This window comes from Psychrobacter sp. UBA2769, from assembly GCF_002352555.1.
Classification (GTDB): Bacteria; Pseudomonadota; Gammaproteobacteria; order Pseudomonadales; family Moraxellaceae; genus Psychrobacter; species Psychrobacter maritimus.
In genome coordinates, this window is the sequence record NZ_DEIR01000014.1 from 202291 (window position 1) to 259961 (window position 57671).

Here is a 57671-nt window from a genome sequence, read left to right on the forward strand (position 1 = left end):
GCTTCGATTATCAAGCGTTATTAAATCATGCGCTAGATTTATATGTAGATGAAGATGCGAGTCAAGGTACAAGCCTTTGGGACTTGTTGTGGTGTGATGTGAGACAAACCCATCTACAAGGCAAGCAAGTCAACAAGGTATCGGGTAGTCCGTTCGAGATAATAGGCTTTGACCCTGAGCAGAAAATTCTTCCAAGCCATCGGGTGAGTAATGTGGCCTCTGCCTTATTAAAGGAATACTTTTATTTTCCTGAAAAGTTCAATTTTTTACGTCTAAATCTTGGAAAAATTTGCCCTGATTTAAAAATCGATGGCAATGGCTTTGAGATACGCTGTTATTTTAAATTTGATAAAAAAAACACCATCCGGCTAAAAAATCTACAGCAACTGAGTGCCAGTAGCATCAAGCTGTTTTGCACACCAGTCGTCAACTTATTCAAGGCAGCCGCCAAACCCATTCAAGTCACTCATCGTTCTATCTATTATGATTTGGTGCCCGATACCCGTGCATTGTTTCAGCATGAAATCTATGAAGTTAATAAAGTTATAGAATCCAAACAGAGTGACAATCGTTTAATACAGCGTGAATACCATCCATTTTATGCGCTCAATCATTATGAGCAGCAAGATGACGGTCGTTATTACCATATCAAACGTGATAAGGATATGGCTGAGTTCAAGCAAGGTTTTGAATATCAGATTATGTTTGTGGAAAAAAACCGTGAAGATTTATCCGGCGCGGTGAGCATGAGTGCTTCTTTATTGTGTACCAATAGAGACTTGCCAGCCCAAGTAGTGTTTGGTCAAAGCCGCGGCGATTTGTTTAGCGAAGGGATGACAGGTTTTAGCAGTTTGTCGTTATTAAAGCAGCCGACCAGAACGGCACGGTTTGAATATACAGGCGAAGAGCGTTGGCGCTTGATATCGCTGATTAGTCTAAACTTTTTATCATTGGCTGCTCAAGATGCGGAGCTGATGAAAGAGTATCTGTCGCTATATGATATTACCCAATCCGCTTCTAATAAACTCTTGGTTGAAGGTATTGTCTCTGTTGCAACCAGCATTAAAGCTCGACGTATTCAGCGTTTGCCGCAACCGGGGTTTGTACGCGGTACGGTGATTGATATTCAAATTAACCAAAAGAATTTTGCTGGGGTCAGTATCCGCCAGTTTGCCCATTTACTGGCGCATGTTTTTGGTTATCACGCCAGTTTAAATAGCTTTGTTGAAGTGTCCATAAGCGACGCTGTTACCAAAGAGGAGATATATAGATGTCACCCACGCAGTGGTCTCAGTCCTCTTATTTAACCGATCTAATAGCTGCGCCGCAAACCTATGAGCTATTGCAAGCGCTGCGTTTGATTGAGCGCGAAGTCAGTATGGGGCATACGCCTATTGAAGTGCGCTACCGTGCCTCGTTGTCACTGGCGTATCCGCAAGCTGAAATTGAGTCGATGGCGCTCATTGCTCAAGAAAATATGGAAGGCAGTGCTAGTTCAGTAAAGGCGGATCAAGTAAAGAGTAGGCAGATAGAGGTCTATCCAGCAGTTATCGGACTCACAGGTCCATTGGCGGCCTTGCCAGCGATGTATACCGATCATCTGGCATCGCGAGTCAATCATGCAAAAGATAAAGCAGCACCGGCATTTTTAGATTTGTTTAATCATCGTTTAACTGACTTATATGTGCAGGCGAGTTGGTTTTATAACTTGCCATTACAGTATGAGATAAATAATAAAAAGGACAGTTATCTACTGAGCTTGCGGGCGCTTGCGCGGCAGCCGAAGAAACTCACAGCAATCGATAGCTTGATTGCCTATGCTGGCATGATTGCACCAGGGCGTCTGACTGCCGATCAATTATCGCATGTGTTGTCGCATTTTTTGGATAGTACCGTTAGTGTCGAGCAGTTCGTGCCTGAATGGTTTGATCTGCCCGCAAGTGAGCAAACAGTACTTGGTGGGCAGCACGCCGCACTGGGGCTCTCTGCATTTTGCGGCGCGCGTGTCGTACAGTTTGATAGCAAAATTAGAATCGTATTTCACCAGTTAGATGCCAAGCGTTATTTAAGGCTGTTACCAGCGGGTGACATGTATCACATCATTATTGATTTTATTCGCAAATGGTGTGGGGTCAGCTTGGCAGTTGAGATGCAATTAGAGTTAGATAAGCAATATATCACCCCTTTGTCATTATCTGAAAATAGTTTTGGTGGTTTGGGTCAGGGCGGGTTTTTGGTGTCGCAGCCTGCGACGAAGCATCATGATGACACTCGTTATGCGTTGCCTATTCAGTAAATATTTTATGACCAATGGATAGGTTGCTTGTCTATTTATCAGCAATCCTAAGTTTTATATAGGTAGGTTTTACCTATTGTGAAGAGCCATAAATTAGTTTTACAAAAATGATATGCAGTCTATTAAAAATGCCAAAGGAAAAGGTTTATGAGCCAGTTAAAAGCTGTAATTACCCGCTTGAGTCCAAGTTGCCGACAGTGTTTGCAGCAGGCAGCTAGGCTTTGTATCAATAACGGGCACCGTGAAGTTGATACGGTTCATCTGCTACACGAACTGATTGCTACCCCGTACAATGATGTGGCTCAAATACTCAAAGCTAATAAGGTTAGCCAGCAATCACTCTTAGCAGACATAACAGATTCGCTCAATACCTTTGGGCAGGCAACAGGTCTAACGCCTGTATTTAGTCAAAGCTTGATGGCGTTGTTAGAAGATGCGTGGGAGCTTGCCAGTAGCCAATATAATAAAAGTGATAATAACAGTCCTCTAGAAATCCGCTCTGGACATATATTGCTCGTGCTATTAGCGTATGAGCGTTATCAGCCATTATTAAAAACCCTTTCTGAGCAGCTACAGTACATCGATCGTTTTACCCTAAAAGATGATTATGAGCGTCAGTGTCTTGGTAGTACCGAAGGCAGTGGCACTATCCAATCAGCCAAGGTGGCGCTAGGTGAGAATACCAATACCAATAGTGATAGGTCTGATAACAGTGACACGCAATCAGAACTAAGCCAGACCACCAAAATACCAACTCCTGCGCTAGATAAATATACTTATGATTTGACCGCAAAAGCCAGTGCCGATCAAATAGATCCAGTGATAGGCCGTGAGTTTGAGATTCATCAGCTGATTGATATTTTGATTCGTCGTCGTCAAAACAATCCTATTTTGACAGGTGAGGCAGGCGTTGGTAAAACAGCTGTGGTAGAGGGATTGGCGCAAAAAATAGTCGCCGGTCAAGTCCCTGATCAGCTCAAAGACGTGACGATACGCAGTCTCGATATGGGGCTATTGCAAGCTGGGGCGAGTGTCAAAGGTGAATTTGAGAACCGTCTAAAGCAAGTCATCGAAGAAGTACAAGCCTCGCTACAGCCGATTATCTTGTTCATCGATGAAGCGCATACCTTGATTGGCGCTGGCGGGCAGGCAGGTCAGAATGATGCGGCTAATTTATTAAAGCCTGCGCTGGCTCGTGGTGAGCTGAGAACCATTGCTGCGACGACATGGTCGGAGTACAAAAAATACTTCGAAAAAGACGCTGCATTGTCACGTCGCTTTCAGGTAGTCAAGGTCGATGAGCCTGATATCGATACGGCAGTGGCGATGATTCGTGGTTTGAGTGCCAAGATGCAGGCGCACTTTGGCATATTGATAGATGATGATGCACTGCAAGCAGCCGTTGAGCTGTCAGCACGTTATATCAGTGATAGACAACTGCCTGATAAAGCGGTCAGCGTACTAGATACGGCAGCGGCACGAGTAAGCTTATCAAAGACAGCCATGCCTAATCAGCTTGATAGACTACAAGCCAAAGGCGTGCAACTAGAGCAGCATATCAACAATCTCAGTCAACAGCTTGAGCGTATCGGCGGCATTGCCGAAAAAGAAAAAATCGGCCAAAAAATTGCTGTGCTTGATGAGCAGCGTCAGGCCAATAAACAAAGCATTGCTGACATGACCAGTCGCTGGCATAAGCAACGTCAGCTTAATGATCAGCTTGATGCACTCAATCAGCAATTGAATGGCAAGGCAGATGATGCCTTTAATACGAATACGCTCAGTGCAAAAGAGCGTTTGGACAAACAAACTGAATATCAAAATATCGAGCAGTCGCTAAAACAAATACAAGAGACGCATCGCCTGATTCATCCTGTATTAGATCGGCAGGTTATCAAACAGATTATCTCAGATTGGACCGGAATTCCACTTAATGATATGGCGGGGAATGAAAAAGACCATATCTTAAATTTGGCTGATACCTTGCAAGCGCGTGTCATTGGGCAAGATCATTCTGTGGCTGCTATCGTGAAGCGGATTCATACTGCAAAAGCTAGGCTAGATGATCCTAGTCGCCCGCAAGGTGTCTTTATGTTAGTAGGGCCAAGTGGTGTTGGTAAAACAGAAACCGCATTGGCGTTATCAGAGGTATTGTATGGCGGTGAGCGCAATCTTATCACTATCAATCTTTCAGAATATCAAGAAGCACATAGCGTTGCCTCCTTAAAAGGCTCGCCGCCAGGTTATGTTGGCTATGGTGAAGGTGGCGTATTGACAGAAGCTATTCGCCGTCGTCCCTATAGCGTGCTCTTACTCGATGAAGTAGAAAAAGCCCATCCAGATGTACTCGATTTGTTTTATCAGGTCTTTGATAAAGGGGTAATGGAAGACAGTGAGGGGCGTTTGATTGATTTCAAAAACACGCTGATCTTATTGACCAGTAATGTTGGTTCCTCCGCGATTATGCAGCAGTGTATCAATACCGATCCAGCCGTCACTGATTTTAGCTTACCAGACAGCGACAGCTTAAAACAGGTCATCAATCCGCATTTGTATAAAGTCTTTAAACCTGCATTTTTGGGTCGTTTAACCGTTATTCCTTACTATCCATTGACTGATGATGCGCTTGCAGAGATTATTGGCTTAAAGCTCGACAAAATCACTGGCCGTATCCGTGATAATTACGATATTCCTTGTGTCATTGATCCTGAGGTAATTGAGCTGATTTTATCACGTTGTCATGAAGTCGATTCTGGTGCACGTAACGCCGATGCGATTATTAGTCATACCTTGCTACCGCAGCTGGCGGGTCAACTGCTTGCCCATGATGACAGTCAAAGTATGCTAAAAAATATCACGGTACTTGTCGATAAGGACGACAATTTTGCCTATCGTCTTGATACTGAAGCTGTTGTAGCGCTCAATCAAATAGCGCAATACAGTGAATATAAGACTGAAGATAAAGTTAATGAGGCGCCAAGCAAACAAGTTTCAGCTAAGAAGTCTGTCACCAAAAACGCTACTACTAAAGAGCCTGCCGTTAAAAGACCGCCAGTGAAAAAAACGGTCAGTAAAAAGGCTGTTAAGGAAGAGGCACTATAATGAATACCGATAACTTTTTAGCAACCAATATTGACACCCTTATCGCGCCAATCGATGGCAGCCATCATGGGGTCGGTGAAGATCTCATCTTTGATCCACGTATCGATGCTATCGTTGCCGCTCGTCAAGAGGATGACCCATTACTGGCGCAAGGAAACTGGGTCACTGAGCTAAAAGTGGCTGACTGGGATTTTGTCAAAAACCAATGTGCCGAGTTGCTCAGCCATACCAGTAAAGATATGAAGCTCGCACTTTGGTATGTGGATGCATTGAGTCATACCGATCATTTAGCGGGTATTAGCCAAGGTTTGAGTCTATTGCAGACACTGAACGATGACTATTGGCTAACTATGTATCCGCCACTAGATGGCGAAGAAGAGAGCATGGATATCAGGGCAGGGTTGCTGTCATGGTTTGTCAAAGCGCTCACTGATGATATCAAGCAACTATCACTTGCTGATACTAAGGTAGAAAGCTATAACTATAACTACTACCTAACTGCTCGTGATCATGATAAGCAGCGTCAGCAAAACCCCGATAGCGAAACCTCCAATCAACTAACATTAAGCGACTACAACCACGCCATAAAGAACAGTAACGAAACTTGGCAAAAAACACTCATGAGCAATCTCAATAAAGTTACTGAGCAGTGGCAGGCACTGACTGATCAGCTCAATGATCTAATGGGTATGGATGCACCTGTATTTGCGCCTGTGACGGATCTGTTAATGGCATTGAAGCAACATTTGCACCCACTGCTACCAGAGTATGCCGATACTACTAATAGTATTAGTCAAGAGGGCATAGCCGATACTGTAGACAGTACAGGTGATCATGAAAGTACGAAGTCGAACGGTAATAAATCATTAGCTAGCACAAAAAATGTCACCTTAACTGATTTTAATCCTAGTAACCGCGATCATCAAAGCAATCGTCGGCAAGCGCTTAAATTGCTGGCTCAAATCCAAGAGTATTTTGCGACCAATGAGCCACACAGTCCAGTGACTTTTTTACTGGGTCGAGCGATTGATTGGGCCGATATGCCGTTGGATCAATGGTTGGCTCATATCATTAAAAACGAAGATCAATTATCCATGATCTCTGACATGGTTGGTATTCAACCGAAACGACAATCGTCTGACGATAGCTATTGATGATGAGCATTAAAGTTGGATTGATGGGGCGGTTTCTCCACTGGCAATCTCTGCGGAATGTGTGATCTTGTGATATTAAACTTTACACCTTTGGACTGATAAAGAAGGGCTTATCATGGTATGGACTCAAACAAAGCGCCATCTGCAAATTAGTAGTGCGCATCCTGATATCGCCAGCAGTCTTATTCAACAGGCAGATATTGTCGAAAGTTTGCTTGGTATGCCGCTGCCAGACAGTGTCTGGCAGAAACCCGCGCTTATGCCAGCGCTTAATGCCTATCCAAGTCCTTACCATCAAGATCAACGAGCGCAGTCTTATCAGCAGCGCCAGCTTGCACTGTATTGCGGCTACCGTATTAGTATCACGTTATTGCATCCACAAGTAGGGCTGGATATAAAGGAGTGGTTAGGGCAAAGTATGTCCATACACTGGCACACTAGTGACCCTATACTGCCAAGCCAAATTCGCCACGGCATTATTACTGAAGCAGTTGCCGTAGGTAGTAACAGTGGTATGGCTGCCTACCGTATTATTTGCGAGCCTATTTTAAGTCAATTACGTTTTAATAGTCATAATCGCCGCCACCATCATCTCAGTTTAAGTGAGCTTATTAGCCAAATCATCAGCCCGTATAGTATGGACATCGAGCTTGACGAGCGCCTCAGTGATGATAGTAACTACCATATTCAGCATAGCGTTCAGTATAATCAAACCGATTTCGCCTATCTAACACAATACCTTGCCCTCTATAGTGTCACTGGCTACTACCGTCATGAGAGCGATAAGCATACTTTGGTTTTATTGCCACACGACGCTGAAGCCTTACGCCCAGACACAAACGATATTCAAAGGATCTTAAGTCAAAACCCTGCTAATCTCGCTGATAGAAAAGATTGCATCACTGCCATTCGTCCACGTATTGCTCAGCATACCCAACAAAGCAACCTATATCGCTATGATAATCGTCTGATGGATACTTATACAGGCAGTAGCAGTAGCGAGCAACCTATTAACTCATCAAGCAGCACTCATCAGCGCTTTTTGCACAGTCATACCTATTTTGATGATGCGGGTCTCGATAGGCTTGCCACCCGCTACCAACAGAACGCGCAGCAGCTTGCCAATCTAGGCAGCCTAACAGGCAATATTCGTCATCTGAATCTGCCATGCGCTCATTACATTGAGGGCAATCCTTATGTGGCTGAGCCTATAAGCCTAGTCTCCATTCACCATCATATAAATAATCATTTGCCCACCGATTGGTTAGGTATGTCACCCTTTGACCCCATTACTTTACAGCCTAATACGAGCCACGATAATGATGATAACAACGTCCATCAAATTACGGCTTGCTATCTGCCATTTCCGCATCATCATCATATTCCTTATGGTGAACAGCTTGCTAAACTTGGACAACCGCATCCGAGTCTAACAGGTCTTATGAGCGCCAGCGTCATTGATACCGCAAGTGGTAGCGCCGTAGACACCGATCGCAACCACCGCGCCCATATTAGTTATCAATGGGAGGGCAACAGCAGTGAACAAAGTGCCCAATGGGTACCCATAGCCAGTCACCTCGTCGCCGACCACATGGGGCAAATGTATCCCTTGCGTCACGGTCAACACGTCCTCATCGACTTCATCGGTGGCGACATCACCCATCCCATTATCATTGGTAGCACTCATAATGGACAAGGTAATAGTGACGCTCAGCACAATAGCATCGTCAGTGACTCAGGTAGCATTGACGCCACCAGTCCAGCTTGGTTCATCAATCAAAGCCATGCCTATCCCATAGACGGCATCAAAACTCAAAGTATTGACTCTAGTCGCACAGGAGAAGCCAACAAAGACAGCTTGAATAACGGCTATAACCAGCTGTTGTTTGATGCCCATCCTGAGAGTCCACAGATCAACCTCTATAGCACCAGCTACCAGTCCAGCCTCACTATCGGTCATCTGTATCAGCATAGCGACCATACTCGCGGTCAAGCTCGCGGACAAGGCATTAGCATTGAAACGCAAGCTGCCGGTAATGTGCAAGGGAGTACAGGCATACACATCAGCAGCCATCAAGCTGACAGTCAATCAAAGCAGCATATGAGTCACAGCAGTCATAGCAAACTACAAACCGCTGATCAGCATCAAATAGCCTATCGAAGTCTAGCCGAGACACATCAACCCGTCGGATTAGACAGCTCGAACAATAAGAAAGATGATAATAAAGAACAGCAAACGCTATTCGCTACTTTTAGCAAAGATACCAACGACAGGGCGCTCAGCGAAGCTGGTCAATGGCAACAACCAAACTTGCTTATCGACTCTCAACGTCATCTTGCCATACTAAGCGGGCAACATAGCCAGCATACCAGTACTAAGAATACTCACGCGCATGCGACAGATAACACTCATCATCATAGCCAAGCCCAGATGAATCAACTGGTCGCAGGCGATATTCATTACTACTCAAACAAAGCGCAAACCCATACCGCGGCTCATGGTGATGTCACCATTCAAGCGCACCAGAATGAGATGCGCCTCGATAGTGAGCAAGTGCTTCGTATCCATAGTCGAGACAGTATCAAGATTATCGCGCCTGATACGCTGACTCTAAAAGCGGCGGGTAGTGGGATTGAGATATCAGGAGGTAATGTAACCTTTATCACACCAAGTCAAGTGGGCTACAAGGCCAGTAAGGTGGATTGGGGTAGTGGGGGTGGAGAGGCTTTAAGAAGAGTTCATCTAATGCAGGCAAAGATATCAGATAGTCTTTTATACACTACACAGTTCAAATTATTAGACTCAGATAGAAAGCCTCAACCAAACATAAAGTATGTAGCGTTTTTAGAAGACGGAGAAGTTATATCAGGTACTACTAATGCTAGTGGAGAAACTCAGCAATTTCAAACCGAAAATCCAGAAGAAATAGCTGTTCATTTTGCTACTGAACTATTGAGTGGTGTTGAAGTTACAAGATCGGGAGATTAAAAGTGAGTGAACAAACTGTAAGCGGTACTTTTAAACTTGAATACAAGAACTCAAATGGTAGACATGACTTTGTCGACGCTCATTATAGAATAGTAGATAAAAGAGGAAGAGTATTAAGAACCGGTAAAACTAATAAACATGGAAAGACTGAATCAGCCACTATAAAAAAAGGCGAGCCAATCTATATAGAGTTGAAAGACTTATCTAAGAATACGTGGGAGTCTGCAAGCCCTCGAAAAAAATTGGTTTACACACCAACTAAATCAGGACAAAGCGCTACTGTTCTGGTTTCTAACTGTTATTTCCAAGCTAAGCTAACGGCTAACAAATGGGTCAATTTTAAAAAACCATGGCGTTATGAGGTGGTATTTCAAGGTGACAATAATAAGAAAATCACATTGAAAGGCACATTAGATGAAGAAGGTAAGACTAAGATTTATGATTCACAAAAAATGCCAATGGCTAAAAACCATGAGAATACAGCAATAGCAAGATTCGAAGAACTGGTTGTAAGTAGTCAACCTAATGTTGAAGTAATATTTATTGAACCTATTACGGGCGAAAGGTTTTACGACTCTGATCGCGTTATTCCTATAGGTTCTGACAAAAAATATCGTGAATTTCAGATTCAACTAACTCCAAGCACTACGAAGGTTTATAGCGAAAAAAGTACAGTTCAACTGCAAGAACAAAAGCAGCGAAGAACAATCATACTTGATATTGACATGACAGCGGGAGCAACCTATACAATAACTCGAGAAGATAACAAAAAATTCTTTGACAATAAGTTAGCGGAGACTAAAAAATCAGTTTTTAAAGACGGTACACCGCATACTGTCTATATCCCAAAAAAATACAATGGGAAAGTACTACTTAAAAAAGGTAGTAAGACTATTGCAACTTTTCCATTAGAAGCTTTAGATCCTAATGATACAAACGCACCAGTTGTGTTCTGTTTAAGTAATAAAGTTAATTCTCAGCAATCCAATGGTGCTAAAAATATTCATTCAGGTCAGTCATCCATAATCGCTATACAAACAGATAACTCTATTCCTGAAGGAGAATATGATAAAAATAAAATATTTGGTGCAGACAAGGAGATAATTAAAAAATTAGTTAATAGTTTCTTAAACTCTTTAGCATTTGATGGTGGCCTGCTACCAGTAGTATCTGCTGCTAAAGATGCTGCTGAAAAGAATAACAGAAGGTTACTTTATGATACTGTATTTGCCCCTCTTTTTAAAAAAGGTGAAAGAGTAGTTTTTTATGTCAAAAAATCCAAAACAGGTAAGACTCTAATAATATTTAAAGGTTATTCTGGGCTACGTAAATATCTCGACTTTTCAAAAATTGGTACAAATCATCTGAAAGTAGGAATGATATCTGCAGCTGCTGATATAGCTGCCGCAAAACAGTTTTCTGGTGGAAAAGCTGCTTTGGAAACTGGAGTAAAAGCTACTGTCAAAGGGACAGGTTTAGGTTTTATCTTAGTTGCCGCATTTGATATAGCTGAATGGTGGTCATCTGATGATCCGTTTAATAATTGGTCTGATTTGTTTGTTAGTTTAGGCATAGACTTAGTTAAGACAGCAATAGCAACAGCTACAACTGTAGCAGTTAGCGCATCTATTATAATTGCAGCAGGCGCACTTGGATTAGCTGCAGCACCTGTTGCTTTAGTAGTAATAGGAGGAATAGGAGCAGGAATAGCAGTATCTTTTGCATTAGAATATGCAGATAGGAATTGGCTGCACACTACTGAAAAGGCAACTAACTACGTAAACAAGCTAGGATATTAACAATATGGTAAAGGTAGGATTTTCTAAAGAACTAGATGATATGTTATCAAAGCCAGAAATTGATGGAATTGGAATATTTATTATATTTATTACTAGTTTCTTTTTCATATTTCCAGCTTTTCTGAATCAGTATTACTGGTTGTTTTTTCTGTTAAGTATTGGAATAGCATTTGTTTTGTATTTCACACCAAATGATATGAAGTTAAAAAACATTAATTTTTTATTCTATTTTAAGTTCATAGGTATATTTATAGGTTCTGTAAATCTGCTTTTATGTTCTATTTTAATGTACGTTAACGATAAAAACTATATACCTAGTATTGCAGTTTTGTTTTTAGTAGTTTTTGTCGCTTTGACAGCAATAGAAGTAATAATTTCAAAAAACGATAGTAATTCTATTAAATTTAATAATGCTATAAGAAGTAATATATTCAACGTAGAAAAGAATCCTACATTTTTCTTAGATACTTGGTCTAATCATATTAAAAAAAAGGACATTAAACTTATTTCAACTTTATACGATAAAATAATGTGGGTTTTTTTATTGCCTATCGTACCTTTAGTATTATTTGGTAAAAGTGCGGTTGGTGTGTCTGTATTGTTAAGCAAATACACAGTAGGGTTTCTAGAATATAATTTTATCATATCCATCTTTGGTTTTATAGTATTTGGATTGGCATTGATTTTTAATAAATTAGCAATCATGGGTTTTATGACGTTTTTACAAGCGTGTCGTATAAATGAAGAATACAATTAGTTAAAAAATTAACGCTTAGATATTCAATTTCATGGCATTTTTAGACAAACGAAGCGTTAGCAGAAGGGCTCTATGAGTTTGATAGAGAAAGTAAAGGCTCAACCAATGATCTCAAAAAGATTGCTAATACCATCTTTGGTTCAATAGTGTTTGATGGTGTTACATTGCCTACAGTCGGGGAAGCTCAAAATGCGTTGAGAGCTAATAACCGAAGCTTTATCTACGATGCTTTTAGAAAGCTAAAAGTCGGTAAAGATAAGCAAGAGGTATTAAAATTTTGCATTAAAAAGTCTAAAACTGGTGCCAACATGATCATATTTAAAGAATACTCCGGATTAAGAAGCTTCTTAACAGGGACTCGATACGGAATTGATAATATGAAGGTTGGTATGATTGCCTCAGCATCTAGTGTTTATGCAGCGGCAACATCAGTAGGACTAGGTGCAGCCGCTAAAACGACGGCAGTTACAGCGGGTAAAAGTTTAGGCGGTCTTGGCTTTGGTATAGTCGCCGCTTTTGAAATAGCAGAGTGGCTTGCCTCAGACGATCCATTTAACAACTGGTCAGACTTATGGATGGGGCTTGGTAGTAGTGCCATTAAAGCAGTTATCGCAACTGCAGTAGGTTTGGCTACAGCAGCCTTAGTGGTTGCTGGTGGAGCTGCAATTGTTGTGATAGGTGTTGGCGTAGTAGTCGCAGTAGTTGCTTCATTTACTCTTGAATGGGTAGATAGAAAATTTACAATAACGGATAGAGCTAAGGGTTATATAAATGAACTTGGCTACTAAACTTGGAGTAGTTTTTTGAAAAATATACCTTGTCAACTGCCTGATCCAGTAGAGTTTCCAGAAAAACCCTATATGCATTTCAGAGGTAAAGCAGCTATTCCATTGGTGATAATTATGGCATCGTGGTTCTTAGCATTTGCTCACTACTTAGCAGGTATTGATCAGCTCTGGACTTTAGCTATCTTAGGCTTTTGTCTTATATATGGGATTATTCCAACTAAGTGGTATATGCAGAATGTCTATCGTTTTTTTATAGGTTCTTTTATCGGAACTTTGTATATTTCACTACTATTTTATTATATTGGTTGGCTTTTCTTTTTCGAATCAGGTATTTATTCATCAAAAATATTGTTAATGATAGTTGCAATCATTGTTTACTTTATTATATTTTCTATCGAATTATATCAATCACTTAGCAAAGTTAGTGAATGTAAAAAAATGATAAATCTATCTATTTTAAAGACTCATAATGAAGGAGTTTTTTTTCAATTGGAAGCTGGATTAATAGATTGAATAAATATTATCCAAATGCAAGTAATAGCTTTACTACGAATTTCTTTTTAATATTAATTATTCCAGTTGTTTTAGTTGGGTTTATTGGTGGAAGTCCTTTGGTGTCTGCTAAAATTCTAATAAATAACGATGAAGATATATTGGTCAGTCTTATTATTTTTCTTGGACTAATCGCTTTAAGTATCGCTTTAATGCCATTTGCAGTTAAAGAGCTAATTAAAATAGTTGCATTAATACAAGTAGAAGATTGATTTTGAAAAACATACTGTGTCAACTGCCTGATCCATTAAAGTTTCCAGAAAAGCTATACATGCACTTTGCAGGTAAATTTGGCATTCCTATAATTGTACTAATGGCATCTTGGTTTTTGGCATTTGCTCATTAATTATTAGGCATCAGCCAATTCTGGATACTTGGCATACTAGGGTTTTTTTATATATGCAATTATTCCTACTAGATGGTATGTGAAAAACATTTATCGCTTTTCTATTGGTTCATTTATTGGCGTTCTATCTACTTTATTAGTATTTTATTATATTGGCTGGATTTTTTTATGAGCATAGATATTAAATTACCAGTAACAACACTAGTGCTAGGTATAATAATTATATATATTTCTATATTCAGTATAGACTTATATCAATTCCAAAATAAAAATAGTGTGTACCAGCGACTAATAGAAAAATCTATTGGAGATATTAATGAAGAAAAAATTTTTTTCGTTTGATATTTGGATTACGAGTCTAAAAAAATCATCTGTGAATTTGGGTAGTGGTATATCTATGTATATACTTTTAATTTTGTCAGTTCCTGTACTTGTAATAGGTTTTTTTGGTGGTAATCCTTTAGTATCTGCCAGAATTATCTTGGATAGCAATCAAGATTTTTTAGCTTATATTGTCATGAGTCTTGTTTGTCTTGCTTTAGGCGTTTTTTTAATAACGTTTGCAGTTAGAGAGCCGCTTAAAATAATTGCAGTAATACGTTTAAATAAATGAACGTAAAAATATAACTTGTTAACCGCTTAACTCGAAAGAATTCCTAAAAAGCTCTATTTACACTGCTGACCACATGGGACAAACTCATCCTCTGCGTCATGGTCAACACGTCCTCATTTACTTTATCGGTGGCGCTAACATCCATCCCATCATCATCTTCAGCACCTTAAATGAGTCAGGACAATGGCAACAGCCCAATGTGCCGATCGACTCCCAGCGCCATCTAGCCCTGCTGACCGGACAACACAGCCAGCAGACCAGCACCCAAAGCGTGCATAGTCATGCGACAGATAACACCCACCATCACAGTCAAACTCAGATGAACCAATTAGTCGCAGGCGACATTCACTACTATTCCAATAAAGCACAAACCCATACTGTAGTGGCATAATAAACTTGGACAGCGCATAAGAGGTTTATACTAACCCAAAGAAGGAAAATAGTATGACCACCAAACGCAATCAATATACCCGAGAATTCAAATTAGAAGCCATCAGCTTAGTCGTTGATCATAAGCGTAAAATACCTGACGTGGCCGATTCTTTAGGAATAGGTAAATCCACTCTGCAGAAATGGCTGAGTCAGTATCGTCAAGAAATGACTGGCCAAGCACCTAAAGTCGGCAATGCCATAACGGATGAGCAGCGCGAGCTTCAAGAGCTGCGTAAAGAGAATAAGCGTTTAAGGATGGAGCGTGACATCTTAAAAAAGGCTTCCGCTCTGCTAGCCTTGGACAGCCTGAACGGCTATCGCTAATCAGTCAGCTTGCAGAGCAAGACAAACAGGTCAATAAAAGCCTTCTGTGCAAGCTGTTTGGCGTGATGAAGAGCAGCTACTATTATAGACTAAAGCCCAAGCCAATTAGCCTTGACACTGTCAAAACCAAAGCCTTAATACGCCAAATATTTAACGACTCGAAGCAATCAGCAGGCGCTCGCAGCATTGCCGCCATACTAATGAATGAGCATAACATTAAGCTGTCACGTTATGTGGTAGGTAAGCTTATGGCGCAGATGAGGCTTAAAAGCTGTCAATTGAAGACGCACAAATACAAGCACGCTGACGAGGCACATAAAACACATAAAAATATTTTAAATAGAGACTTTAGCCCATCAGCGCCCAATCAAGTCTGGACGGGTGATGTCACTTATATTCGCATTAAAGGTGGCTGGTGCTATTTAGCTGTCGTTTTAGATTTATACGCTCGGCGTGTGGTGGGCTTTGCCGTATCAGACTCACCTGACAGTATGATGACAACCAAAGCGCTACAGATGGCGTATCAGACGCGCTTACAGCCAATTGGAGTGCTGTTTCACTCTGATCAGGGAAACCATTACATCAGTAAGACATTCGCTGAATCCGTGGTCAGTTGTGATGGTATGACGCAAAGTATGAGCCGTCGCGGAAACTGTTGGGATAATGCCCCAACCGAACGATTCTTTAGAAGCTTTAAAACAGAATGGATGCCCAAAGGTGGTTATGAGAATATCGATGAGGCTAAAAGCGCCATTGCTGATTATATCTGGGGCTATTATCAGATCGTAAGACCGCATCGTTTTAATAATTATTTGTCACCGCTAGAAAAAGAGAAACGCTACTTTAACCAAAACCTCTTATCACGTGTCCTAAATTAGTTGACCACTACAAGTATTATCAAGAGCATACAGGAAACAAAGTACGCCGCATCAATGCCATCTTGCAGCATCCTGATCCTGACAACCACTTTATGTTAGCCAATTTAGACTACTCGGTGGTTGGCAGTGATGAAGTACAGATATTAGAGTGTAAAACGGCAGGGGAACATGGGGCGAAATTATGGAAACATGGCGTACCGTTATATGTCACTTGCCAAGTACAACACCAACTGGCGGTCACAGGTAAACAGGCAGCTCATATTTGCGTGCTGCTTTGTGGACATGAGGCTAAGATATATAAGGTTGAGCGTGATGAGCGTTTGATTGCATCCATCATGGAGCATGAGCGGCTATTCTGGCAATACGTAGAAACCGACACGCCACCAACCCCTGATCACTCTGAATCTGCAGCTCGAGCATTAAAACAGCTGTATCCAACGCCTAAACCTTCAAGCAAGGTTGATCTGCGTGATGACGATGCTGCTAATAAATTATTTGAGCAACTGCTAAGTTATCGTGATTACATGCAAGAGCTAGAGCAGCGCCATGATCAGGTGAAGCACCAGCTGCAAAGCTTAATTCAAGATAATGAAGTGGCCGTGTTCGAGAAAGGGGCTATTTCATGGAAGCGCTCGAAAGACAGTGTCGGTCTTGATAGCAAAGCGGTCATTAAAGCCCATCCTGAACTGTTAGCTCAATTCAGTAAAACCCGTCAAGGCAGTCGCCGCTTTGTCGTCCTAACCGACTAAGCGCGCATCCAATCGATCAACACCTTAAAAAAATACCGAAAGTAAGCGCATAAACGCCCACCTATCACAGGTGGGCTTTTTTATGGCTAAACACATTCTATTAAACTCATAAGGAATATCACCATGATTAAAGGTCTCACGATAACCCCGCCCGTACTTGGTCGTATCAGCATTGGACGTGTCATTGTAAAAGACGGCAAGCGTCTCCCCGCCAAAGACGATCAGTTCACCATTACCAGTCAAATACAAAACAAGGAGGGCTGGATCAACCACCCACTCGATGAAAAGCTACGTGCAAAGAGTGATGGCAAGCTTCGGCAAATACCCGTGCGCATGCTGTTTAATGATCCGACGCTTAATCTACGAGCTGAATACACGCTGTTCGATAGGCAAACTGGACGCCCACTATGCGTGGGTGACGGCGAACAGTGTCAGCGCCGCATTAGTCAAGGCGTTGAGCAACTGCCATGTCCATCACCTGATCGCTGTCCATTAGCGCAAGGCGGTGCTTGTAAACCTTACGGTAGGCTATACGTCAATCTGTCTGAGGACGATGAGCTGGGCACGTTTATCTTTCGTACGACTGGCTTTAATAGTATTCGCACACTGGCAGCAAGACTCAGCTACTTTGCTGCAGTATCCGGCAATAAGCTGTCCTGCTTGCCACTACAATTAACCCTAAGAGGTAAAAGTACGACGCAAAGCTATCGCACGCCCATTTACTTTGTGGATTTAACCTTGGGTGATGGGGTGACGCTGAAAGATGCGGTTTCTAACGCGCAAGCTATTGATACGGAGCTTAGCGAACACGGCTTTGATCAAGCAGCATTAGAGGCAGCAGCAAAGCTTGGCTACGTCAACTCAGCCTTTGAGATTGATAATGATGAGGCGTTTGCAGTGGTGGAAGAGTTTTATCCAGTCGAGACAGGCGATTCTGGTCAACATCAAAATGCGCATGGGCACTTGAACCATGGCTTAGCCGATCATGACGTAACCAGCATTGAGCAGGGATTACGGCAAAGCGTGACGGCGGTTAGTTAGTAAAGCTAACAAACGCACACGGCATAAAAAGGAGCTGTTACATGCAGCTCCTTTTTTTTATTAGCTGCGTCAAAAGCTAATCGTCGGATGGCATGGGATGCAGTAAAAAATTATAGGACTCGGTAAGTATATGAGGGCAAACGCTCTCATTCACTTATAAGGAGCACATCATGGAAAATTTGAATACAACACAGCCAGTAGTCGAGCAATGCAACCATATACCGCAGCTACTGAGTATCAAAGATGTTGGTCATTATACCGGTCTTAGTCGTTCTACGATCTACGAGATGGTCAATGAAAAATCTGATCGTTACGACCCAACATTCCCTAAGAAGGTACAACTGACACAGGTGAGGGTAGTGTGGGTGGCAAGCGAGATTGCAGAATGGATTAATACTAAGATTGACGCAAGACCAGCTTAGTCAGTGGATCAGCCGCTTTACTTCAAAATGAAGCGGCTATTTTTTTGATAAACTTGGCACTTGGGTAAAGTCTGGGAGATTTACCTATGCCTATTAACGTACTTTTACATTCGATAGTCAGGTCTAATGGCCATGTAAAGTGGTCAGATTATTCGCCAACCGCTTTGTAGTCAGCAGTGAAATGCCATTTATAAAGAATTTGATATAAAAGTTCAACATTTACAAATATGGCGATCATTTTATTGAACAAAAATAGGGTATTATAACCATCTTTAGAAAATATTTGGTCTTAATTTGAGTATTAAAAAGAGTTTGGTTATGAAGAAAGCTGTTTTAGGCTTGATGTTATCTGTCTTTGCCCTATTATCTCATGCAGTGGTCACAGTCACTGACAATCGATTTTATAGCGATGTTGAAGTAGATCATCCGTTTTTTGTTAAAGGTACTGGTAGTTCGCAATGCAAAGGCTTACCTCGTGTTTGTACGCAAATGGTCAGCTGTGAGCAAGCCAAACTAGCACTTAAATGCGGAAACATTAAGCTAGATCGTGATAAGGACGGTGTGCCATGCGAATCAATATGTCCAGGTGGTTAATTGCGATAGCGTCTATAGTGATCATAGGATGCAGTTCAGATAATAAAGACGAGATGTATAGTTCAGGCTATATCGTAGTGAATGAGCAGACATGGAGTAAAAATTACACGACACTTTATCCGTTTACGGTGTCTGAGGGTAAGATTGGGTGTGCCTCAAATCCTGCTTTTGGTCGTGAGGTGTATTTTCATCCTAAGGGTTACACCGCTTAATAAATCAGCGGTAGATGGCTTAAAGCTAGGTAGTTTGACTCCAAATGTGCCTTATAGTGTCAAAGAGGGGACAAATCTTAATGAGGCCGTACAGATTAGGTTGAAGGTCTGCTATGAAAAAGAGGGTAAGCTTGCGAATTATTAAGTTCGGTACCCCATGTAAGACTCGAAAAAAATAACATAAGCTATTGATTCTATTGTTATGAATTAGTTGGATATACACCATAGTGTATTATTCCCACCAGCATCAATTGTTGCTGCGCTGATTGCTGCTTTTGGATAAACGTTAAGTATATCCCACTTAATCGTTTTCGATACACTGATAAGGCATCGAACTATCGTCTGTACGTCTAGTGTTTACTCGCTTATTGATTTAATATCGTTCGTATGTCGCTACTGGTCAAAACATGTAGTAACTTGTCCCAAAACTAATCATGTGCGCGTACTGTTCCATTAACTGCCTCCATAACTTTCCAATAAGTCTATTTTATAGCAACCTCCCACTCAACCCGTATCCTAGTGAGATCTTATAATGTTAAAAATCTTATCCATAACAAGTAGTCTAGTTGCAGTTGTTATATTAACAGGGTGTACCTCTTTTTTAATAAAAGATGAATTTATAAATAGCTGTGAAAAACGTTCTAGCTCAGATTATTGCAAATGTGCATTTGAGGAGATTGAAAACACTTATAGTGATGAGGAGGTGGAAGCACTGGTTATGGAACATAAAATGCCAAGAGGGTATATGAACGTTATACTGCCATGTCATGAAAAGTACGTATTAAACCAATATTAAATATAGATATTTTTTTGCCTTTCATAGTTTTTGATACATGGCTTTACCTGTCCGAAAAGTTAATAAAAAAATAGCAATTGGCGCGATAACTTTTTTTGTCTGAAAATCATGTACCATAACGCCCGTTATGGGAACAGTCGGGAGTTTATGGGCTTTTTTTGAGCTGGAAAATGACTCGTATTCTCGCTTATTCGTGAGCAATTAGACAAATATTTTCATTAAAAAAAGCGATAGCTACTAATGAGTGACTATCGTTTTTATTATTTATATATACCTACGGAATAATTAGACCTTTTGCAAAAGTCATAAACCAAGCTCGAAATTAACAACACCAGCGAATAGCTTCATTCTAAGATCATAGCGCTAAGGTGTGTTGTTTTTTCTTACCGCTGTAGTAGTCTCTTTGGTTTTTTTTTGGACGCTCAATAGGGGTTTCGGTCGCATCAACAATGACGACGCTCCAATTGATGTCATCATCGACGCGACTAGGCAGCTTTTTAGGCAATTCAAACTTGCCAGAGTCAATCAGTGTGTCTTCTACTTTACGAATGATACGGCTAGCAGAAGACTCATGAATACCAAAGTCCATACTGATATGATAAAGCGTGCGGTATTCACGCCAATAAGTCAGGGCTAGTAGTATCTGCTCCTTAAGACTGAGCACACTTGGTCTGCCTGATTTGGTCTTAGATGCTTCATGCTCTTGCATGGCCTCAAGCATGTCATAAAAGGTGGCTTTATGAATGCCAGTATAGCGTTTAAAACCAGCGTCACTTTGTTTGAGTAGCTTATCTATGTTTGGCATGGTTCCTAAAAAGTTATGAGCGTCTTCTTATTTTAATTCCCTTTGCTACTTTTGCAAGAGGTCTATTAATTGAAATTGATAGCAATTTAAAGCCAGCATCACAGATAAAGAACACTGATAAATATTTACATTTGTTAGCTTATTAGTTACATTAACTTGATCAATAGAATAGATAGAAATATTCTATTGTAGGTTGTGAGCCTAACCAAATTGTGGAGCTTAAAGTCGTAACAGAAAAGGGCTACGTTAGTAGTGATTTAGAAGTTATCTATTAACTAATAGCCGAAGCCCAAAGTATTCAAGAGCAGCTCGATTGAGCAATTATTTTTTCGAAATATTTTTATATACCGGAGGTCTTAATTGAATATAAATAAGTTATTTTTAGGGTTGTTAACCACAGTTCTAATATCAGGGTGCAGCTCGAGTGCTTTAGTTGAGGAGTTTGAGGAAGATTATAAGTGTTATAGATCAGCGAAAATATTAGAAGGAGGTGAGGAAATGACCTCTGGTAAAATCGATGTTAATTCTATATTTTCGCCTTCATACACAGTTTTTTCCAAAATGAACAGCAAATATGGATCGGATGCAACTCCAACAGAAAAAGAAGAAATGAAAAGTATTGTTTATAATCTCGACGAGTTTTATCATGATTTAGAATATAATCCTAATATAGGTTATAAAGGCATATTTCATCCTATTAAAGTATATAATTCTGAGTCATGTTTAGCTATGCATGAGCATGAAAAAATAGATCTCCCTATAGAACTTTCTTTTCTTTATTATATTTATTACATATTCCTATAAGCATACCCAAAACAGGGTGATGCGAGCAGATGACCCCTGCCGTCAAATCCGAACAGTTAAACTTGGGAGACTTTAGTTACGCAGCCTGACGACAATAGTCGAACCACACCTGTCTTGGCGTTTTATAGCCCCAGCCCTTTTGAATTCTTGTTTGGTTGTAGTACAACTCGATATATCTAATGATATCGGTAATAGCGGCGAATCTGGTCTTATAGTCCTGATGATATATCAACTTATTCTTTAATACACTAAAACTGGCTGAGCAAATGGCTAGTAGCATGAAAAGCTTCGATGACATCAAAGACTTTCAAAAGCAGATCATGCAATCCTTTATCGATACTGCCTTAGAAGCTGAGATGGAAGACCATCTCGGCTATCCTAAGCATGAGAAAGCAGACAAGCCAAACAAGCGCAACGGTCACACTAAAAAGACAGTCCGCAGTGACACGGGCGATCTTGAGATATCCACCCCAAGAGACCGTCATGGTGACTTTGAACCTACACTCGTGCGCAAGCATCAAACCCGTATTAGTGGCCTTGATGACAAGATCGTATTCCTTTATGCCACTACACACATACCTCTAATATAGGTTCAGGCTGCCCACGGCACGCTTGTCTAGCCAAGCTAAGCAAGTGCTTCGCTTGGGTATAATCTGCTATGACTTTTCCGTCGTTATCAATATATATCAGATAATAAGGGTATAGCTGGTTAGTTTTCTCACCATCAGTTTTATTATTTGTACGTCCGTTAGCTTGAGCTAGCTGACGTGCTTTTAGAGCAAAAATAACGCCAGCAGGCAGTCCTAATCTGTCATTAGCAGGAACGACGGCATGTAGTCCATTAGGTAGTCGCTTTAAGTTAGGATTGGCTTCTATATAGCTCAGTAAATCCATACGAAAGTCATTAAGGCCTAAGTCTGTAATAGACACGCCAGTATTGGCGTCTTCTAAATCTAGTACTTCAGTCTGTATACGTTTTAGTTGTTCATGTCGGTAAGCGATATCATTGGCTTTAGCACTGAGTACGTTATCATCACCTGTACTGGCCATATCGACAATAATCATGCGATTTTCAACGCGCTCACGCAAGTTAATGTACTCATCTAGGCTGATATCTGGCCAGTAGTTCACCAGTTGAATTTGATCGTTGGTAGAGCCGATACGATCTATTCGACCAAAGCGTTGAATGATACGTACAGGGTTCCAGTGAATATCATAGTTGATAAGATAATCGCAGTCTTGTAAGTTCTGCCCTTCAGAAATACAGTCGGTGGCTATTAAGATATCTATCTCTCTAGTTTCGTCAGGAAAGATGTCATCTTTCTGTTTAGACTTAGGCGAAAAAAGTGTCAATAAACCCTGCATATCGTAGCCCTTACGGCTCCCGACCATACTCTTAATGGTAGTGTGATTTTCACTACCAGTGATCTTAGCGGTATGTAAGCTAAAGTCGTGCAACAATTCTGGAGCTATATGCTCGTATAAATAGTTAGCAGTATCGGCAAAAGCAGTGAATATAAGTACTTTTTGGTTGCCAGAGTTTATAGGATTATTAATTTTATTGATAAGGTGTTTTTTGAGGTGTTGAAGCTTATGATCACGCTCTGGCGTGACTGTACTAATAGTGGCGATTAGTCGTCTGACAACAGCGTAGTCTGCCTCCAAGTCTGTGTGCCACTTTAATATATCCATGTCATCAAGATGAACTTTAAGCTTACCACCCACCCAATCATTAGGATTAACTGGCTCATCAAGCCCTTCATCATAGGCGTCATCATCGTATCCTGTACCAATATCGATAGATAATAGATCATTACTTTTTCGAGCCTGATACTCAGCGATGCTAGATAAAGCTTGCTCCAAGCGATTTTTTAAGTTGTGCAATGTTAAACGAAACGCATGAACAGAGCTCTCTAAACGTTTGAGTAAGTTGACCGTCATCAATGCTTGTAAGCTTTTTTCTCGATCTTGTTGTTTGAATTGTCTTTTACCTTCGATCTCAGTGTCATATAGGTCTTCGTATTTCTCTAAAGCGCTAGGAAATATATACGTGAGCGGTGCATACACAACCATTCTAATTGAGGCTAGTTCTTTGTAAATCTGATTGAAGGCAATACTATTGTCTTCAGTAATGGCACAGCGATATGAAAGTGGCGTTAAGCGTGTCGGGAATTGTCCAACTTCTTTGGTGTCGTAGAAGCGCTGAATATGCTTACGTGAACGTGCAATAGTGACGCTATCTAATAGTTTAAAAAAATCAAAATCCAGCATATCCAATATGGCTTTAGTGGTGCGATTCTCCACTGGCAGTTTTGACCAGTTGTTGAAACTTGCCTGAGCATTTCGGAATATAGTGTCAATATCTCGCTTAGTATCGAGCTTATCATCTAGATTCTTACTATCTCCTTCGTATGCTAATGCTAACTGATTTTTCAAATCATTGAAGCGGTTGTTTACTGGCGTAGCTGAAAGCATCAGTACTTTAGTTTTTACACCTTGTTGTATGACTTGCTCCATCAAGCGATCATAGCGAGTCTTCTTATCTTTGAAGTTCTCGCGGTTACGAAAGTTGTGCGATTCATCAATAACTACTAAATCATAGTTGCCCCAATTGATTTTCGCTAAGTCTATCCCTAGGGTTTCACCGCTATTTCTAGATAGGTCGGTATGAAAAAGCACGTCGTAATTGAAACGATCTTTAGCAAAAATATTGGTGGTCAAATTGGCGTTATAGTTAGTCCAGTTGGCACCAAGCTTTTTGGGGCAAAGGACCAAAACGCTTTTGTTGCGTAGCTCATAATACTTAACGACTGCAAGAGCAGTAAACGTTTTACCTAAACCTACGCTATCCGCTAAGATACAACCATTATAGGTTTCAAGTTTATTAATAATGCCGACTGCTGCATCTGTTTGGAAGTTGTAAAGCTTTTGCCATATAAGAGTGTCATGATAGCCTGTTAGGTCGTTAGGCATAACGTCTTCATTTAGATCTTCAAGAAACTCTTTAAAAACATTATAGAGTATTAGAAAGTATATACGCTCAGGATCATTCTCTTGATATACCGACTCAATATGGCGAACAATATCGTCAGTAATATCAGTCACCTTTTGCTGATCCTGCCATATTTGATTAAATAAATTCAGGTAGGGTAGCGCATAGTCTGAATCAAACCGATTAACCATGTTTGAGACAGCGTCACCTTTTTCATAGCCAAGTCCAACAGGGGTAAAGCCTTGGATAGGCATGTAAGTAAATAATGATGCATTGTCTTTAACGCATACAAACTCTTGCATGGGTGAGTTGGTAGTATTTGACTTAAAGACCGCTTTTTTACGTATCCATTCGGCGCATTCTTTAGCAATCGCTTTTTGAGTCAGTTTGTTCCTTAGATGAATCTCAAACTCAGTGCCATACAGGCTATCCTCTCGACTAATTTTAGGAATGACAAACTCACGCTTTTCCTTTTTAAACTCATCAGTGACATCATTAGGTACAAAGGTGGGAGAGGTAAATAAAAATTGCATTTCATCGATATTCTTAAGTTCTTGCTTTAGTGATTCATAGGCATAGATAGAAAAGAAAGATGCTGCTATCTGTAGCTTAGAGCCAGTATGTAGATTTTGTTTTATGTCATCGCCAAATCTGTGATTTAAGTTGTCTATAAGTTTCATAATTCAGCTTTTAATTGGGTGGTGAGTGAGTACGTTTGTTTCTGTTTTTTTTATTATAAAAGGTGCTATTTCGGCAATCACTATGACAGTTTTATCATAAGAATTAAATGAGCGAATCATCAGAAGTGGCTTTTTAGTAAATAGTATATTGTTCAATAAACTTTCAAATCTTATTCTGAGACCTTACTGCTAAGCATTTCAAGCACTTTATCCTCTCCAAGCTGATCAATCAGTGCTTGCAGCTGGGCATTAGGGTCAGCGGTATCTTTAGCATCCGCTCTAAACTCTGCCGTATCTTTACCGTCTCTAAGCGCGTCCAAATAATCCGCCCACTTTTGCATCATCTCACTACGATCGTCAATGTACTCAAATCGACCATAAGCGGTGCCATTAGGATCTTTGGTTGTATGACCCAAAGCCATCTCAACAAGCACAAGCGGGTACTTTAGCTGCTCTTGTAGGATAGTCTTCGCTGTAGCGCGAAAACCATGTGCGCAGTGAATGTCCTTATACCCCAAATCCTTTAACCGCTTATTCGCTGTCGCATCAGAGATGATCTGATGCTTTTTTGCCGTCTGGCTAAAAAATACGTATTCAGTATGACCATTAATTTTTTGTTGTTCACTCAATATAGCTACGGCTTGACGAGGTAGGGGAACTACCATGTCTTTGACCATGTTTACTTTGCCTTGACCTTTGAGCGGCTTTAATTGCCACCTGCTAGCCTCTAGGTCTAAATCAGCCCAGCGCATACGTCTTAGGTCACCGTTACGCACGAATAGTAATGCTAATAGCCTAAGGGAGTTAATGGTGTTTGGATCACCTTCTATAGTCTCAATATCACGCAGTAGCTTAGCCAAATCTTTAGGCTTAGTGATGGCAGGACGATGACCGTAACTTGACTTAGCCAACTGGCTCTTAATAAGCGCCGCAGGATTGCTACTACAGAAGCCGCGAGCACCCGCATAAACAAATACATCACTAGCGATACCCGCGCAGCGCTCAGCCTTGTCTGTGGGCTTGCCAGCTTTGTTTAATGACTTAGCTTGGATGTCTAAAAGCACCTCAAGCATTCTAGGTGAGTAGATCTCACTGATAGGCTGATCACCTATATATGAACATATAAGTTCTAAACGACCTTTCTTACGGATTAACGTATTGCCTTTTTGAGTCTGATCTAAGCTATCAAAGTACTCCCAAGCAAAATGATTGAAAGAGTTTTTAGTTTTACTAATAATACTATTCTTTAATTCTTCACGATGGTTTTTTGGGTCAATATTACGACTTAGTAGCTCTTCATAGTCACGCCAGATTTCACAGGCACGAGCGAACGATACGTTTGGATACACGCCAAGCGATATACGTTTGTTTTTTGAATGAGTAGGGGACAGGTAGCGATAAAGCCAAGACTTAGTGCCATTAGGTCTAACCATCAGATACAGCATGGGATGGTTTTTTATAGAGACTAGGTATTCTTTGTCATCGGCTTTATGACTGCTGATGCTGCGGTCAGAGCTGATAGGTTTACGTGCTTCCATGACTGATACCCCCAATGTACATTTAAAAACCAGTGTACATAGTAGTGTACATCAGATGCATGGATTGGGATAGATAGAGCAGGACAGTATAGAACGCTAGATACAACAAAGCCCCTGATATCAGGGGCTTTAGCGGTTCTATAAGATAGTATAGGACTATGTAATGGTACCCGGAGCCGGACTTGAACCGGCACGCTATTACTAGCGAGGGATTTTAAATCCCTTGTGTCTACCAATTTCACCACCCGGGCAAAACTTGTATTATCTAAAAGTAAGCTTGCTACTTGTTAGATAGTGGTCGCTATTATAAGCATTTATGTTAATAAAGCAAGCTAAAATTAACGTAATATTTATTATATTTTTAACCTAAATAATTGGAGGCTGAGGTCGGAATCGAACCGGCGTTAACGGAGTTGCAGTCCGCTGCATGACCACTCTGCCACCCAGCCAATCAAGGATGCCTATATTAGCAAAAATAATTTAAATTACAAGTCATTTTTTAATTAAATGCTACTTATCTGCTCAGTTGTGGGTATTTGACCATAAATTAACGCTTATTCGAAGTATTAATAGACTAAATGAAGCCATCACTAAGCATTTTCTAAGTGATGGCTTTATAAAACACATCGTCTAATACCGTGTGCTAAACGATATCTTTATTATTATATTGCGCTTTTTTAATATCGCGATAGGTTGCGGTACAAATTAATATCAGTACACTCAGCGTAATCGCCGGCCAAATGAGGATATATAATCCATAGATAAAGACGTTGTCCATGATAGCTCCTTATATTTAGTAATTGTTGCTGTTGATTTTTACTTTGCTTTGCTGGCTTCTAATAATGGTTAGCCAGTTAATGACCAACCATCACTTGATAATATTAATCTTATTTAAGATTTTGCTAGCGGTTGTACTGGTAGCTTTTTATCATAGTCGCCAACCCGCTGTTTAATGAGGTCAAAGTCAAAATGCTCGTCACCCATTAGGCTGATAATCACACAGACGATGGTACTTACGCCGTAAGCGGTCAGTGAAGCGAGTAAAACCATGTACTGGCGTAGGAAGCCAGTAGCGAAGATTAACATCAGCACCAGCGTGATAGCGGCGGCGACCATGCCGATTTTACGACCTAAAAAGCCAAAGACCATAAGTCCAATAACCACTGCGGCACCGACACTGGCCAATATCTCAAAGAATAAGGCGGTGAAGCCGGTAATCGGTATCAGCTCAAAGCGCGCAACGCAGAACAATAACAGCCCAACGATGACCGCTGAGGTAAAGGCGACATTGGTGACGCGATTCCAAAACACACTGGCAATCACTGGGAAAACAATCGCACCCCATAACGCGCCAACGAAGACGAGCATTACCAAAATATCAAGCTTAAAGCTGGCAAAAATCAATCCTGCTGCCGTGGCGACAATCATGGTTCCTCGACCGACAAGCATCATAGTTTTTGGTTTAACGCGCCCCTTAGCAAGGTTTTTGCCATAGACATCCGCCATCATAATCGTTGATAGCGCTGATAAGTCTGAGTCAGCGGTTGAGGACAGGGAACCTATCACTAAAATAAAGAATAATGCGATAAAGACCGGATGCAAATAAGTACTGACCATTTGCGGAATTAAGTTATTCATATTGCCATCAAGTGGCTCGATACCTATGGTTAACGCCATGAGTCCAATCATACCAAGCCCAATGACGATACCGGCATAACCGACCGTGGCAGTGATAAAGGTCGCTTTAATTTTGGTTTTATCAATGGCAAATAGGCGCTGGGTAATGGTTTGATTGCCGATGGCATAAGCCAATACTGCGACAAAATATGGCGCACCTTGCTGAAAGAACGCTTCAGAGGAAAAGAAATCTTGCTGCTCAAAGGTTAAATTTGACAGTCCGCTGACCATAACCGACGGACCACCCATGGAAAATAGTACCGCTGGAATGATGATGACACCAATGGCCATCAAGGCGACCAGTTGCGCAAAGTCGGTAAAGACGGAGGCTCGGAATCCTGAGGTTAACGTATAGCTGAGCACCCCAACGCCTGCGATGATGACGCCCGTCTGAAACGATAATGGTGACAGTACGGAGACCAAGGCACCAGCAGCGGTGAAGTTGACCATCAAGCTAATTAAGCTCCCCATAATATTGGATATGGCTAAAATTAATTGGCTTGATGAGCCGTGGCGGGCGTGGATGAGTTCACCTAAGGTATGGCCATTTGGGGCAAGTTCACGAAAGCGCATACCAAAAGGGTAGATGAACAAAATCATCAAGGCGCCCCAAAAACCGTAATGTATCGGTCCTGAGACGCCGTATTTATAACCAGAAGTAGCGGCTGCATAAAACGACGCCGCCCAAATCCATGTGGCGGTCATACTGGCTGCACCCATGCCGAAGCCAACACTGTGACCGGCGACCATAAATCCTGAAGTTGTCTCCTTGTCTTTTTTGATTAATAAAGACAGTAAATACGTGCCGCCATAAAATGCTAGCAATAATAAAAGAATGGTTAACGATGAAAATTGGAACAATGACTCAGTTTTCAAATTCATACCTCGCAATTGTTTTAATAGAATAATAGTTCGCTTTAAAGTAAAACTTACAAACTGGCGAAAATATAAAAACGCGCGTTCAGCCTATTTGCCACGCGCATACAATTTTGCCTGTGCGTACAATTAGCAACGAGCAATACGCAATAAAATAAATGGTTATAAAAACCAAATACTAAGGTCAGAGGGTGTATTGATTTTTCATTGGCCACAGGCTATTAAAATATTTAATAAAAAATATCGACTAAAAGCTTGTATGAAAAATAACAGCGGCAACTCTCAATTAGCGTCTGTTAATGGATAAACCATTACGCGGTCAAATATGGCATCATCGATAGTAGCGATAGGCTACACGAGGCTTACATGGTAAGCGTCCATAGCAAAATTACGGATAAGCACTAAGCCAAAACTGTATGACTTGTGCTAAATGTAGACAGCTTATATCAGCTGTGATAAGCAATAATTAGAGTAGCGTTTTACTCATTTATTGCGTGTGAGCTATCATCCGTTGTCGTGATGATAAGTAAAATCTTATTGGGATTGTGGTGCTCATTTACTTATCATTGATAAATAAAACTACAACTATGTTAAATATTCGTAACATGTTTGTGCGGTAAGGGTAACCTATTATCTCTCTAACCTCAAATTTTCCCTCAAACTTCTGAGTCAAGGATGGTTAAGATAAACTAATAGATAGATTTATAATAATAACTGTAAGCAGGTTTAGAGCAAGATAGAGTTAAAAAAGCTTAATCGAATGGATAAGTGAAAACTTGTACAAGAAGGGTAATGGGAGTGGATAGTAACGGAGTAATATCTGGCATGTTTAGTTATAGAGATATAACAGCAGAATCCGCTCTAGATTGGTGTTTTAAGCGTTTGGACAGTTGGTGTGGTGTTGGTATAGTAAGTAACTCGGTCATCGCGTAAAAACCCTGCCAGCCCCAAGCCATAGCGCTCAGCAACCCGTACCGCAGTGCTGGTCGGTGCAGACATGCCCACAAGCCAAGGTAGGCGACTACGAATAGATTTTTGCACCAGCTCAATAGACAGCCGCGAGGTCGTCACCACGCATGTCAGCTCTGCTTTGTGGCGTAATTGCCAACCGATGAGTTTATCGAGGGCATTATGGCGTCCGACGTCCTCGAATAGATATAAGTCAGCGCCTTGCATGGTGGCAGCGGCATGTACCGCACCGGTTAATTGATGCGTGTGTTGTGCGGCGTTAATATTTTGTCGTACTTGTAATAAATAATTCAGAGTAGGGGCGGTGGGTTGCGACATTCTTTTGGCTGCTTCTAAGTTTGGCGCTGAATAACTGCTTAAATCGGGAAGTGCTTGCGTCAGTCCTGTGATACCACACATTCCGCAGCCTGTACGTCCTGCTAGCTGCCGCTTTTGCGCTTGAATACGCTGATGACAGCGCTGATTTAATATCAGTTCTACTACATACACATCATAGTCTTGTAGCTGCGTTGAAAACTGCTCAAAAGTAGTCGTTGCAGTAGCCGAATCATCCGTTAAGTCATTGCTGAATCTCTGATAACTTTCGATATCGGTCAGTTGCGTTATTTCCCAATCTAATAATTCATGACTATGATGAATGAGCCCTTCACTGTATAAAAAGCCAATGGCAAGATATTCAAGCTGATAGGGGCTTGCCATCAATATCGCATAATGGATACCATTAATGACAATCGCAACGGCGGCCTCTACTGCTAGCATTGCTGACTTATCATCAATCTCTATTTCTTTGGCTGCATAAGTGGAGTTTTCAGTAGATAAATAACGATGTTTTTGTGCCAAATGCAGCCGCGATAGTGGCACTGTCTGATTATCCATTGACGCCTCAGCAGCATCTGTTGCCAAAGTATCTACTGTCGCTAAGTTATTTTTATTGACCATTATATTATTTTAACCATTATTGTAGGACGTCAAGCGCTTTTAAGCGGTAGCTGCCAACATGCCTTCATTAACGCGCTGTAAAACAACAGTAACGGACTTATAAGCAGGCGTTCTCGAGTCAGGAGCATGACTGTCCAAGTCAATAAGGTCGTTACATTCAGGATAATAGGTCGCCACCGCGTTGGCAGCGATGTCCATCTCAGTAAGTATCAAAGGACCCAAGGTGCGCCGCTCATCCTTGCTGTCTTGCCGCGATACCATGACACTATCGCCTTTTTGCCAGCCTAAACGCTTGATTTCATCGGGATGCATAAATAACACATCGCGGCGGTCGGTTTGGCGATAGCGGTCTTTAAACCCGAAAATCATGGTGTTAAATTGATCATGACTACGGACGCTAGTCAATTGCCATACTTTTTGCTCAGTATTTTTTTCTACATTGCCATTTTCAAGATTACTGTCTGCAAAATCACTATCTTTAGAATTGTCGCTCGTGTCATTGCTATGATAGTCCGCGCTAGTTTGTGCCATTTGCGCGGCGACATAAGTAATCGGATATTGCGGTACTTCAAATTGGGCTTTGCCACTATCGGTATTCCAAACGCGATGACGTGCTGGGTGGTATAAATGAAAACCGCGCTCGCTTTCACGGATACGCTCATTAAAGTTCTCAAAGCCGTCAATAGCACGGGCAATATAATTACGGATGATATCGAAGTCGCTACCCATGGTCTGCCATGGAATTGACGAATCAGACCCAAGCACATAGGTTGCCATATCAGCCACAATTTGCGCTTCAGACTTTAAATCATCACTGATAGGTTTTAGACGTCCTTGTGTGGGCACAATCTGGCACATAGAGTCTTCAATCGTCGCAAACTGCTCGCCTTTTGCCGTTATCAGGCGTTCGGTGCGGCCTATACAAGGCAAAATAAGATTGTTTGCACCCGGATATAGTATGGTTTCATTGAGCTTGGTAGCGACAAAAACATTAAGCTGAGTAGTGGTTAAGGCGGTTTGAATCGCACTCTTATCGGGTGCGGCAACGGCATAATTGCCACCCATACTGATAAAGGCTTTGAGTTTACCTTGCATCAATGCTTTAGCTCCAGCAATGACATCCAGCCCATCTTCTTGCGGCATAGGGCGCTGAAACACGCGCTCAAGGCTATCAAGTAGGCTTTGTTTGGGGCGCTCATGGATGCCCATAGTGCGATCGCCCTGCACATTGGAGTGACCACGCACGGGCGAGGCGCCTGCACCATCGATACCAATCATGCCCATCAGCAACAGCAAATTGGTAATCATGGCGACATTATCTTCGCCTTGGACGTGTTGGGTAATGCCCATACCCCACGTACAGATAGTGGCAGGACTGTCTGCCACGAGCTTGGCAAGGTTGATCATGTCTGTTTGCGTAATACCAGAGCCAAGCTCGATATCTGTCCAAGATTGGGCGATCAGCCATTGTTTTAAATCATCAAATCCTGAAGTATGAGTGCTAATAAACTCACTATCAATCTTATCGTTTTCTACCAGCCATTTAGCCAAACCAGTCAATAAAGCGACATCACCACCGATTTGAATTTGAATGACCTCATCGACCATCTCATCGCTTTTTCCTGCGGCCATGTGGGTTGGTTTTTGCGGATTTCTAAACTTGCTTAAACCCTGCTCACGCATCGGGTTGATAGAGATAATACGGCAGCCTTGTTTATGAGCATGCGCTAGCATCTCAAGCATACGCGGGTGATTGGTGGCAGGATTTTGCCCAAACAGCATAATCAATTTCGCCTGCTCAAAATCCTCCAAAACTACGGTAGCTTTACCGACGCCTAATTGTTTGCCGAGCATCACTGACGTTGGCTCGTGACACATATTGGAGCAATCTGGCAAATTATTGGTGCCAAAACAGCGTACAAACAGCTGAAACATAAAAGCTGGCTCGTTGGTCACGCGTCCTGAAGTATAAAATAAGGCTTCATCTGGTGAATCAAGATTTTTTAAGACATCAGCGATACGCTCATAAGCTGCTTGCCAAGAAATAGCGACGTAACGATCTTGCGCTGCATCATAATATAACGGCTCTGATAAGCGTCCGCTATGCTCAAGCTCATAGCCTGACCAACTTTGCAGTTCGGTCACGCTATGTCTGGCAAAGAACGCTGCATCTGCGCGTTGGTTCATCGTTTCACTGGCAATGACTTTGATACCGTTTTCACAGACATCGATAACTTTATGGGTCTTATGGTCAGGCCACGCACAGCCCGGACAGTCAAAGCCGCCCTTAGGCTGATTGCTATGTAAGACGCTGACACTACCGCGCATAAACGCCTTGTAATCCATCAGCTTACGAGTCGATGAGATCAGTGCTGGCCAACCAGCAGCAGGATGGGTATAAACAGGAATTTTGCGCATGACAGACCTCATAAGCGAATGGCGATAAGTAAGGGCTACTATAATAAAAGTGATTATGTTAAGTGCTACTACATTAAGTGCTACTATATAATGGCTGATAAGAAATGTTGACTTTCATTACTTATAGATAACAAAAAACCTCAAAGCAAATGATGCGTTTGAGGTTTTTCTATTTTATAAATCAGCATGACTGATATGTTGTCAGGCTAGCGCATTTAATAACGGGCATCTTTAGGTTTGTTACCGTTTGGCCAGTCATTTACTTTACCAGCAAAATCAGGACGCGGTTGATGGGTGAAAAATTCAGCGACATCGATAGCATCTTGGTCACTCAGCACGTTACCATGACCCCATAAGCCTTTGGTCTGAATGCCCATTGGCATATTGTACTTAACAAAAGCCGCGGCTTTATAAGTACGCGCCAACCCAGCGCCAATGTTAAAGGACTCGTCACCCCATAATGGCGGGAAGACAATATCGCCGCGACTGTCTTTCATGCCTTCGCCGTTATCACCATGACAAGTCGCGCATTGTACTTGGTAGATTTTTTCACCGCGTACAGGATTGCCAACCAAAGATTCATCCACTTTACCAGCGTTTTGGATATCGACCTTTTGTTCTTTCGGCGTATTTTGTGACAGCCATTTCATATAGGCCAACATTGCCAACATTTCAGGTGATTCAGGTTTTAAAGGTTTGCCATTCATCGAACGCTGGAAGCAGCCATTAATACGCTTGGTTAAATCAACTTCTTTACCAGCACGTGGCATCACGCGCGGGTAGAAGTTATAACTGTTGATATAGGGGTCGCCAAGCGGGATTTTACCTTGCGAGATATGGCAACTATTACAGTTCATTTGCGCGCCAACGTGCTCGGGCAATAAACGCTTGGTTTCGTTTAATAAGCGTTTGCCATAAAAGATTTCATCAGCGTTTGGTTCATCCAAGATAGAGGTATCTTGCGGCAGCACATAAGTACCAACATCTTCGTTGGCATCATCAGCAGTAACTAAGCCATATTTAGGGGCATTTTGCTCGATAGGCTCTGGCTGTGAGCAACCACTACTGATAGCGGCGATACTAACCACTGAGGCAGTCAGAACAGCGGTGGTTAGTTTGCTCATTTTCATTTTCTGAGAGATAACGCTAACAATATCAAGCAGGTTGTGTGGAGGGTTTTTCATTATTTTGCTCCTTTTGTTTGCGCATCAATACTTAAGTCTGGGGCGATATCGGTACTGGTTTTTGGTTTTTTGGCGAGGAAAGCGCGCATTTTTACCACATCATCGACACCGATTTCAGGCGCTTGGTTGGTCCAGCTATTACGTACATAGTTGACCACTTCTGCCACATCGGCATCACTTAGGTTAGTGAATTCAGGCATGGTAAAGGCCATGCGGTCGTGCGGAGTTTCTGGCATGCGACCACCGCTCAAGGTGATTTGTAGTACCGAGTCGGCATTTTTCGCATATACCGCACTATTGCCATCAAGGGCTGGGAAGATACGCGCCACGCCTTTACCATCGGCACGGTGACAAACTTGGCAATACTCGGCGTACAAAATTGAGCCGCGCGAATCATAGTTGCCATCAAGCAGTTTTTGCGTGGTAATGTCTTTTTTCGCCGGCAAGGTTTTTTCTTTATTTGGCGCGGGCGTTAAAGTCTTTAGATAAGATGACATGGCGTTGATATCATAGTCTGTCATATATTGCGTGCTGTGCTCGACCACTTCGGCCATAGCGCCAAAGGCAGCTGTGGTGTCAGTGCGACCGGTTTTAAAGAAGTCATTCAGTTCTGCGACCGTCCACGTACCCAAACCGCGATGTTCACCGCGAATACTTTTGGCGCGCCAGCCATCGATAACCGCACCGCTCAAATATTCTTCTGAGTCGGCATTATTTAAGGCGATTTCTTGGAAGCCAATACCGCGGCCAGTATGACAAGAGCCGCAGTGCCCAGGACCTTCAACTAAGTATTGTCCACGAGCCAACACTGCATCATCACTTTCAGCGACAAAATCACGTTTTGGGTCAAACATTGCTTGCCAGTATGCTAAGGGCCAGCGCCAATTGGTCACCGGTGGTAGCTCGCTTTTTAGATTGGCTTGCTTGACGGGTTTGACGTCTGACATAAAAAAGGCGTACATCGCGGCCAAATCTTCATCTGGCATAAGCTGATAAGAAGGATAGGGCATCGCAGGGTAAAGAGCTTTATTATCACGACGCACGCCATGCTTGACGGCATTTTTAAAGTCAGTAAAGGTATACTGACCAATACCGGTTTCTTTATCAGGGGTAATGTTGGTTGAATAAATGGCACCCAGTGGTGTCAGCATAGGCAGGCCACCGGCATAAGTCTCGCCATCTAACGTGGTATGACAAGCAACACAGTCAGCGGTACGCGCGATGTATTCCCCTTGTTTAATAAGTGCAGGGTCGGTGATATTGACCTCGATGTCACTGCTACTCGTGCGCATATTAGGCAGTATTTGCCCAATGATAAACGCTAAAATCAGCCCGACAATGGCTGCCATAATAATGATTAATGGCCACTTTTTCATAAGCCTGCCCTCCATAAAAATAGTCTATAAAAATATTACTGCGCTTACTGTCGCTATCTATGTTGTAAGGCTTATTGGTAATGCCTGATTTTTATATTCGATAGCAATCATTAAGCTCAGCCAATTAAAAGATACAATCTTGCTATGTAGTATAGAATATGGCGTAATATGCTGATATTGTGGAAAACCACATTAATCATATGGTTTTAATAAATTTTACAAACTTGGACGTCTTAAGTCGCAAATAATGCCTATAAATACCATTTATTTTTTATCGAAAATTGCGCTTAGAACCATAACTTTGAGGGCGTTGAAAGTGTGGAAAGCGTTGCAAGCGTTAATACCCTTTATGGCTCTGATGGCATTAAATGCTTGCTTGGTTATGTCGATGGCAAACGCCCAGACGTATTATTTAGGCGTGCTGGCGCCGCAAGGTGAAACGGTTGCGCAAGAACGCTGGCAACCTTGGCTCAATCAGCTTAATGAGCAGTTGCAAGAGGACACAGTAGTCTTAGTGCCGCTGGCGTTAGAGAATTGGCAGCAGGAAATTGAGGCGCAGCAGTTTGCCCTCGTGCTTGGTCCACAAGTACAGCTGATTAAAATGAATACCACCCATTGGCGCTGGCTTGCGACCTTGCAAGCGGATACGGCGCCAGCTAAATTGACTGAGCCTGCGGATATCAATGGTAAAAACTTTAATGAAAAAGGTTTCAGTAAAACCGCTGATAAGCAGTTTTCCGCAACGGTTAGCTTAGCCAATGAATTTAATAAGCTCAGTCAGGGTAGTCCGTTAAAAGAACCTAGCGCCATGGAAGAAGTGGCCAGTGCACTTTGGGTAAAGGCAGACAGCGGCATTTATCAGCTGCAAGATTTGCAGCAGCGTAAAATTGCTGCCGTCGATGCCGAGGCTTTTGGTGGCTATCTATTGGTCGCGCATTTATTACAACAAAACGGCGTGCCATCCAACCGTTATCAGACCCAGTTTGTCGGCTATCCTATTGAGCGCACCTTACATGCATTGGCCAGTGGCAGTGTAGACGCAGCAATAGCGCCACTTTGCTTGATGGAAGAGATGGCACGGCAAGGGAAAGTTAGTGAGAAACAATACCGTCTTATTCACCCTGTTGCGACCGCTTCTAGCTGTCAATCTTCAACGCCTATATATCCCAATTGGACATTGGCGGCGACAGAGCAAGCGCCAAATGCTTTGGTGCGACAGATTAATCAAAATCTATTTGGTACAAGTCAATCAGAGCAAGCATTGTTAGGAATAGGACAGCGCTGGCTACCAGCCGAATCGAGTAGTAATGCTGAGCGTATCCTCTATGATATGAACCGTCATCCCGCCCAAAAGCAGCTGGGCGCGCATATGGTCGAATGGGTAAAGGCGCATCGATTGTGGATGGCGGTTATTGTTTTAATTATTCTCATATCAACAGTAAATTATGCGTGGATGAGTTGGCTGGCATGGCGACGACGAAAAAAAATAACCCTACAAAATCGATTGATTCGTGATTATGACCAGCAGCTACGTCAATCAGAACGCTTCGCTGTCATCGGTGAGATGAGTGGATCCATCGCCCATGAAATCAATCAGCCGCTGGCGACCATTCAAAATTATGCCCAAGGATTACTGATTCGCAGTCAAAACAGTCAAAGCAGTCAAGAATGGACAGGGTTGGATAACAACTCTGTAAATAGTCTGCATGCGGTAGAAAAGTCTCTGACTGACAAACAAGCGACAGAAACTGCGCTGCAGCAAATTGTCAATGAAACTGAACGGGTTGCGGCTGTTATCAGTAATATTCGGCGCTGGGCAGGGCGCTCACAGCCGGATGAGGTGAGGGTGGATATCGCAACTACCTATGAGCAGTGTATATTGCTGCTCGGTGAGAAGGCTTCAGCCATGAGTTTTTGGCTAGTAAGTGACTATCCATCGTTGCAGTTGCCAAACCTAGTTCTTGACCAGTTATTGATGAATAGTATGGTAAACGCCGAGCAGCAAGGGGCGACGCAGATAATGTTACGTTGTCAGGCAGAAGATTATAATGGCAAATCCTATATAGTATTGCATATGACCGATGATGCAGGCGGTTTTGATGAGGCGCAGTTGCTTGACCATAAACAGTTAACTGGTAATAAGCAGCTAGTCGAGAGTAAATCACAGCAGCGTCTACCCAATCATTACGCCACCAAATCAACTAAAGCCAATGGTTTAGGCTTGGGTTTGATGATATGTCAGCGCTTGGGCAAGTCACTTGGCGGTATGATGCGACTTAGCAATATTGAAGTACAGCATGAGCTTAATTGTATACAAGCGTTGGACGGTTATCAGCAACGCTTTAAGCGTAACTTAAATGGTAAAGTGCGCTTGATGAACACTGAAAGCACTTATCCTCTAGCAAACACGATAGGTGCGCAAGTGTCTTTTTATCTGCCGCTGCATTTGGCTGATGAGGCTCAGAAATAAAGCAATCAAAAGCGAAAGTGAGCATAAGAGAGCTATGAATAACCAAGCGCCTATAAACTTTGTAAATTAACTTAATCATAAGGTCGCGTATGAATGCTCAGCATCATCTCAATAAGCGCTCAGAATGGCAAACGCCAGTTGATAACAGTAGTGACTCTCTACTGATTCATATCATCGACGATGAAGAAAGCGTGCGTACATCCTGTGATTTTTTGATTAGCAGCTTAGGATTACCGACCCAAGTATGGTCAAGTGCTCTGATATTTTTACAGCAAGTCGATATCTATCGCCCAGCAGTGGTGGTCAGTGATCTAATGATGCCAGAAATGAGCGGTCAGGCACTACAAGCGTATCTTAATAAACATGACAGTCCGATAGGGTTTATTGCGTTAACTGGTAAGGGTGAGATTGCTGATGCAGTCAACATGCTCAAACAAGGCGCCGCTGATTATCTCGAAAAACCGATTAATAGTCACCGTTTACAAGAAGCGCTTGCGCGTGCGCAAGCCTTAACACTCAAGCGTGCTCAGCTTTATAATATTAAAAATCTTTATGCGCAGCTGACCGATAAAGAAAAGCAGGTCGCCAATGAGTTACTGCAAGGCAATCTGAATAAAAATATCGCCGACCATTTAGATATATCGGTCCGTACGGTAGAGGTACATCGCTCACAAGTGATGAAAAAAATGCAAGCGCAGCATGTCAGTGAGTTGATTCAAAAATTGGTCATGCTTGATTCTTAATAACTAAAACAGTCATAAAAAAACGCCTGCTATTAAACAGGCGTTTTATTTTTTTAAATTCAAAATATTAAGCTAAATGATTTAGCTTAATATCAAGCTGTCATCTTCGACTTTTTCACCGCGGGTCTGCTCAAACATATCGAGTAAGTCATGCACATTCATGCCTTTACGAATATCACCTGCGACATCGAGAACTACTTGTCCTTGATGTAGCATCACGGTACGCGTGCCATGGGCTAAGGCCTGCTGCATCGAGTGCGTAACCATCATCGTGGTAAGCTGATTGTCCGTGACGATTTTATCGGTCAGCTCTAAAACAAAAGCCGCAGTCTTAGGGTCAAGGGCAGCCGTATGCTCATCAAGCAGTAGAATCTTAGAGGGTTGCAATGACGCCATCAGCAAGCTAACTGCTTGACGTTGACCACCAGATAATAGACCCATACGGTCGGTTAAACGATTTTCTAAACCCAATTTTAAAACCGATAATTTCTCGCGAAATAAGTCACGGTTATTTTGGTTTAGCGCAAAGCTTAAACCACGTTTGCCGCCGCGCTTATAGGCAAGCGCCATATTTTCTTCAATGGTTAGCGCCTCACAAGTTCCCGCCATCGGGTCTTGGAAGACACGAGCGACCCAATGAGCACGTTGGTGCGCGGTTTTTTTGGTGACATCGATGCCATTTAACAAGATTGAACCGCTATCGACGCGCGTGGTGCCACTGACCGCATTTAAAAAGGTCGATTTACCCGCGCCATTGGTACCGATAACAGTGACAAATTCACCATCAGCGATATTCAGATTGATACCGCGTAGGGCAGGGTTTTCAATGGGCGTTCCAGGATTAAAGGTCAACCGCAAATCTGTAGCTTGCATCATAATAATTATTCCTTATGGTTGCACATTGACATTAAGCCCGAACTTTACGACTTAAAAATTTATTTTTAGCTTTGGGCAATACCAAGGCCAATACCACGAGCAGCGCTGTAATCAAGTTTAAATCCTGCGGACCAAAACCGATACTACGTAGCGTATCGCTCGATAGGGCAACCTGAATAAACAGCTTGTACAATACCGCACCGACAACCACAGCAAAGGTAATCAGCCAAATCCGCTTGGCCGGAATAATAGTCTCACCGATGATGACCGCTGCCAAACCAATGACAATCGTACCGATACCGATGGAGATATCTGCGCCACCTTGCGTCTGCACAAATAGCGCACCCGCTAAAGCAATCAAACCGTTGGAAATCGCCATACCGATGATGGTCATCCACGAGGTGTTGATACCTTGCGCCTGTGCCATACGTAAGTTTGAGCCGGTCGCACGCATCGATAAACCCGTCTCGGTACTATAAAACCAGTTTAAAAATAACATGGCCAGTAGCACGACAACACCAATGATTAAACAGCGCATCCAGTAACCATTACCGTCATGGACCAAGGTACTAAAGACCGTGGTTTCACCCAATAGCGGCAAGTTTGGCGCACCCATAATCCGTAGATTGACAGAATATAAGGCAACCATCACAAGAATACTGGCAAGCAGCTGCAAAATGCCCAGTTTGACGTGTAGCCAAGCGGTGACAATACCGGCAACTGACCCTGCTAGCATACCAAAGGCACAAGCAAGCCAAGGATTGATACCGGCAATGATAGAAATACCAGCGACGGCGCCACCTAACGGAAAGCTACCGTCAGCGGTCAAATCCGGAAAGTCGAGGGTACGAAATGAGATTAGGACGCCAAGCGCCACTAGGCCATAAATCAGACCACTTTCAAGCGCACCAAAAAAAGCAATTAAAGACATAAGAGATCAGTAAGTCATAACCAAGCGTTTAGCAAATAACACTCTAGTGATTCATAGAATAAAATAGCGCTATATAGCGGCGCTATTTTATTTATAAATGAATCTATACATGAATTTTAGCTAAACGACGAAGCGGTGAATTTAACAGATTGGGTTATCTGCAGCTAGGGTAAAACAAGACTCGTCATTATTACGCATAATCATAAATCTTGCTCATTTAAAGCCTTTAAAAAACAAGCCCAGCCTACTGACTGATAGCTGGGTTTTGTCTGCGCTAAATAAATAGCGGTATCGCCCATAGGCGATAATTGATAAAAATTACCGTCTATCGGTGCGATACCAGAAGTCGCAGTTATTCTACCACTACTTTTGCTTTATCGATAACGGCTTGTGGCAAAGTAATGCCTTCGGCTTTCGCATTTTTTGGACTGACATATAAATCAAGCGATTGCGGGGTATAAACAGGGATAGCACCGGCTTTTTCACCGTTTAAAATACGCGTAACGATTTTACCAGTTTCGCGGCCCAAATCGTAATAGTTTACCCCTAAAGCCGCAACGGCACCGCGCTCAACAGAGCTGGTATCAGAGGCAATTAGTGGAATCTTACTTTCTTTAGCAATTTGGTACAGTGATTCATACGCTGAAACGACGTTATTATCGGTTGAGGTATAAATCATATCGACTTTACCCTCAAGACTACGAGCAGCCATCGCAATATCGTTACTACGCTGAGCCGGCGCTTCGTGTACGTTGATACCTAGTGGCGTTAGGTTATCTTTCAATGCTTTTAAAACGATGGTTGAGTTAACTTCGCCTGGGCTATAAACATAGCCGACGTTTTTTAAGCTTGGGATAATTTGACGCATCAAATCGATTTGCGGCGCATAAGGCAGGGCATCAGAGGCGCCTGTGACGTTGGTGCCAGAACCATCAAGCTTGGGCACCAGTTTGGCTGCTACAGGGTCAGTCACTGCTGAGAATACCATGGGAATGGTGCTGGTAGAGGCAGCCACAGACTGAGCAGATGGTGTTGCAATGGCAACGATGACGTCTGGTGCATCAGCGACGAATTGCTTGGCAATCTGACCGGCGGTAGCGGTATTACCTTGGGCGCTTTGGAAGTTGATGGTTAAATTCTCACCTTCTTTAAAGCCGGCATCATTTAATTCATCGATAACGCCTTTACGCACGTCATCGAGTGCTGGATGCTCAACGATGGCGGTAATAGCGACCGTTTTCATGGCAGCTTTGGCATCGCCACCTGTTGCAGCGCCGTCAGTGGTGTTGGCATCTTGTGCTGGTTGGTTACAGCCGGTCAAGATAGCGGTGCAAACACCGCCCCATAATAAAGCTTTTGCAAAACGATTTTGATACAACATGGGTCTGACTCCTGAAAATAATAATGTGTCCGTACATTATATAAAAGATAAATAAAAGGTAGCGCTGACTGCTTGTTAATCACGGTCTTTCTATTCAATGCTCACTGCTGTTTTTCCAGCAATTACTTACTGGTTTTTTGTGCTTCTTTATCGACATTGATGGCGTTTTTAAGTAAATCTGCTGATAGGCTGGTACCTTGTTCAGCGGCGTGTTTTGGGCTGACATATAGCGTCAAGGTGTTCATCACTTGCGGTGCAATATCTTTGGTAGCTTCACCATTTAATACCCGATAAACCATTTTGCCCGTAGTACGACCAAAATCATAGTCATTAACCCCAAGCGCCGCAGTCGCACCGCGTCTGACGCTAAATTCATCTGAGGCAATGACTGGGATATCAAGCTCGTTAGCTGCACTGGCCATGGCTTCAAAAGCCGAAACCACGTTGTTATCTAATGAGGTATAAATAACCTCTACCTTTCCTGCAAGACTACGAGTCGCCATCGCAACGTCAGTAGGGCGATTGGCGGTTACGCCCAATATCTTAAGCCCGCGTGCTGGTGCCGCTTTTTCAAGTTGTTTAAGGACCACCACAGAGTTGGCTTCACCTGGGCTATAAACATAACCAATGGTTTTTACATTTGGGACAATTTTTTGAATATTGTCTAACTGTGGCTCGATTGGTAATTCGCTCGACAGACCGGTCACGTTGGTTTGGATAGGTACATCATTTTCGTCAATCAGCTTCGCGGCCACAGGGTCTGAGATGGCGGTATAAATAACGGGAACGGTTTTGGTCGATGCCACGATTGATTGGGCAGAAGGTGTTGAGATGGCGACGATAGCATCTGGATTGTCACCGGCGAACTGTTTGGCAATTTGCCCTGCGGTTGCGGTATTACCTTGCGCGCTTTGAAAGTTAACTTTTAGGTTTTGACCTTCTACATAACCATTTTCAGCCAGCTCATCAATAATGCCACGGCGCATCTCATCTAAAGAAGGATGCTCGACAATCTGAGTGATGGCTAAGGTTTTGGCAGGCTTATCGTTAGTTGCGCTGTCATCAGCAGTGGCCGCAGGGTCAGTAGCATTATTAGAGCAGGCGGTTAATCCAAGCGCAGCGCTAATAGCAGCGCCGCACAGGCTAAGGCGTAAAGTAGTGGCAAAGGTCATTTTATTTTGGCTCATAGGTTAAAAGGTGCAGGTTACCCGAGTCAATGTTATGTGCATGCTGAGATAACGGGCTAACATTAAGGTAATCAATCCATTGATCATTACGTCCATATTATGACAGTAATGTAACTTATGGCAATAAGAAAATAAAACGCGTTTGTCATTAGCTTTATAAAGGAGGATTTAAATCAATTCTTGTTGGATAAATAATTTTGTTATCAGGTTCTTTATGCATAGTTACCAATGAATTTTGGGCAATAAAAAAGATGCCACGAAAGCATCTTTTTATTCGGTAAAATTACAATCAAAAAGCTTACAAGCTAGCAACGCATCTATTACGAACGCCCTTCATAATTAACATAAGCTAGTTTTTATACGAGAATTATAGTGAGTCCAAAATTCACATTACTATAAAATTCACATTACTATTATGCTGACTTGGTGAATGTACAACCCACTCTAATATCTACTTAATATTTTTCAAACGAATATTTTAAGGGTAACATTATGAACACTTCTAATCTTAAACTATTAACCATCGCTGGCATTACTGCTACCTCATTGATTTGCTTACCTGCTACGGCAAAAGATGGAAATGGAAATGCCAAGGGCAAAGCTGTTTATATCAATAAAGGTTATAACCATCATAGCAACGCCCAACCTAATATCAACGCTTATCGCAATGCCAGCCCTAATGCCTCATTCAAACGTGATCTTGATCAATACGGTTACAGAGTAGTCGGCAAGATTGATAGGAATATTTATGATCGTTCGGTAATTTTAGACCGTTATGATGACCGCTACGTTCGTATTCGCACGCCAGAAAATAAAATTGTGACAGTCATTAATGATACGTTGCAGATTATTGATATTTTAACTAGATAAACAGCAAGCTTACTTTCTATTGTTTTTCACATAAGAACAAAAAACGGTCTATTTCGACCGTTTTTTTGTTCTTTAATTATTACTTAATTTAACGTTTTTAAGCAAGCACATCGCCAATCACGCAGTTGTCCGGTAAAGTCACTACCGTTAGCTGAGTTTTTGGGTTGCCCGTTGATAGCACCATCCCTTCTGAGATGCCAAATTTCATTTTACGCGGCGCAAGATTGGTGACGCAAATTACCTTTTTATCCAGTAATTGCTCAGGCTCATAAAACTTACGGATACCGCTAAAGACATTACGTGGTTTGTCTTCGCCAACGTCTAAGGTAAATTGTAAAAGCTTATCCGCGCCTTCGACATAATTACAGGCTAAAACGTGCGCCACTTTCATCTCAACTTTGGCAAAGTCTTCAATACCGATATAGTCAGCTTGTTCAGCATTGGTATCAGTATCAGCCTTTTCTGCTGACTGAGTGTTTACTGCCGCTGTTTTATTATCTGAATTATTATCGCTGTTAGTAGTAGGGGCTTCTGCTTGTGCTAACGAGGCCTTTGAGTCTTCAACCATTGCCGCAACGTCTTTTTCTTCGATACGCTGCATTAAAGGTTTAAATTTATTGATTTTATGACCAAGCAACCACTCATTACGGCTAGCAAAGCTTAAATCGTCAATATTTAAGAATTGTTTGGCATTGGCCGTCAGCTCAGGTAATACTGGCGCCAAATAAACCATCAATTGGCGGAAGATATTAATCGCCACCGAGCAGACGTCTTGGACTTCTTGTTCAGACCCTTCTTGCTTGGCAAGCGACCACGGTTTTTTCTCATCAATATATTCATTGGCCTGATCGGCACACTGCATGATTAAGCGCATCGCACGCGAGAACTCACGATTCTCGTAAGCGGCGGCAATTTCATCACCAGTTTTGGTGATATCTTCTAATAATTCAGACTCTACGCAAACCTCAGACAGCATACCGTCGTATTTCTTCACGATAAAACCGGCACTGCGACTGGCGATATTGACCACTTTACCCACCAAGTCAGAGTTGACCTTTTGCATAAAGTCTTCTAAATCAAGGTTGATGTCCTCAACTTTGTCAGACAGCTTACTGGCGAAATAATAACGCAAGTATTCAGGATGTAAGTGTTCCGCGTAAGTTTCGGCCTTGATAAAGGTGCCGCGTGACTTACTCATTTTTTCGCCATTGACCATCAAGAAACCGTGGGCAAAGACACCAGTTGGCGTACGGAACTCACTACCGGCAAGCATCGCTGGCCAAAATAGCGCATGGAAGTAAACGATGTCTTTACCGATGAAATGATACACCTCGGTTTTATGCTCGTTTTCTTGCATCCAATAACGGTCGAAATCAAGCGCTTGGTCGGTACCTTCGCGCTTGTCACATAGATTTTTAAAGCTTGCCATGTAACCGACTGGCGCATCTAGCCACACATAAAAGTACTTGTCTGGCTCATCGCTTGGCGTATCTGGAATTTGGAAACCAAAGTAGGGCGCATCACGCGAGATATCCCAGCTGGTCAAGCCAGCGTCAAACCACTCTTGCAGTTTATTGGCAACCGACGTTTGCAAGCGATTTTCGCTACGGGTCCAATCTTTTAAGAACTGCTCAAATTCTGGTAAGTCAAAGAAGTAATGCTTAGAAGTTTTAAGTACTGGCGTCGCATTGGATAACGTTGAATGCGGATTGATAAGGTCGGTCGCATCATAGGTGGTACCGCACACTTCACAGTTATCACCATATTGGTCAAGCGCGCTGCATTCGGGGCACTCTCCTTTGACAAAACGATCGGCTAAAAATAGCTGCTTTTCAGGATCAAAAAGCTGTTTGACGTCCTTTGTGCTGATATGTCCGGCGCTATTAAGGCGACGATAAATCAGCTCAGAGAATTCCCGATTCTCTTCTGAATGCGTTGAATGATAATTATCAAAATTAATCAAAAATTTGGCAAAGTCCGCTTCATGTGAGGCTTTTACCGAGGCGATTTGCTCTTCTGGCGTGACGCCATTGGCTTCAGCTTTGAGCATAATGGCGGTGCCATGAGCATCATCGGCGCAGACATAGGTGACTTGATGGCCCTGTGCTTTCATCGCACGTACCCAAATGTCGGTCTGAATATATTCTACAAGATGCCCCAAATGGATATAGCCATTGGCGTAGGGCAGCGCACTGGTTACTAGAATCTCACGCACTTTCATCACCTATATTTTTATATAAACGGGTTGGTTATCAAACGTCTCAAGCACTTTATGACGAGCAGGCGCGATATGATTAATATTAAATCATCGATGCTAAAAACGTCTAAAAACTTACAAAAAAGAGAAAAATTAAAAAAGTGTGCCTATGATACCGTAATTCAGCCAATTTTGTGACATTCCTCACTAATTAATCCATTAACCAACATAGTCATTGGCTATATTATGCCGATAGATTTCTATGCATTTATTAAGTGTCAATAAGCTATTTTTTTTAAAGAGGATCGTCATAAAGTGGCGATAAAAAACCCACTAAGCAATTTGCCAAGTGGGTTTATAAAAGATGCACTTTTTGCGAGTCAAAGTCTGTTTTCAACGTCCGACTTTTTTTTAAAATGAGCCAAACATCGTCCCTAAAATGATAACCGCGACCACCGCAATAAGTGGAATCACCATCGTCACCATGGCAACGTTTAGATAGGATTGCTTATGAGTCAAGCCACAAATCGCCAGTAAGGTGATGACCGCACCACTATGAGGTAGCGTATCCAAACCACCTGCTGCCATCACAGCAACACGGTGCATCAGCTCTGGGTCAATACCAGCGGCCACCGCCATTCTTAAATAATCTTCACCCAACGTCGATAGGGCAATACTCAAACCACCAGACGATGAGCCCGTAATACCAGCCAGCGTGGTCATCGCCACCGCTTCTGAAATCAAAGGATTATCAGGATTTAGGTTTAAGATGCTATCACGAATGATAAGGAAGCCTGCTAGCGAGGCGATAACCGCACCATAACCCACTTCTGAGGCGGTGTTAAAAATCGGCAACATCGAATCATAAGTACCACGGTTAATGGTTTTTTGTAGGTTGTTCCAATGACCGATACGCAGCACAATGAGTACGGTACAAGCAACCACCAATGAGATAATAATGGACCAAAGACCAAGCGAGCCTGCGATATTTAAGTCCGGAAATTGAGTTTGTAAGGCGCTAAAGTCGAGCGACGGGAAAATAGCATAAGTTAATAAAGCGTTTAGGGCGATGACCAGCACCAGCGGAATCATAGCAACGGTAAACGAGGTGTGATGCGTACTTAGGGTCTCAGATGCTTGTTTTGCCGCACCTACGCCACCGACATCCTCTTCATCATGTTGACCATAGCCTTCACCTACTGCATTGGCTTTTCTAGCACGAGATTGCAACCATAACCAACCACAAATAAACATGATGCTACCGCCGATAAGACCTAAGATAGGCGCGGCAAAGACGTTGGTATTATAGTAAGGAATCGGAATGGCATTCTGAATGGCGGGCGTGCCGGGCAATGCCGTCATGGTAAAGGTAAATGAACCTAAGGCAATCGCTGCCGGAATCAAGCGCTTAGGAATATCAGCGGCTTTAAACAAGTCTTTGGCGATTGGATAGATGGCAAAGGCCACCACAAATAACGACACGCCGCCATAGGTTAAGATGGCGCAAACTAAGATGACCGCTAAGATGGCTTTACTGGCACCGAGCTTTTCGACCACGGTATTGGCAATCGCTGTCGCGGCGCCAGAGTCTGCCATCAAACGCCCAAATAGCGCGCCCAATAAGAAAATAGGGAAGAACTTCAGTAAGAATCCACTTAACGCCCCCATAAATACATCGGTATAGGCGGGGATACTGCTTAAAAAATCACCTGAAAGTAATACGGCTAATATCGCCATAATCGGTGCTAAAATCAGCACAGAATAGCCGCGATAAGCAAAAAACATCAATAGTAATAAAGTGATGACAATAGCAAATGTACTCATCATGATCCGCCCTCCTTGGCAAAGTTCAAGCATCGAGTATGCAGCGCATATTGACATGGGTCAATAAAATTAATCAAAATATGCAGTATTCAATATTTTATTAAACATAAATCTAGACTGCTGCCATAGTGAATGAGGATGTCTTAAATGACGGCGCTGGCGCGTAAGTTCTTACCGTTATTCTCTTCTCGCTAACACAATAATGTGGTAACTTAGCATTACAGCTGTACCTAATATATCGATAGATAATGTATTACTATAAAATGAAAATCATAGATGATTGATTTATAAATGAAAGCAAATCATCATTGATGATGACTGTTAATAACAAAAACTCGACTTGCAAGGAGATAAGCATGAGTCGCTCAAAAGTATATAGTAGTGCTGAAGAGGCGCTAAAAGGTGTGGTAAGTGATGGACAAACACTTGCTATCGGCGGTTTTGGTCTGTGCGGTATTCCTGAAGCGCTCATCGAAGCGTTACGTGATAGCGGCGTCAAAGATTTGACCTGTATCAGTAATAATGCCGGCGTCGATGGGTTTGGTTTAGGTTTGCTATTACAAACCCGTCAAATTAAAAAAATGATTTCATCGTATGTCGGTGAAAATAAAGAGTTTGAGCGTCAATACTTGGCAGGTGAGTTAGAAGTTGAATTAACGCCGCAAGGAACTTTGGCAGAAAAACTACGCTCAGGTGGCGCTGGTATTCCAGCGTTTTATACCGCGACGGGCGTTGGCACACAAGTGGCTGAAGGCAAAGAGACGCGTGATTTTGATGGCCGTATTTATGTGCTTGAGCATTCATTGCGTGCGGATGTGGCATTAATCAAAGCGCAAAAAGCAGATAAAGCGGGTAACTTAATCTTTAATAAGACGGCGCGTAACTTTAATCCAGATTGCGCTATGGCAGGCAAGATTACCATCGTCGAAGTCGAAGAAATCGTAGAAACCGGCACCTTTGATCCTGATGAAGTGCATCTACCGGGTATCTTTGTGCAGCGTATCGTCTTAAACAGCAATCCTGAAAAGCGTATTGAAAAAACCACCACTAAAGCGGTCGAAAGCGTTTAAGTTATTCAGTTATTTTATAAAAATATTTTTAAATGATTATATTAATAATAAAGCAGTGTAAAAAATAAGGAAGTTACCATGGCATGGACAAGAGAGCAGATGGCACAGCGTGCCGCAAAAGAACTACAAGACGGCTATTATGTCAACTTAGGTATTGGACTACCAACCCTAGTTGCCAACTATATTCCTGAAGATGTGGATGTTTGGCTACAGTCTGAAAACGGCTTGCTAGGTATTGGCGAGTTTCCAACGGCAGAGAACGTGGATGCAGATTTGATTAATGCGGGCAAGCAAACGGTAACCGCAGAACCGGGTGCCAGTTATTTTAGTAGCTCAGAGTCATTTGCGATGATTCGTGGTGGCCATGTCAATCTGGCGATATTGGGCGCGATGGAAGTATCAGAAAAAGGCGATTTGGCCAACTGGATGATTCCCAAAAAAATGGTTAAAGGCATGGGCGGCGCGATGGACTTGGTCGCAGGCGTACAACGGGTGATTGTGCTGATGGAGCAAGTTAATAAACATGGCGAGCCAAAAATCCTTGCCAATTGCGAGCTGCCATTAACGGGTAAAGGCGTGGTCGACCGTATTATCACCGAACTTGCCGTATTAGACGTCACTGACAATGGTCTAAAATTGGTTGAGTTGGCAGAAGGTGTTAGCTTCGATGAGCTACAAGAAAAAACGCCAGTGAGCATTACTCAATAAGCTAGTTGCATAAATATGTCTAGCACAGACATCCAAAAAACCTATTTAATAATGGATTATAAAATATGGCGACCACATTACAACAAGATTTGACCGGCAAGGTAGCATTGGTCACAGGTGCTGCAAGTGGCATTGGACGCGATATCGCTGAGACTTATGCTAAGGCAGGCGCTGCAGTTGGTATCGCAGATATTAATCTTGAATCAGCACAGCAAACGGTCGATGCTATCGAAGCTACTGGCGGACGCGCACTGGCAATTGAAATGGATGTCACATCAGAAGACGCGGTAAACGCTGGCGTGCAGCAATTAGTTGATACCTTTGGCGCTATTGATATTCTTGTCTCTAATGCTGGTATTCAAATCATTGACCCGATTCATAAAATGGCGTTTAATGACTGGAAAAAAATGCTTGCTATCCATTTAGATGGGGCATTTTTAACCACCAAAGCGGCTGTACAGCACATGTATAAAGCTGACAAAGGCGGTACGGTCATTTATATGGGCTCGGTGCATTCGCATGAAGCGTCATTATTTAAAGCACCGTATGTGACAGCCAAGCATGGACTCCTTGGACTGTGCCGTGTGTTGGCAAAAGAAGGCGCTGAGCATAATGTACGCGCGCATGTGATTTGCCCGGGGTTTGTCAAAACACCATTGGTCGAAAAACAAATTCCGCAACAAGCGGCTGAAAAAGGCATCAGTGAAGCATCTGTGGTGAATGACATTATGCTGGTTAATACCGTCGATAAAGAGTTCACCACCGTTGATGATATTGCTCAATTGGCATTATTTTTAGCAGCATTCCCAAGTAATGTATTCACTGGTCAGTCTATCGTTGCCAGTCATGGTTGGTTTATGAATTAACGGCGTGGTTAATGGATAGGTTTGCGAGCTGTTTGATTGGTTTAAAAATCATTAGCTTGCTAATAAAACACCAATCCATTAGGATTTGATTTTATGTTAACTTGAGCCAATTATATTGGCTCTTTTTTATGAGCGCCTGTTGCATAATTTCGCGCTGCACGGAGTAAAAATAATGAATAATGAAGACTTAGCGGTGACCCTTGCTGCAAAACTAAGCCGTGCTATCGAGCAGCAGCAGTTTGAGCAAGCAATTGATGAGGTGCAAGCATTACGTCCGATTGATATTGCTGATGTGCTGGCACTGATTGAACCCAAACTTGCGTGGCAACTGCTTGAGGTTTTGCCCAATCGCTCGACGATATTTGCCTATTTAGACGCCGATATTCAGGTTGCGATGGCTCTTGAGTTTCCGCGTGCAAGCCTAGCAAAGATAGTCGGGGAGATGCCATCTGATGAGCGCACCGACTTATATAAGCACCTAAATCAGGAACAGCGAGATGCGTTGCTACCCGCACTTGCGCAGGCAAAACGTGAAGATATTCGCCGGCTGTCTGCCTATGAAGAGCGCACCGCTGGCGCGTTGATGACATCTGACTATGCGACGTTAGCGGCCGAGATGACGGTTGCTGAAGCGCTGGATGCTCTTAGGTTAGAAGCACCTGATGCTGAAACTATTTATCATGCTTATGTGATTGATGATGCGCGTAAACTGCTAGGCGTGGTGTCATTAAGAGTACTTATTTTAGCGTCGCCTGAGCAGCTGATTAATGACATTATGGTGCGCTCGGTCATATCTTCTGATGTAAACGACGATCAAGAAGACGTTGCTAAAACCGTCGCGCGCTATGACTTGATTGCCTTGCCAATTACTGATGCCAGCGGCGCGTTAGTCGGTATCGTCACTCACGATGATGCGATGGACGTTGCTAGCGATGAGGCCACCGATGACTTCCATAAGTCGGGTGGTGTCTCGACCATGGTCGGTAAATTAAAAGACGTCAGTATCAGGGTTTTATATCGTAAGCGTGTGTTTTGGCTAGTGTTTTTAGTCTTTGGTAATCTGCTCTCAGGGCTTAGTATCTCAAACTTTGAAGATGTGATTGCCGCCAATTTGGTATTGGTGTTTTTCTTACCGCTACTGGTTGATAGTGGTGGTAACGCCGGTTCTCAGTCCGCAACCTTGATGGTACGTGCGCTAGCCACTGGCGATGTGGTCATGCGTGACTGGTTTTCATTACTCGGTCGTGAAGCATTAGTTGCGCTCATGCTTGGGGCGACGATGGCGGTAGCTATATCAGTTATCGGTTATGTGCGCGGGGATGCCGTTGTATCGCTAGTGCTGGCGCTGAGTATGATGTCGGTGGTCATGATTGGCTGTGTGATTGGCATGAGTTTACCGTTTGTGCTTAATAAGTTAGGCTTTGACCCTGCTACTGCCAGTGCGCCTTTGATTACCTCGGTATGTGATGCGTCAGGCGTGCTGATTTATTTGTTTATTGCTTCAAAATTCTTAGCCATTTAATTTCTTAATTAGCTAATAAAGGTAATAAAGAAATAACAATCATTGAAAATAGATGGCAGGATAGATGAATTTTACAAAGCATCATCCTATTGGCGTTGTGGTTTTTTTATCCTTGTAATTGAGCTACACTGTCACGATAAAAGGTTTGGCTAGGAAGCTCATGGGCAGTATGATTTAGCCTGTTTATCACAGTATGAATTGAGTTTTTTACCATGCCCACCCACTTGTATAGGCAGTAACGGTAGCTATGTTTAACTTTATGAAAAAAAATAAACCGACCCCAAAAACCGAAACCCCGCAGCAGCGGGCAGAACGTGACAGTGCCGTGGATAAGGTGCTGCTCGGCTATGAAGTAGGTACGCTTAGCATTGCCACCATGGTGCTGGGACTGGAGCGCAACGGTGAAGAGCTTACCTTAGACCTACGCCTGCCAGAAGACAGTAGCCCTGAAACCATTCAGCAAGAGCTTGGGCAACTGCTGCACCCGCATGGCATCAAAACCATTCATATGAATGTGCGGCTGTCGGCACCAGCTAAGGGGGCAGGCTCAACCTTACCAAAGCAAATGCCAAAGACCACGGATGCCATGGCAAATCAATCTAAGCCTAGCGCACAGTCTAATAGCGACAGTGAACCACCAATTACTAAGGCCGCGCCAACGCAAGCTTCATTGGCCGCGCATCCGCGTATTCGTCATATTATTGTCGTAGCATCTGGTAAAGGCGGTGTTGGTAAATCAACCACCACCGTTAATATCGCTTTGGCATTACAAAAACTGGGCAACCGTGTTGGCGTCCTCGATGCTGATATCTATGGTCCTAGTATGCCAACCATGCTGGGCGTCGCCGATGTAAAGCCGCAACTCGAAAACGAGCAGTTTGTTCCAGTTGATGCGCATGGTATGGCGATGCTATCGATTGGTAGCTTGCTCGACGGTGATAACACCCCTGTCGCGTGGCGTGGGCCAAAAGCCACCGGTGCACTGATGCAGCTTTATAACCAAACCAACTGGCCACAATTAGATTACCTAGTGATTGATATGCCACCAGGTACGGGCGATATCCAATTGACGCTCGCACAGCGTATCCCCGTCACAGGTGCGGTGATTGTCACGACGCCGCAGCATATTGCATTACTCGATGCGCAAAAGGGTATCGAGATGTTTAACAAGACCAATATTCCAGTGCTCGGCGTGGTTGAGAACATGGCGCTGCATACCTGTAGCAACTGTAATCATACCGAAGCTATCTTTGGTACGGGTGGTGGTGAGTTTATCGCTGAGCAGTATCAGGTGCCGCTATTAGGGCAGTTGCCATTAGCCAGCGGTATTCGTGCACAAGTGGATAAAGGGGAGCCGAGCGTGTTGGCCGATGATGAGTTTGCGCCGTATTATCTAAGTATTGCTAAGAATATCGAAGCCAATATTAGTAAATTTGCCAAACCTGTCGATGATAAGCGTATTTTCTAATAGTTTTCTAATGGCTCTTAATAGTGCTAATGGCTTTTATTGACAGCAAAATAGCCTAAGCATATAAACTTGAATGGTTTTAATTTTAAAAAGGGAATATCGTGAGCTTATCGATTTATCAACGTCATTTAGACAATATTCCCAAGCAGTATCAATTGTTAAAGTTATTGCGCCCACCGATATACGTGATTGAGCTCTCAAACAATCAACTGATTGGCGTTTGTTACTATAAAGATGGCAGTAGTAAACGCCATCAGGTTAATGCGGATTTTAGTAATCGACGAATGGTGATTGCTGATTTTTCGCAAGCAGTACAAGCCATGACTGATTTATTGCTTAAGTTTCCCAAGCATGCATTTGCATTGAATGGCTTTGCAGTAGCGAATGTAACCGAAACGCTAGCAGATGGGTTGACCACGATAGAGATTAAAGCCATTAGAGAGGCAGTTTGGGCAGCATCAGGACAGGCAAAAAGAAGAATCATAAGTACCGCAGTCAGCTACCAAGGACAGGTAGTCTCGCAATGAATTTTGGCTAGGATGCCGTAAAAATGAAGCAAAATGATAATAACCAACCTACCGCTAATCACTTTAGACCAGTTGAACTTGACCAGCTTATTCAAAACGCTCAACCTACCTTTGGCGTATTTGCGAAAGTTAAGAGCATCAATTATCTGGACTATCACAGTCATCTTATCTCGCAAAAAGCACTGCCCAACTGGCGTAAAGCGCTTAAAGCCAACCAATTCTGCTTTATTCAAATTATTCAGCCGCCTTATCGAATCTGTTTAGCACTGGCGACGATTAAGCTCGCAACCAGTGCCTTTGTCTATCTTTACAATGATGAGACTGGTGAGTTAGAAGTTGATGAAGCCTTGCAGCCTTTGACTCGGCAGACGCATTTGACAGGCGATTGCTATCAAGGGCAGATGGCATTTACTCATGCCAAACTAACCGTCAATTTAGATTTTACGCCTTCGCAGATTAACGTTGTGCTAGACAGTCAAAACCTTACACTCAATGCAACCTTAGCAAGGCAATCACAGCCACTTGCTATCTGTACACCAACGGGCAGGCGCGGATGGACGTTTACCCAAAAAGAACCATTAACCGCTGTATCTGGGCATTTACGCATTAAAGACAATTCAAAATTTAACGTTGATGCTGCTCATACCCTCGATTCTCTCAATTCTCCCGATGCTAAAGCTCAGAAAATAGACTTTATTGATACCACTAGCGCCAATCTAGATTGGACGCTTGGCTATATGCGTCATAAGACCAATTGGTTTTGGAGCTGTATTAATAGCTATTTGCCAGATGGTCGTCATTTTACCTTGAACTTATCAATGGGCGTCAATGAAACGGGAGCCAGTGAAAATGCGTGCTGGCTTGATGGTCAGATAGTTTATCTGCCGCCCGTGATGTTTATACGTCAAGATTTGGATACACCCGCGCAGAATACGTGGCGTATTTATCATCACAACCTCGGCTGGAGCAAGGTTGATATTGATTTAACCTTTACGCCAATTACCGTCTATAAAAAGACCGATAACTTCGGTGTGCTTGCCAGTATCTTTGAGCAATGGCTTGGATTATATAGTGGAGAGATTCGCTTAGGAGATGAGGTCATTAAAATTGATAAGGTAATGGGCTTGGCAGAAGATCATTTTGCTAAATGGTAGTGTGGTGAGCGTAGGTTTGAGTAGCAGCAACAAGACATCAGTAAGGCATTTATTAGATATTGAATAGCATGCTTTATTTTAAAGTCGTTGAGGCTCTATAAATTGAGGCGCCAATTCCGTATAATCGTCGCTATCGAAATACGGTATCATAACCACTATTAAATATTTGCTTTTGCTAAGGAAGAACAATGTCTATCAAATCTGACCGCTGGATTCGTAAAATGGCCGAAGAACATGGCATGATTGAACCATATGAGCCAGGTCAAGTACGCTTTAATGATGCAGGCGAGCGTTTGGTCAGTTATGGCACCTCAAGCTATGGTTATGATGTGCGCTGTGCCCCTGAGTTTAAAGTTTTTACCAACGTGCATTCGGTTGTCGTTGACCCTAAAAACTTCGATGAGAAAAGCTTTATCGATATCGTTGGTGACGAATGTATTATTCCGCCAAACTCGTTTGCATTGGCGCGTACGATGGAATATTTCCGCATTCCACGTGACGTATTGACCATTTGCCTCGGTAAATCAACCTATGCACGCTGCGGTATCATCGTCAACGTGACGCCGCTTGAGCCTGAGTGGGAAGGGCACGTGACGTTAGAATTTAGTAATACTACCAATTTGCCAGCACGTATTTATGCCGGCGAAGGCGTGGCACAGATGCTATTTTTCCAAAGTGATGCTGATGACGTCTGCGAAACCAGTTATAAAGACCGCGGTGGTAAATACCAAGGTCAGCGCGGTGTAACTCTGCCAAGAACTTAGGCGTCTAGAACTTAAGCACCAATAAATTAAGTGTTTTAGACTGACAATAAAAAAGCCAGCATATTTAATATGACTGGCTTTTTTATTGTTTTATAATTTGGCTATTTCAAAGTCGATTATTTTTTTAAGGTCAATTATTTTAAAACTTTTAAACCGGCTTTATTATCACGTTTGGGCTTAGGCGCTGCAACGTTGGTTTTAGAGCTGCTACTCGCAACAGCGTCCTCTTCAGGTTCATAATTGTCATATTCATTAGGGTCAAAAAACATCCCTTGCGAATTTTCTTTGGCATAGATGCCCATTACCGCCGTTAGCGGCACCCAAATCTCTTGTGATACCCCACCAAAGCGCGCACTAAAGTTAATGTAATCATTTCCCATACTCATATTACCGGTCGCACGACTGGCAATATTGAGCACAATACGCCCATCTTGTACATGCTCTCTTGGAATCTGTACGTTGTCGGCAGTGGCGTCCACCATCAGATACGGCGTGAGCGCATTGTCTTCTATCCATTGATATATCGCGCGCACCATATAAGGACGGGTTGGGGTAATAGAGGTGGTTTCTTCGCTCATCTTTGGTTTCCTATACTGAGGATATGAAATAATAATTAAAAAAGGATTGACGGTAGAGTGTTCGTTATAAAAAAAGTCGTTCATGCTTAATTATTGGTTATTCTAAGGTAGCACTTTGCTGCTGTCTAATTAGCGCACGCTTTTTTGAAAGCTATCACGCTCAAAAATCCGTTTTTGATAATCAAATAGAGGACGACTGATAGCGCGCGGTAGCTCAATGCCCATTTCTTCCAACCGCCATAGTAGAGGCGCTAAGAGCACATCACACCAGCCAAATTCATCTGCCATAAAGTAAGGCTTATGGGCAAACAGTGGTGATAAAGTAATGAGTGAATCGCTCAGCTGTTTTTTGGCCATGGCAGCTTGGGCTTTATTGAAACTGTCTGGATGCATCAGCAGGCGTTTACCGAGTACCAGCCAATCGCGTTGAATG

At 42.6% G+C, this 57671-nt stretch carries 46 protein-coding genes, 2 tRNA genes and 3 pseudogenes (2 of these 51 only partly in view); 31 read left to right on the forward strand and 20 right to left on the reverse strand.

The features are described 5' to 3' along the window. The 18 genes and pseudogenes from tssF to B3Q63_RS06510 all read left to right on the forward strand — a co-directional run. A protein-coding gene (gene tssF / locus B3Q63_RS06425) for a type VI secretion system baseplate subunit TssF (protein WP_296175030.1) crosses the window boundary here: on the forward strand, positions 1-1307 show its 3' portion. Its footprint begins 517 nt before the window's first position; only the last 1307 of its 1824 coding nucleotides appear in the window; the start codon falls outside the window, past its left edge; it ends in the stop codon at positions 1305-1307. Then, positions 1271-2296, forward strand: coding sequence for a type VI secretion system baseplate subunit TssG (gene tssG, locus B3Q63_RS06430; RefSeq protein ID WP_296175032.1), 1026 nt, complete (start codon positions 1271-1273; stop codon positions 2294-2296). The genes tssF and tssG overlap by 37 nt, the downstream gene beginning before the upstream one ends. Before the next feature lie 147 nt (positions 2297-2443). Beyond that, positions 2444-5398 carry a type VI secretion system ATPase TssH gene (gene tssH, locus B3Q63_RS06435; RefSeq protein WP_296175034.1) on the forward strand — a complete coding sequence of 985 codons (2955 nt, stop codon included), beginning with the start codon at positions 2444-2446 and terminating at the stop codon, positions 5396-5398. After that, positions 5398-6552, forward strand: a complete 1155-nt coding sequence (tssA, locus tag B3Q63_RS06440) for a type VI secretion system protein TssA (RefSeq protein ID WP_296175037.1) — start codon at positions 5398-5400, stop codon at positions 6550-6552. Before tssH ends, tssA begins: the two co-directional genes overlap by 1 nt. Before the next feature lie 115 nt (positions 6553-6667). After that, positions 6668-9541: a type VI secretion system Vgr family protein gene (locus tag B3Q63_RS06445; protein WP_296175038.1), complete on the forward strand. Its 2874-nt coding sequence runs from the start codon at positions 6668-6670 to the stop codon at positions 9539-9541. Between the two features lie 2 nt (positions 9542-9543). After that, positions 9544-11340 (forward strand): hypothetical protein, encoded by a 1797-nt coding sequence (locus B3Q63_RS06450; RefSeq protein WP_296175041.1) that lies wholly within the window; start codon positions 9544-9546, stop codon positions 11338-11340. 4 nt (positions 11341-11344) lie between these two features. After that, positions 11345-12097 carry a hypothetical protein gene (locus tag B3Q63_RS06455; protein ID WP_296175043.1) on the forward strand — a complete coding sequence of 251 codons (753 nt, stop codon included), beginning with the start codon at positions 11345-11347 and terminating at the stop codon, positions 12095-12097. A gap of 146 nt (positions 12098-12243) precedes the next feature. Beyond that, a complete protein-coding gene (locus tag B3Q63_RS06460) occupies positions 12244-12885 on the forward strand; it encodes a hypothetical protein (protein ID WP_296175046.1) in 642 nt (213 codons plus the stop codon). Positions 12886-12900: 15 nt separating this feature from the next. Further along, entirely contained in the window at positions 12901-13398 is a 498-nt protein-coding gene (locus tag B3Q63_RS06465; RefSeq protein ID WP_296175049.1) for a hypothetical protein, read from the forward strand. Next, a complete protein-coding gene (locus tag B3Q63_RS06470) occupies positions 13395-13649 on the forward strand; it encodes a hypothetical protein (RefSeq protein WP_296175052.1) in 255 nt (84 codons plus the stop codon). The genes B3Q63_RS06465 and B3Q63_RS06470 overlap by 4 nt, the downstream gene beginning before the upstream one ends. A gap of 450 nt (positions 13650-14099) precedes the next feature. Continuing rightward, a complete protein-coding gene (locus B3Q63_RS06475; RefSeq protein WP_296175053.1) occupies positions 14100-14396 on the forward strand; it encodes a hypothetical protein in 297 nt (98 codons plus the stop codon). Positions 14397-14469: 73 nt separating this feature from the next. Continuing rightward, positions 14470-14787, forward strand: a complete 318-nt coding sequence (locus tag B3Q63_RS06480; RefSeq protein WP_296175055.1) for a hypothetical protein — start codon at positions 14470-14472, stop codon at positions 14785-14787. A 53-nt stretch (positions 14788-14840) separates the two neighbouring features. Continuing rightward, on the forward strand, positions 14841-15152 hold the full coding sequence (locus B3Q63_RS06485; RefSeq protein ID WP_296175058.1) for a transposase: 312 nt from the start codon (positions 14841-14843) through the stop codon (positions 15150-15152). Then, positions 15152-16030: an IS3 family transposase gene (locus tag B3Q63_RS06490; protein ID WP_296175141.1), complete on the forward strand. Its 879-nt coding sequence runs from the start codon at positions 15152-15154 to the stop codon at positions 16028-16030. Before B3Q63_RS06485 ends, B3Q63_RS06490 begins: the two co-directional genes overlap by 1 nt. An 11-nt stretch (positions 16031-16041) precedes the next feature. Then, positions 16042-16779, forward strand: a pseudogene (locus B3Q63_RS06495) (YqaJ viral recombinase family protein); the annotation flags it as partial. Positions 16780-16902: 123 nt separating this feature from the next. Next, positions 16903-17820 (forward strand): hydrolase or metal-binding protein, encoded by a 918-nt coding sequence (locus B3Q63_RS06500; protein WP_296175059.1) that lies wholly within the window; start codon positions 16903-16905, stop codon positions 17818-17820. Positions 17821-17990: 170 nt separating this feature from the next. Next, complete coding sequence (locus B3Q63_RS06505) at positions 17991-18242, forward strand: helix-turn-helix transcriptional regulator (RefSeq protein WP_296175061.1); 252 nt, start codon at positions 17991-17993, stop codon at positions 18240-18242. Positions 18243-18560: 318 nt separating this feature from the next. Beyond that, positions 18561-18836 carry an excalibur calcium-binding domain-containing protein gene (locus B3Q63_RS06510; RefSeq protein WP_296175062.1) on the forward strand — a complete coding sequence of 92 codons (276 nt, stop codon included), beginning with the start codon at positions 18561-18563 and terminating at the stop codon, positions 18834-18836. A 1363-nt stretch (positions 18837-20199) separates the two neighbouring features. On the opposite strand, the gene B3Q63_RS06515 is transcribed toward B3Q63_RS06510, so the two are convergent. Beyond that, positions 20200-20649, reverse strand: a complete 450-nt coding sequence (locus B3Q63_RS06515) for a transposase family protein (RefSeq protein WP_296175064.1) — start codon at positions 20647-20649, stop codon at positions 20200-20202. 498 nt (positions 20650-21147) lie between these two features. On the opposite strand from B3Q63_RS06515, the gene B3Q63_RS06520 reads away from it, so the two are divergent. Beyond that, positions 21148-21453 (forward strand): hypothetical protein, encoded by a 306-nt coding sequence (locus tag B3Q63_RS06520; RefSeq protein ID WP_296175066.1) that lies wholly within the window; start codon positions 21148-21150, stop codon positions 21451-21453. 76 nt (positions 21454-21529) lie between these two features. Here B3Q63_RS06520 and B3Q63_RS06525 read toward each other — a convergent pair. Beyond that, positions 21530-21706 (reverse strand): annotated as a pseudogene (locus B3Q63_RS06525) (IS3 family transposase); the annotation flags it as partial. A 13-nt stretch (positions 21707-21719) separates the two neighbouring features. On the opposite strand from B3Q63_RS06525, the pseudogene B3Q63_RS06530 reads away from it, so the two are divergent. Then, positions 21720-22019, forward strand: a pseudogene (locus B3Q63_RS06530) (transposase); the annotation flags it as partial. Between the two features lies 1 nt (position 22020). Here the strand turns inward: B3Q63_RS06530 and B3Q63_RS06535 are convergent. The 10 genes from B3Q63_RS06535 to B3Q63_RS06580 all read right to left on the reverse strand — a co-directional run bounded on the left by B3Q63_RS06535 (position 22021) and on the right by B3Q63_RS06580 (position 36102). Beyond that, a complete protein-coding gene (locus B3Q63_RS06535; protein ID WP_296175072.1) occupies positions 22021-25125 on the reverse strand; it encodes a helicase-related protein in 3105 nt (1034 codons plus the stop codon). Positions 25126-25295: 170 nt separating this feature from the next. Further along, a complete protein-coding gene (locus B3Q63_RS06540) occupies positions 25296-26663 on the reverse strand; it encodes a tyrosine-type recombinase/integrase (RefSeq protein ID WP_296175074.1) in 1368 nt (455 codons plus the stop codon). 164 nt (positions 26664-26827) lie between these two features. After that, positions 26828-26914 (reverse strand) — tRNA-Leu (locus B3Q63_RS06545). Between the two features lie 124 nt (positions 26915-27038). Next, positions 27039-27112 (reverse strand) — tRNA-Cys (locus B3Q63_RS06550). Between the two features lie 194 nt (positions 27113-27306). Further along, entirely contained in the window at positions 27307-27441 is a 135-nt protein-coding gene (locus B3Q63_RS06555) for a putative transporter small subunit (protein ID WP_296175075.1), read from the reverse strand. Positions 27442-27554: 113 nt separating this feature from the next. After that, positions 27555-29201, reverse strand: a complete 1647-nt coding sequence (locus tag B3Q63_RS06560) for a sodium:solute symporter family protein (protein ID WP_349676424.1) — start codon at positions 29199-29201, stop codon at positions 27555-27557. 876 nt (positions 29202-30077) lie between these two features. Then, positions 30078-31124, reverse strand: a complete 1047-nt coding sequence (locus B3Q63_RS06565; RefSeq protein WP_296175079.1) for a formate dehydrogenase accessory sulfurtransferase FdhD — start codon at positions 31122-31124, stop codon at positions 30078-30080. A gap of 39 nt (positions 31125-31163) precedes the next feature. After that, a complete protein-coding gene (locus tag B3Q63_RS06570; protein WP_296175081.1) occupies positions 31164-33542 on the reverse strand; it encodes an FdhF/YdeP family oxidoreductase in 2379 nt (792 codons plus the stop codon). Between the two features lie 215 nt (positions 33543-33757). Continuing rightward, positions 33758-34726: a c-type cytochrome gene (locus tag B3Q63_RS06575; protein ID WP_296175084.1), complete on the reverse strand. Its 969-nt coding sequence runs from the start codon at positions 34724-34726 to the stop codon at positions 33758-33760. Continuing rightward, entirely contained in the window at positions 34726-36102 is a 1377-nt protein-coding gene (locus B3Q63_RS06580) for a cytochrome c (RefSeq protein WP_296175086.1), read from the reverse strand. Before B3Q63_RS06580 ends, B3Q63_RS06575 begins: the two co-directional genes overlap by 1 nt. Before the next feature lie 316 nt (positions 36103-36418). Between B3Q63_RS06580 and B3Q63_RS06585 the strand changes: the two genes are divergently transcribed. Both B3Q63_RS06585 and B3Q63_RS06590 read left to right on the forward strand, forming a co-directional pair. Further along, positions 36419-38572, forward strand: a complete 2154-nt coding sequence (locus tag B3Q63_RS06585) for a sensor histidine kinase (RefSeq protein ID WP_296175089.1) — start codon at positions 36419-36421, stop codon at positions 38570-38572. Positions 38573-38661: 89 nt separating this feature from the next. After that, positions 38662-39315, forward strand: coding sequence for a response regulator transcription factor (locus B3Q63_RS06590; protein ID WP_296175092.1), 654 nt, complete (start codon positions 38662-38664; stop codon positions 39313-39315). Positions 39316-39396: 81 nt separating this feature from the next. Here B3Q63_RS06590 and B3Q63_RS06595 read toward each other — a convergent pair whose 3' ends face one another. From B3Q63_RS06595 to B3Q63_RS06610, 4 genes are all read right to left on the reverse strand, one after another. Further along, positions 39397-40191: an ABC transporter ATP-binding protein gene (locus tag B3Q63_RS06595; RefSeq protein WP_183620875.1), complete on the reverse strand. Its 795-nt coding sequence runs from the start codon at positions 40189-40191 to the stop codon at positions 39397-39399. 31 nt (positions 40192-40222) lie between these two features. Then, a complete protein-coding gene (locus B3Q63_RS06600; protein WP_183620874.1) occupies positions 40223-41122 on the reverse strand; it encodes an ABC transporter permease in 900 nt (299 codons plus the stop codon). A 352-nt stretch (positions 41123-41474) separates the two neighbouring features. Continuing rightward, positions 41475-42503 (reverse strand): ABC transporter substrate-binding protein, encoded by a 1029-nt coding sequence (locus B3Q63_RS06605; RefSeq protein WP_201625707.1) that lies wholly within the window; start codon positions 42501-42503, stop codon positions 41475-41477. 122 nt (positions 42504-42625) lie between these two features. After that, positions 42626-43675 carry an ABC transporter substrate-binding protein gene (locus B3Q63_RS06610; RefSeq protein WP_201629942.1) on the reverse strand — a complete coding sequence of 350 codons (1050 nt, stop codon included), beginning with the start codon at positions 43673-43675 and terminating at the stop codon, positions 42626-42628. Between the two features lie 507 nt (positions 43676-44182). On the opposite strand from B3Q63_RS06610, the gene B3Q63_RS06615 reads away from it, so the two are divergent. Then, on the forward strand, positions 44183-44560 hold the full coding sequence (locus tag B3Q63_RS06615; RefSeq protein ID WP_201625708.1) for a hypothetical protein: 378 nt from the start codon (positions 44183-44185) through the stop codon (positions 44558-44560). A gap of 97 nt (positions 44561-44657) precedes the next feature. On the opposite strand, the gene metG is transcribed toward B3Q63_RS06615, so the two are convergent. Together metG and B3Q63_RS06625 are read right to left on the reverse strand one after the other, a co-directional pair. Next, positions 44658-46781 (reverse strand): methionine--tRNA ligase, encoded by a 2124-nt coding sequence (gene metG, locus B3Q63_RS06620; protein WP_296175099.1) that lies wholly within the window; start codon positions 46779-46781, stop codon positions 44658-44660. Positions 46782-47168: 387 nt separating this feature from the next. Continuing rightward, on the reverse strand, positions 47169-48584 hold the full coding sequence (locus B3Q63_RS06625) for a GntP family permease (protein ID WP_201564777.1): 1416 nt from the start codon (positions 48582-48584) through the stop codon (positions 47169-47171). A 353-nt stretch (positions 48585-48937) separates the two neighbouring features. Here B3Q63_RS06625 and B3Q63_RS06630 point away from each other — a divergent pair, with 353 nt between their 5' ends. The 8 genes from B3Q63_RS06630 to dcd all read left to right on the forward strand — a co-directional run bounded on the left by B3Q63_RS06630 (position 48938) and on the right by dcd (position 56660). After that, positions 48938-49651, forward strand: coding sequence for a CoA transferase subunit A (locus B3Q63_RS06630; RefSeq protein WP_296175102.1), 714 nt, complete (start codon positions 48938-48940; stop codon positions 49649-49651). A 78-nt stretch (positions 49652-49729) separates the two neighbouring features. Continuing rightward, entirely contained in the window at positions 49730-50359 is a 630-nt protein-coding gene (locus B3Q63_RS06635; protein ID WP_296175104.1) for a CoA transferase subunit B, read from the forward strand. 65 nt (positions 50360-50424) lie between these two features. Then, positions 50425-51225: a 3-hydroxybutyrate dehydrogenase gene (locus B3Q63_RS06640; protein ID WP_296175107.1), complete on the forward strand. Its 801-nt coding sequence runs from the start codon at positions 50425-50427 to the stop codon at positions 51223-51225. Positions 51226-51397: 172 nt separating this feature from the next. After that, the gene (gene mgtE / locus B3Q63_RS06645) at positions 51398-52747 is read left to right on the forward strand and encodes a magnesium transporter (RefSeq protein WP_296175109.1); all 1350 of its coding nucleotides are present in this window, start codon (positions 51398-51400) and stop codon (positions 52745-52747) included. Between the two features lie 247 nt (positions 52748-52994). Next, on the forward strand, positions 52995-54215 hold the full coding sequence (gene apbC / locus B3Q63_RS06650; protein ID WP_296175111.1) for an iron-sulfur cluster carrier protein ApbC: 1221 nt from the start codon (positions 52995-52997) through the stop codon (positions 54213-54215). 101 nt (positions 54216-54316) lie between these two features. Further along, positions 54317-54742, forward strand: a complete 426-nt coding sequence (locus tag B3Q63_RS06655; RefSeq protein WP_296175113.1) for a hypothetical protein — start codon at positions 54317-54319, stop codon at positions 54740-54742. A 23-nt stretch (positions 54743-54765) separates the two neighbouring features. After that, on the forward strand, positions 54766-55896 hold the full coding sequence (locus tag B3Q63_RS06660) for a DUF2804 domain-containing protein (protein WP_296175114.1): 1131 nt from the start codon (positions 54766-54768) through the stop codon (positions 55894-55896). Positions 55897-56084: 188 nt separating this feature from the next. Beyond that, positions 56085-56660: a dCTP deaminase gene (gene dcd / locus B3Q63_RS06665; RefSeq protein ID WP_149489812.1), complete on the forward strand. Its 576-nt coding sequence runs from the start codon at positions 56085-56087 to the stop codon at positions 56658-56660. A gap of 134 nt (positions 56661-56794) precedes the next feature. On the opposite strand, the gene B3Q63_RS06670 is transcribed toward dcd, so the two are convergent. Together B3Q63_RS06670 and B3Q63_RS06675 are read right to left on the reverse strand one after the other, a co-directional pair. Then, positions 56795-57238, reverse strand: a complete 444-nt coding sequence (locus B3Q63_RS06670; protein WP_201619472.1) for a ClpXP protease specificity-enhancing factor — start codon at positions 57236-57238, stop codon at positions 56795-56797. A gap of 129 nt (positions 57239-57367) precedes the next feature. Beyond that, positions 57368-57671: the 3' portion of a glutathione S-transferase N-terminal domain-containing protein gene (locus B3Q63_RS06675; protein ID WP_296175117.1), read on the reverse strand. 311 nt of this gene lie beyond the right edge of the window; only the last 304 of its 615 coding nucleotides appear in the window; its start codon lies beyond the right edge, outside the window; the stop codon is at positions 57368-57370.

Excerpts from the sequence above, each read along its gene's own strand:
- tssG (WP_296175032.1), top strand. The coding sequence starts at position 1,271 with ATGTCACCCACGCAGTGGTCTCAGTCCTCTTATTTAACCGATCTAATA.
- tssH (WP_296175034.1), top strand. The coding sequence starts at position 2,444 with ATGAGCCAGTTAAAAGCTGTAATTACCCGCTTGAGTCCAAGTTGCCGA.
- tssA (WP_296175037.1), top strand. The coding sequence starts at position 5,398 with ATGAATACCGATAACTTTTTAGCAACCAATATTGACACCCTTATCGCG.
- B3Q63_RS06445 (WP_296175038.1), top strand. The coding sequence starts at position 6,668 with ATGGTATGGACTCAAACAAAGCGCCATCTGCAAATTAGTAGTGCGCAT.
- B3Q63_RS06455 (WP_296175043.1), top strand. The coding sequence starts at position 11,345 with ATGGTAAAGGTAGGATTTTCTAAAGAACTAGATGATATGTTATCAAAG.
- B3Q63_RS06475 (WP_296175053.1), top strand. The coding sequence starts at position 14,100 with ATGAAGAAAAAATTTTTTTCGTTTGATATTTGGATTACGAGTCTAAAA.
- B3Q63_RS06480 (WP_296175055.1), top strand. The coding sequence starts at position 14,470 with ATGGGACAAACTCATCCTCTGCGTCATGGTCAACACGTCCTCATTTAC.
- B3Q63_RS06485 (WP_296175058.1), top strand. The coding sequence starts at position 14,841 with ATGACCACCAAACGCAATCAATATACCCGAGAATTCAAATTAGAAGCC.
- B3Q63_RS06500 (WP_296175059.1), top strand. The coding sequence starts at position 16,903 with ATGATTAAAGGTCTCACGATAACCCCGCCCGTACTTGGTCGTATCAGC.
- B3Q63_RS06505 (WP_296175061.1), top strand. The coding sequence starts at position 17,991 with ATGGAAAATTTGAATACAACACAGCCAGTAGTCGAGCAATGCAACCAT.
- B3Q63_RS06510 (WP_296175062.1), top strand. The coding sequence starts at position 18,561 with ATGAAGAAAGCTGTTTTAGGCTTGATGTTATCTGTCTTTGCCCTATTA.
- B3Q63_RS06515 (WP_296175064.1), bottom strand. The coding sequence starts at position 20,649 with ATGCCAAACATAGATAAGCTACTCAAACAAAGTGACGCTGGTTTTAAA.
- B3Q63_RS06520 (WP_296175066.1), top strand. The coding sequence starts at position 21,148 with ATGACCTCTGGTAAAATCGATGTTAATTCTATATTTTCGCCTTCATAC.
- B3Q63_RS06535 (WP_296175072.1), bottom strand. The coding sequence starts at position 25,125 with ATGAAACTTATAGACAACTTAAATCACAGATTTGGCGATGACATAAAA.
- B3Q63_RS06540 (WP_296175074.1), bottom strand. The coding sequence starts at position 26,663 with ATGGAAGCACGTAAACCTATCAGCTCTGACCGCAGCATCAGCAGTCAT.
- B3Q63_RS06555 (WP_296175075.1), bottom strand. The coding sequence starts at position 27,441 with ATGGACAACGTCTTTATCTATGGATTATATATCCTCATTTGGCCGGCG.
- B3Q63_RS06565 (WP_296175079.1), bottom strand. The coding sequence starts at position 31,124 with ATGGTCAATAAAAATAACTTAGCGACAGTAGATACTTTGGCAACAGAT.
- B3Q63_RS06570 (WP_296175081.1), bottom strand. The coding sequence starts at position 33,542 with ATGCGCAAAATTCCTGTTTATACCCATCCTGCTGCTGGTTGGCCAGCA.
- B3Q63_RS06575 (WP_296175084.1), bottom strand. The coding sequence starts at position 34,726 with ATGAAAAACCCTCCACACAACCTGCTTGATATTGTTAGCGTTATCTCT.
- B3Q63_RS06580 (WP_296175086.1), bottom strand. The coding sequence starts at position 36,102 with ATGAAAAAGTGGCCATTAATCATTATTATGGCAGCCATTGTCGGGCTG.
- B3Q63_RS06590 (WP_296175092.1), top strand. The coding sequence starts at position 38,662 with ATGAATGCTCAGCATCATCTCAATAAGCGCTCAGAATGGCAAACGCCA.
- B3Q63_RS06595 (WP_183620875.1), bottom strand. The coding sequence starts at position 40,191 with ATGATGCAAGCTACAGATTTGCGGTTGACCTTTAATCCTGGAACGCCC.
- B3Q63_RS06600 (WP_183620874.1), bottom strand. The coding sequence starts at position 41,122 with ATGTCTTTAATTGCTTTTTTTGGTGCGCTTGAAAGTGGTCTGATTTAT.
- B3Q63_RS06605 (WP_201625707.1), bottom strand. The coding sequence starts at position 42,503 with ATGTTGTATCAAAATCGTTTTGCAAAAGCTTTATTATGGGGCGGTGTT.
- B3Q63_RS06610 (WP_201629942.1), bottom strand. The coding sequence starts at position 43,675 with ATGACCTTTGCCACTACTTTACGCCTTAGCCTGTGCGGCGCTGCTATT.
- B3Q63_RS06615 (WP_201625708.1), top strand. The coding sequence starts at position 44,183 with ATGAACACTTCTAATCTTAAACTATTAACCATCGCTGGCATTACTGCT.
- metG (WP_296175099.1), bottom strand. The coding sequence starts at position 46,781 with ATGAAAGTGCGTGAGATTCTAGTAACCAGTGCGCTGCCCTACGCCAAT.
- B3Q63_RS06625 (WP_201564777.1), bottom strand. The coding sequence starts at position 48,584 with ATGATGAGTACATTTGCTATTGTCATCACTTTATTACTATTGATGTTT.
- B3Q63_RS06630 (WP_296175102.1), top strand. The coding sequence starts at position 48,938 with ATGAGTCGCTCAAAAGTATATAGTAGTGCTGAAGAGGCGCTAAAAGGT.
- B3Q63_RS06635 (WP_296175104.1), top strand. The coding sequence starts at position 49,730 with ATGGCATGGACAAGAGAGCAGATGGCACAGCGTGCCGCAAAAGAACTA.
- B3Q63_RS06640 (WP_296175107.1), top strand. The coding sequence starts at position 50,425 with ATGGCGACCACATTACAACAAGATTTGACCGGCAAGGTAGCATTGGTC.
- mgtE (WP_296175109.1), top strand. The coding sequence starts at position 51,398 with ATGAATAATGAAGACTTAGCGGTGACCCTTGCTGCAAAACTAAGCCGT.
- apbC (WP_296175111.1), top strand. The coding sequence starts at position 52,995 with ATGTTTAACTTTATGAAAAAAAATAAACCGACCCCAAAAACCGAAACC.
- B3Q63_RS06660 (WP_296175114.1), top strand. The coding sequence starts at position 54,766 with ATGAAGCAAAATGATAATAACCAACCTACCGCTAATCACTTTAGACCA.
- dcd (WP_149489812.1), top strand. The coding sequence starts at position 56,085 with ATGTCTATCAAATCTGACCGCTGGATTCGTAAAATGGCCGAAGAACAT.
- B3Q63_RS06670 (WP_201619472.1), bottom strand. The coding sequence starts at position 57,238 with ATGAGCGAAGAAACCACCTCTATTACCCCAACCCGTCCTTATATGGTG.